This is a genomic window from Pedomonas mirosovicensis (assembly GCF_022569295.1).
Taxonomy (GTDB): Bacteria; Pseudomonadota; Alphaproteobacteria; order Sphingomonadales; family Sphingomonadaceae; genus Pedomonas; species Pedomonas mirosovicensis.
The window spans coordinates 2388816-2444340 of record NZ_JAKFIA010000001.1 but is presented as its reverse complement, the minus strand read 5'-3'; the positions used below and the strand labels follow the sequence as shown (position 1 = coordinate 2444340).

53 protein-coding genes, 1 tRNA gene, 1 pseudogene and 1 other annotated feature (1 of these 56 running past the window's edge) are annotated in these 55525 nt (G+C 62.6%); of the genes and pseudogenes, 17 read left to right on the top strand and 38 right to left on the bottom strand.

All coding sequences use genetic code 11. The features are described 5' to 3' along the window. The 15 genes and pseudogenes from L0C21_RS11665 to L0C21_RS11595 form a co-directional block, all read right to left on the bottom strand. On the bottom strand, positions 1 to 473 hold the beginning of the coding sequence (locus tag L0C21_RS11665) for a hypothetical protein (RefSeq protein WP_259278514.1). 2074 nt of this gene lie to the left of the window's left edge; 473 of the gene's 2547 nt are visible here — the first part of the coding sequence; it begins with the start codon at positions 471 to 473; its stop codon lies off the left edge, out of view. A 4-nt stretch (positions 474 to 477) separates the two neighbouring features. Continuing rightward, a complete protein-coding gene (locus L0C21_RS11660; RefSeq protein ID WP_259278513.1) occupies positions 478 to 1278 on the bottom strand; it encodes a MinD/ParA family protein in 801 nt (266 codons plus the stop codon). Next, positions 1275 to 2267, bottom strand: coding sequence for a flagellar biosynthesis protein FlhF (locus tag L0C21_RS11655; protein ID WP_259278512.1), 993 nt, complete (start codon positions 2265 to 2267; stop codon positions 1275 to 1277). The genes L0C21_RS11660 and L0C21_RS11655 overlap by 4 nt, the downstream gene beginning before the upstream one ends. Before the next feature lie 143 nt (positions 2268 to 2410). Next, entirely contained in the window at positions 2411 to 4525 is a 2115-nt protein-coding gene (flhA, locus tag L0C21_RS11650) for a flagellar biosynthesis protein FlhA (protein WP_259278511.1), read from the bottom strand. Between the two features lie 60 nt (positions 4526 to 4585). Beyond that, positions 4586 to 5968, bottom strand: a complete 1383-nt coding sequence (gene flbD / locus L0C21_RS11645; protein ID WP_259278510.1) for a sigma-54-dependent transcriptional regulator FlbD — start codon at positions 5966 to 5968, stop codon at positions 4586 to 4588. Positions 5969 to 6004: 36 nt separating this feature from the next. After that, the gene (locus L0C21_RS11640) at positions 6005 to 6766 is read right to left on the bottom strand and encodes a motility protein A (RefSeq protein WP_259278509.1); all 762 of its coding nucleotides are present in this window, start codon (positions 6764 to 6766) and stop codon (positions 6005 to 6007) included. Then, positions 6763 to 7125: a flagellar motor switch protein FliN gene (gene fliN / locus L0C21_RS11635; RefSeq protein WP_259278508.1), complete on the bottom strand. Its 363-nt coding sequence runs from the start codon at positions 7123 to 7125 to the stop codon at positions 6763 to 6765. Before fliN ends, L0C21_RS11640 begins: the two co-directional genes overlap by 4 nt. Beyond that, positions 7125 to 7784: a FliH/SctL family protein gene (locus L0C21_RS11630; RefSeq protein WP_259278507.1), complete on the bottom strand. Its 660-nt coding sequence runs from the start codon at positions 7782 to 7784 to the stop codon at positions 7125 to 7127. Before L0C21_RS11630 ends, fliN begins: the two co-directional genes overlap by 1 nt. Positions 7785 to 7796: 12 nt before the next feature. Next, positions 7797 to 8819 carry a flagellar motor switch protein FliG gene (gene fliG, locus L0C21_RS11625; RefSeq protein WP_310593373.1) on the bottom strand — a complete coding sequence of 341 codons (1023 nt, stop codon included), beginning with the start codon at positions 8817 to 8819 and terminating at the stop codon, positions 7797 to 7799. A gap of 10 nt (positions 8820 to 8829) precedes the next feature. Continuing rightward, on the bottom strand, positions 8830 to 9621 hold the full coding sequence (locus L0C21_RS11620) for a flagellar M-ring protein FliF C-terminal domain-containing protein (protein ID WP_259278506.1): 792 nt from the start codon (positions 9619 to 9621) through the stop codon (positions 8830 to 8832). After that, a pseudogene (gene fliF, locus L0C21_RS11615) lies at positions 9608 to 10468 on the bottom strand (flagellar basal-body MS-ring/collar protein FliF); the annotation flags it as partial. The pseudogene fliF and the gene L0C21_RS11620, both read right to left, overlap by 14 nt. A gap of 262 nt (positions 10469 to 10730) precedes the next feature. Then, positions 10731 to 11021 carry a CtrA inhibitor SciP gene (sciP, locus tag L0C21_RS11610; RefSeq protein ID WP_259278505.1) on the bottom strand — a complete coding sequence of 97 codons (291 nt, stop codon included), beginning with the start codon at positions 11019 to 11021 and terminating at the stop codon, positions 10731 to 10733. A 172-nt stretch (positions 11022 to 11193) separates the two neighbouring features. Then, entirely contained in the window at positions 11194 to 12513 is a 1320-nt protein-coding gene (gene flgE, locus L0C21_RS11605) for a flagellar hook protein FlgE (RefSeq protein WP_259278504.1), read from the bottom strand. A 58-nt stretch (positions 12514 to 12571) separates the two neighbouring features. Next, the gene (locus tag L0C21_RS11600) at positions 12572 to 13666 is read right to left on the bottom strand and encodes a FlgD immunoglobulin-like domain containing protein (RefSeq protein WP_259278503.1); all 1095 of its coding nucleotides are present in this window, start codon (positions 13664 to 13666) and stop codon (positions 12572 to 12574) included. An 8-nt stretch (positions 13667 to 13674) separates the two neighbouring features. Continuing rightward, positions 13675 to 15699: a flagellar hook-length control protein FliK gene (locus L0C21_RS11595; protein ID WP_259278502.1), complete on the bottom strand. Its 2025-nt coding sequence runs from the start codon at positions 15697 to 15699 to the stop codon at positions 13675 to 13677. A gap of 206 nt (positions 15700 to 15905) precedes the next feature. Between L0C21_RS11595 and mnmA the strand changes: the two genes are divergently transcribed. Both mnmA and L0C21_RS11585 read left to right on the top strand, forming a co-directional pair. Next, entirely contained in the window at positions 15906 to 17072 is a 1167-nt protein-coding gene (gene mnmA / locus L0C21_RS11590) for a tRNA 2-thiouridine(34) synthase MnmA (RefSeq protein WP_259278873.1), read from the top strand. A 113-nt stretch (positions 17073 to 17185) separates the two neighbouring features. Continuing rightward, a tRNA-Met gene (locus tag L0C21_RS11585) sits at positions 17186 to 17262 on the top strand. Here the strand turns inward: L0C21_RS11585 and L0C21_RS16900 are convergent. From L0C21_RS16900 to L0C21_RS11565, 3 genes are read right to left on the bottom strand one after another with little or no spacing between them, the layout of a single operon-like run. Continuing rightward, positions 17219 to 18871 (bottom strand): recombinase family protein, encoded by a 1653-nt coding sequence (locus L0C21_RS16900; protein ID WP_374940260.1) that lies wholly within the window; start codon positions 18869 to 18871, stop codon positions 17219 to 17221. The two genes, L0C21_RS11585 and L0C21_RS16900, sit on opposite strands and share 44 nt — an antisense overlap. Further along, positions 18871 to 19239 (bottom strand): hypothetical protein, encoded by a 369-nt coding sequence (locus tag L0C21_RS11570; protein ID WP_259278499.1) that lies wholly within the window; start codon positions 19237 to 19239, stop codon positions 18871 to 18873. Before L0C21_RS11570 ends, L0C21_RS16900 begins: the two co-directional genes overlap by 1 nt. Further along, the gene (locus L0C21_RS11565) at positions 19239 to 19397 is read right to left on the bottom strand and encodes an Arc family DNA-binding protein (RefSeq protein WP_259278498.1); all 159 of its coding nucleotides are present in this window, start codon (positions 19395 to 19397) and stop codon (positions 19239 to 19241) included. The genes L0C21_RS11570 and L0C21_RS11565 overlap by 1 nt, the downstream gene beginning before the upstream one ends. 127 nt (positions 19398 to 19524) lie before the next feature. Between L0C21_RS11565 and L0C21_RS11560 the strand changes: the two genes are divergently transcribed. Together L0C21_RS11560 and L0C21_RS11555 are read left to right on the top strand one after the other, a co-directional pair. Beyond that, positions 19525 to 19785, top strand: a complete 261-nt coding sequence (locus tag L0C21_RS11560; protein WP_259278497.1) for an Arc family DNA-binding protein — start codon at positions 19525 to 19527, stop codon at positions 19783 to 19785. Continuing rightward, positions 19782 to 20402: a hypothetical protein gene (locus L0C21_RS11555; RefSeq protein WP_259278496.1), complete on the top strand. Its 621-nt coding sequence runs from the start codon at positions 19782 to 19784 to the stop codon at positions 20400 to 20402. Before L0C21_RS11560 ends, L0C21_RS11555 begins: the two co-directional genes overlap by 4 nt. 219 nt (positions 20403 to 20621) lie before the next feature. Here the strand turns inward: L0C21_RS11555 and L0C21_RS11550 are convergent, their stop codons facing one another. The 3 genes from L0C21_RS11550 to L0C21_RS11540 all read right to left on the bottom strand — a co-directional run bounded on the left by L0C21_RS11550 (position 20622) and on the right by L0C21_RS11540 (position 23116). Beyond that, positions 20622 to 21311 (bottom strand): hypothetical protein, encoded by a 690-nt coding sequence (locus L0C21_RS11550; RefSeq protein ID WP_259278495.1) that lies wholly within the window; start codon positions 21309 to 21311, stop codon positions 20622 to 20624. A 165-nt stretch (positions 21312 to 21476) separates the two neighbouring features. After that, entirely contained in the window at positions 21477 to 22466 is a 990-nt protein-coding gene (locus L0C21_RS11545; protein WP_259278494.1) for a site-specific integrase, read from the bottom strand. A gap of 104 nt (positions 22467 to 22570) precedes the next feature. Beyond that, a complete protein-coding gene (locus L0C21_RS11540) occupies positions 22571 to 23116 on the bottom strand; it encodes a DUF488 domain-containing protein (protein ID WP_259278493.1) in 546 nt (181 codons plus the stop codon). A 624-nt stretch (positions 23117 to 23740) separates the two neighbouring features. Between L0C21_RS11540 and L0C21_RS11535 the strand changes: the two genes are divergently transcribed. Beyond that, on the top strand, positions 23741 to 24076 hold the full coding sequence (locus tag L0C21_RS11535) for a helix-turn-helix domain-containing protein (protein ID WP_259278492.1): 336 nt from the start codon (positions 23741 to 23743) through the stop codon (positions 24074 to 24076). A gap of 320 nt (positions 24077 to 24396) precedes the next feature. On the opposite strand, the gene L0C21_RS11530 is transcribed toward L0C21_RS11535, so the two are convergent. The 3 genes from L0C21_RS11530 to L0C21_RS11520 form a co-directional block, all read right to left on the bottom strand. Beyond that, positions 24397 to 25737: a hypothetical protein gene (locus L0C21_RS11530; protein WP_259278491.1), complete on the bottom strand. Its 1341-nt coding sequence runs from the start codon at positions 25735 to 25737 to the stop codon at positions 24397 to 24399. Positions 25738 to 26148: 411 nt separating this feature from the next. Continuing rightward, positions 26149 to 28101, bottom strand: coding sequence for an ATP-binding protein (locus L0C21_RS11525; protein ID WP_259278490.1), 1953 nt, complete (start codon positions 28099 to 28101; stop codon positions 26149 to 26151). A 448-nt stretch (positions 28102 to 28549) separates the two neighbouring features. After that, positions 28550 to 29563 carry a hypothetical protein gene (locus L0C21_RS11520; protein WP_259278489.1) on the bottom strand — a complete coding sequence of 338 codons (1014 nt, stop codon included), beginning with the start codon at positions 29561 to 29563 and terminating at the stop codon, positions 28550 to 28552. Positions 29564 to 29970: 407 nt separating this feature from the next. Here L0C21_RS11520 and L0C21_RS11515 point away from each other — a divergent pair, with 407 nt between their 5' ends. Beyond that, on the top strand, positions 29971 to 30363 hold the full coding sequence (locus tag L0C21_RS11515; protein ID WP_259278488.1) for a glycine zipper 2TM domain-containing protein: 393 nt from the start codon (positions 29971 to 29973) through the stop codon (positions 30361 to 30363). A gap of 39 nt (positions 30364 to 30402) precedes the next feature. Here the strand turns inward: L0C21_RS11515 and L0C21_RS11510 are convergent, their stop codons facing one another. Then, positions 30403 to 31359, bottom strand: coding sequence for a DUF808 domain-containing protein (locus tag L0C21_RS11510; RefSeq protein WP_259278487.1), 957 nt, complete (start codon positions 31357 to 31359; stop codon positions 30403 to 30405). 228 nt (positions 31360 to 31587) lie between these two features. Between L0C21_RS11510 and L0C21_RS11505 the strand changes: the two genes are divergently transcribed. Further along, entirely contained in the window at positions 31588 to 32076 is a 489-nt protein-coding gene (locus L0C21_RS11505) for a DUF3597 domain-containing protein (RefSeq protein WP_259278486.1), read from the top strand. A gap of 56 nt (positions 32077 to 32132) precedes the next feature. Further along, a complete protein-coding gene (locus L0C21_RS11500) occupies positions 32133 to 33005 on the top strand; it encodes an MBL fold metallo-hydrolase (protein WP_259278484.1) in 873 nt (290 codons plus the stop codon). Positions 33006 to 33050: 45 nt separating this feature from the next. Here L0C21_RS11500 and L0C21_RS11495 read toward each other — a convergent pair whose 3' ends face one another. From L0C21_RS11495 to L0C21_RS11485, 3 genes are all read right to left on the bottom strand, one after another. Beyond that, a complete protein-coding gene (locus L0C21_RS11495; RefSeq protein ID WP_259278483.1) occupies positions 33051 to 34724 on the bottom strand; it encodes a sensor domain-containing protein in 1674 nt (557 codons plus the stop codon). Between the two features lie 326 nt (positions 34725 to 35050). Next, positions 35051 to 35905: a universal stress protein gene (locus L0C21_RS11490; RefSeq protein ID WP_259278482.1), complete on the bottom strand. Its 855-nt coding sequence runs from the start codon at positions 35903 to 35905 to the stop codon at positions 35051 to 35053. Between the two features lie 18 nt (positions 35906 to 35923). Further along, entirely contained in the window at positions 35924 to 37408 is a 1485-nt protein-coding gene (locus tag L0C21_RS11485; protein ID WP_259278481.1) for a SulP family inorganic anion transporter, read from the bottom strand. An 85-nt stretch (positions 37409 to 37493) separates the two neighbouring features. Next, positions 37494 to 37547: a sequence feature (sul1 is cis-regulatory element that is thought to sense ions involved in sulfur or methionine metabolism; They are found in Alphaproteobacteria), on the bottom strand. A 287-nt stretch (positions 37548 to 37834) separates the two neighbouring features. Between L0C21_RS11485 and L0C21_RS11480 the strand changes: the two genes are divergently transcribed. Then, the gene (locus tag L0C21_RS11480; RefSeq protein WP_259278480.1) at positions 37835 to 38767 is read left to right on the top strand and encodes a glycosyltransferase; all 933 of its coding nucleotides are present in this window, start codon (positions 37835 to 37837) and stop codon (positions 38765 to 38767) included. An 84-nt stretch (positions 38768 to 38851) separates the two neighbouring features. After that, positions 38852 to 40384 carry a lipopolysaccharide biosynthesis protein gene (locus L0C21_RS11475; protein ID WP_259278479.1) on the top strand — a complete coding sequence of 511 codons (1533 nt, stop codon included), beginning with the start codon at positions 38852 to 38854 and terminating at the stop codon, positions 40382 to 40384. A gap of 15 nt (positions 40385 to 40399) precedes the next feature. Here L0C21_RS11475 and L0C21_RS11470 read toward each other — a convergent pair whose 3' ends face one another. After that, positions 40400 to 41266, bottom strand: a complete 867-nt coding sequence (locus L0C21_RS11470) for an SIR2 family protein (protein WP_259278478.1) — start codon at positions 41264 to 41266, stop codon at positions 40400 to 40402. Positions 41267 to 41524: 258 nt separating this feature from the next. On the opposite strand from L0C21_RS11470, the gene L0C21_RS11465 reads away from it, so the two are divergent. Both L0C21_RS11465 and L0C21_RS11460 read left to right on the top strand, forming a co-directional pair. After that, positions 41525 to 42808, top strand: coding sequence for a serine hydrolase domain-containing protein (locus L0C21_RS11465; RefSeq protein WP_259278477.1), 1284 nt, complete (start codon positions 41525 to 41527; stop codon positions 42806 to 42808). 261 nt (positions 42809 to 43069) lie between these two features. Next, positions 43070 to 43549 (top strand): hypothetical protein, encoded by a 480-nt coding sequence (locus L0C21_RS11460; protein ID WP_259278476.1) that lies wholly within the window; start codon positions 43070 to 43072, stop codon positions 43547 to 43549. Between the two features lie 12 nt (positions 43550 to 43561). Here L0C21_RS11460 and L0C21_RS11455 read toward each other — a convergent pair whose 3' ends face one another. After that, positions 43562 to 43999 carry a DUF4383 domain-containing protein gene (locus L0C21_RS11455; protein ID WP_259278475.1) on the bottom strand — a complete coding sequence of 146 codons (438 nt, stop codon included), beginning with the start codon at positions 43997 to 43999 and terminating at the stop codon, positions 43562 to 43564. A 94-nt stretch (positions 44000 to 44093) separates the two neighbouring features. Here L0C21_RS11455 and L0C21_RS11450 point away from each other — a divergent pair, with 94 nt between their 5' ends. Next, positions 44094 to 45068, top strand: coding sequence for an NAD(P)/FAD-dependent oxidoreductase (locus L0C21_RS11450; protein WP_259278474.1), 975 nt, complete (start codon positions 44094 to 44096; stop codon positions 45066 to 45068). Between the two features lie 9 nt (positions 45069 to 45077). Here the strand turns inward: L0C21_RS11450 and L0C21_RS11445 are convergent, their stop codons facing one another. From L0C21_RS11445 to L0C21_RS11430, 4 genes are all read right to left on the bottom strand, one after another. Then, positions 45078 to 45458: a response regulator gene (locus L0C21_RS11445; RefSeq protein WP_259278473.1), complete on the bottom strand. Its 381-nt coding sequence runs from the start codon at positions 45456 to 45458 to the stop codon at positions 45078 to 45080. Between the two features lie 222 nt (positions 45459 to 45680). Then, positions 45681 to 45908, bottom strand: a complete 228-nt coding sequence (locus tag L0C21_RS11440; protein WP_259278472.1) for a ferritin family protein — start codon at positions 45906 to 45908, stop codon at positions 45681 to 45683. A 121-nt stretch (positions 45909 to 46029) separates the two neighbouring features. Further along, positions 46030 to 46797: an SDR family oxidoreductase gene (locus tag L0C21_RS11435; RefSeq protein ID WP_259278471.1), complete on the bottom strand. Its 768-nt coding sequence runs from the start codon at positions 46795 to 46797 to the stop codon at positions 46030 to 46032. A gap of 170 nt (positions 46798 to 46967) precedes the next feature. Next, positions 46968 to 48074 (bottom strand): endonuclease/exonuclease/phosphatase family protein, encoded by a 1107-nt coding sequence (locus L0C21_RS11430; RefSeq protein ID WP_259278470.1) that lies wholly within the window; start codon positions 48072 to 48074, stop codon positions 46968 to 46970. Positions 48075 to 48316: 242 nt separating this feature from the next. Between L0C21_RS11430 and L0C21_RS11425 the strand changes: the two genes are divergently transcribed. Continuing rightward, entirely contained in the window at positions 48317 to 49495 is a 1179-nt protein-coding gene (locus L0C21_RS11425; RefSeq protein ID WP_259278469.1) for an amino acid aminotransferase, read from the top strand. 77 nt (positions 49496 to 49572) lie between these two features. Here the strand turns inward: L0C21_RS11425 and L0C21_RS11420 are convergent, their stop codons facing one another. After that, on the bottom strand, positions 49573 to 50985 hold the full coding sequence (locus L0C21_RS11420) for a sensor histidine kinase (protein ID WP_259278468.1): 1413 nt from the start codon (positions 50983 to 50985) through the stop codon (positions 49573 to 49575). Positions 50986 to 51427: 442 nt separating this feature from the next. Between L0C21_RS11420 and L0C21_RS11415 the strand changes: the two genes are divergently transcribed. After that, a complete protein-coding gene (locus L0C21_RS11415; protein WP_259278467.1) occupies positions 51428 to 52204 on the top strand; it encodes a response regulator in 777 nt (258 codons plus the stop codon). 291 nt (positions 52205 to 52495) lie between these two features. On the opposite strand, the gene L0C21_RS11410 is transcribed toward L0C21_RS11415, so the two are convergent. Beyond that, on the bottom strand, positions 52496 to 52669 hold the full coding sequence (locus L0C21_RS11410; RefSeq protein WP_310593372.1) for an entericidin A/B family lipoprotein: 174 nt from the start codon (positions 52667 to 52669) through the stop codon (positions 52496 to 52498). Between the two features lie 291 nt (positions 52670 to 52960). On the opposite strand from L0C21_RS11410, the gene L0C21_RS11405 reads away from it, so the two are divergent. Next, complete coding sequence (locus tag L0C21_RS11405) at positions 52961 to 54016, top strand: AI-2E family transporter (protein WP_259278466.1); 1056 nt, start codon at positions 52961 to 52963, stop codon at positions 54014 to 54016. Between the two features lie 86 nt (positions 54017 to 54102). After that, positions 54103 to 54279, top strand: coding sequence for a DUF1328 domain-containing protein (locus L0C21_RS11400; RefSeq protein WP_259278465.1), 177 nt, complete (start codon positions 54103 to 54105; stop codon positions 54277 to 54279). A 282-nt stretch (positions 54280 to 54561) separates the two neighbouring features. Here L0C21_RS11400 and L0C21_RS11395 read toward each other — a convergent pair whose 3' ends face one another. Together L0C21_RS11395 and L0C21_RS16895 are read right to left on the bottom strand one after the other, a co-directional pair. Then, positions 54562 to 55185: a sigma-70 family RNA polymerase sigma factor gene (locus L0C21_RS11395; protein WP_259278464.1), complete on the bottom strand. Its 624-nt coding sequence runs from the start codon at positions 55183 to 55185 to the stop codon at positions 54562 to 54564. Between the two features lie 14 nt (positions 55186 to 55199). Then, positions 55200 to 55418: a NepR family anti-sigma factor gene (locus tag L0C21_RS16895; RefSeq protein WP_374940259.1), complete on the bottom strand. Its 219-nt coding sequence runs from the start codon at positions 55416 to 55418 to the stop codon at positions 55200 to 55202. Positions 55419 to 55525 lie beyond the last annotated feature (107 nt).

Here is a 55525-nt window from a genome sequence, read left to right as displayed (position 1 = left end):
GCAGGCCGGGGCGGAACGGCGACCAGCGTCAGCCGCACGGTCTGGGGTGGGTCGAGCATCTCGCCTTCTGCTGCCAGCAGCAGGCCACTGATGCTGCGGTCGGCGCGGGTCAGCACCACCGTCAGGTCGGCCTCGCCCTGGAGTGCGGGGGCAGGCTCGATAAGGAAATCGCCTTCCGGCGTCGTCAGCAGTGCCTGGGGGCGGCCAGGCAGGGGCTTGGCCTGCCCGCGCAGCTCCTGCCCCACCTTCAGCCCGGCAAGGGTGGCAGCCAGCGCAATGGCCGGATCGGCAGGAAGCGATGCGACGGGGCGGCTGGCCGCCTCAAGCGCGGCGGTGGCGGACGGCGCGGCGGGTTTTGCCTCGCCGGTTCCGGCCGCCATGCGGCCGGCGTTGTCGCGCGTGCCTGCCGGCTTGTCCTGCGTTCCCGCAGGTTGGACGGGCGTCACGCCGCCGACCGCGCCCGCCCCCGGCATGGCCTCAGCCCTTTGCGATCTTGGCGGCGAGCGCCTCGATATCCTGCGCGGCGTTGCTATCCGGATAGCGGGCCAGCAGCGACATCTGGGCGCGAATGCTGTCCTTCACCTTGTTGTCGCGGCGAATGATGCCGGCGAGCTGCGGAGTAAACTTCAGGAAATTGGCGCAGGCCCGCGACAGGGTTTCGTAGGTCTGCTCGCCCTCGCGCCGGGTTTGCGCCTGGTTGATGACGATGCGGATGTCGGCGCTTGCGTCGCGCATCCGGCGCAGCTTGATGAAAGCGTAGGCGTCGGTGATGGAGGTGGGCTCCGGCGTCACGACGACGAGGCAGCGCCCGCCGTGGCTGGCGAGGATCGCCACCGGCTGTTCGATGCCTGCCCCGAGGTCCAGCAACACGTCATCATACTTCTCCGCCGCTTGCACGAGGCTCTGGCGCAGGCCGATGAGCGCGTCCCGCCCGAGGCCGATGAGCGTGCCCGCGCCCGACCGTCCCGCCACCACATCGAACCCGGATGTGCGTGCCGCCTCATCCTCGTAGCGGCACAGCGCTTCCGTCAGCTTCAGGCGGCCGGAGAGAACATCAGAAGTGTCTGCCTCGGGCGACAGGCCAAGCTGGATGTCCACGTTGGCAAGGCCAAGGTCGCCATCGAACAGCATCACCTTGCGGCCCATGCGCGCCAGCGCGTGCGAGAGGCTGATGGCCAGCCATGTCTTGCCCACCCCGCCCTTGCCGGAGGCGATGGTGATGAGGCGCTTCTCATTGGGATGGGGCAGGGGGCGCAGTTGAGAAACCGGGGCGGTCATGACGCGGCCTTTTCTTGCACGATGCGGGCAATGTGGGTGGGGTCGGGTTTGTCGAGGAGAAACTCCGCCAGCGTCATCGGGCTGGCGGGTTGGATCAGGTCGGCGAGGTAAGGGCTGGCGGAAAATCCGGCCAGCGCCAGGCGTGAGCGGATCGGCGCGGTCAGCGTCGCCGCCAGGCGGCGGCTGGCATCCAGCCGGGTGACGATCATGCGCCGCACGCCGAGCGAGGCGAAGATCTCGGCCATCTCGGCGGCTTCCAGCGAATCAGCGCCCGCCGCCATCACCCAGATGGGCTCTGCGCCCGAGCGTTTGACGGCATAAGCGAGGAGTTCGATGTCGGAGAGGGCGTAGGGGTTGATGCCCATGCTGTCGATGACGGTGAAGCCCTCGTAGAGGGGCGTCAGCAACCGTTCCAGATGAGCGGCGTCGTCGGCGCAGGCCATGTCGACTTCCGCTGGGCCGCAGAAGGCGCGCAACTGCTCCATCGCGCCCGCCGCCTTGCCGTCCAGCGTGATGACGCGGGCGGGCCTATCCAGGCTGCGGGCTTCAACGGCGAGCCTCACGGCGGCCAGGGTCTTGCCTTGTCCCGGCGCGCCCAAGAGCAGGATCGGCCGGTTCGAGGCGATATCGATGGGCTGCACCTTCACCAGGTCGTCGATGGCGAGCGCAAGCGCATCCACCATGTCGCTGTCCTGCCGGGCCGCCGCGCTGGTTTGCAGGCGGGTGGACAGCGGTGACGGGAAGCCGTGATAGCGCAGCACCGCCGCCAGATGTCCGGCATCGAACCGCTGGAAGGGACGGGTGGAGACGGGCTCCGGCGCTTCGATCGGCTCCGGGTCGGGCCGGTTCTCGATGGCGGCGGTAATCCGCACAAGGCCGGTGCGCTTGTCGTGGTCGATGTTGACGATGACGGCATCGTCCCCAAGCTCAGCGCGAACCTTGTCCTTCGCCTGCGCGATGGTCTTGCCGGTGTAGATTTTAAGACGCACGGTTGTTTAAGCCCCCCTGGTCCGCCGCACGATGGCGGGCCGTGGCAATTTGCTCGCCCCCAATGTGCCGCGCCATGGCAAACGAGACGTTAACGCCCTGGTGCTTTTGTGCATTTCTTCGCCCCGCCCTCTAGGTCTGGCTTCTAGATGCTGCCCACGGCGCGAATCTTGGCCTTGGGGTGAATTTCGTTCTGGCTGAGCACGACGGTTGCCGGGCGGAACCGCTCGACGATGGAGCGCACATAGGGGCGGATGCCCGGCGAGGTGAGCAGGCACGGCAGCTCGCCGCGCCCTGCCTGCTGTTCGAAACTGTCGCGCACGGCGGCAATAAACTCCTGCAGGTGCGTTGGGGCCATGGCCAGCTGCTTCTCCTCGCCGGGGCCGGTGAGGCTTTCCGCGAACCGCTGCTCCCACGTGGGCGAAAGGGTGACGAGCGAGATGACGCCGTTGCGCGCGTTGGCGCTGCAAATCTGGCGGGCGAGGCGGGCGCGCACGTGCTCGGTGATCATGACGAGGCTTTGGGTATAGCCCACCGCCTCAGCGATGCCCTCCAGAATGGTCGGCAGGTCGCGGATCGATACCTGCTCGGAGAGCAGGTTCTGGAGCACCCGCTGTACGCCCGAGAGCTGAATGCGGTTCGGCACCAGGTCGGCGATGAGCTTCTGGTTCTCCGGTCCCAGCTCGTCCAGCAGCTTCTGGGTTTCGGCGTAGGAGAGCAGGTCGGGGATGTTGTCCTTGATGACCTCGGTCAGGTGCGTGGTGATGACGGTCGGCGCATCCACCACCGTATAGCCGCGGAAGCTGGCTTCATCGCGCAGGCCCTTATCCACCCACAGGGCGGGCAGGCCGAAGGCGGGTTCGCGCGTGTCCTCGCCCGGCAGGTCCACCCGGTCGCCGCTCGGGTGCATCACCAGCAGCTTGCCCGGTTGCAGGTCGCCCCGGCCCACTTCGGTCTCCTTGACGAAAACCGCGTAGGTGTTGGGCGGCAGCGCCATGTTATCGAGAATCCGCACCGACGGCATGATGAAGCCGTAGTCGGTCGCCAGCTGGCGGCGCAGCGCCTTGATCTGATCGGTGAGGCGATGGCCGGAGGAATTGTCATTGACCAGCGAGAGCAGGGCATAGCCCAGCTCCAGCCGGATCTGGTCCATGGCCAGCGCGGCGGTAATGGGCTCCTCGGCGGGCGTTGCCTTGGCCATTTCCTCGGCGGCCTTAGCCTGCTGCTCTTGCACTACGGCCGCGGCCTGCTTTTTGTTCAGCAGCCACGCGCTGTAGCCGGTGATGCCGGAGAGAATGGCGAAGGGCAGGAACGGCAGGCCCGGCACCACGGCAAGGCAGCCGAGCAGGCCGGAGACGACCGCCAGTGCCTTGGGGTAGTTGGTGAGCTGGCCGATCAGCGCCTCGTCCGTGCGACCGGTGACGCCGCCCTTGGTGACGAGGAGACCGGCGGCGGTCGAGACCACCAGCGCCGGGATCTGCGAGACGAGGCCATCGCCGATGGTCAGCACCGTGTAGCTGTGGAAGGCCTCGGAGAACGCGACGCCATGGATGCCGACGCCGACGATGAGGCCGACGACGATGTTGATACCGGTGATGAGCAGGCCCGCCACCGCGTCGCCGCGCACGAACTTGCTGGCGCCGTCCATCGCGCCGAAGAAGCCGCTCTCGGCCTCAATTTCCTTGCGTCGCGCCTTGGCCTGATTTTCGTCGATGAGGCCGGAGGAGAGGTCGGCATCGATCGCCATCTGCTTGCCGGGCATGGCGTCCAGGCTGAAGCGGGCGGCCACTTCCGCGATACGCCCCGCGCCCTTGGTGATGACGACGAAGTTGATGACCAGGAGGATGAGGAAGAGGGTGATGCCGATGATCGCATCGCCCCCCATGATGAACGAGCCGAACGCCTGCACGATGCCGCCCGCCGCGTGCGTGCCCTCGTGGCCGTGGGCGAGGATGAGGCGGGTGGTGGCGATGTTCAGGCCCAGCCGGAACATGGTGGCGACCAGGAGGATGGTCGGGAAGGAGGAGAGTTGGAGCGGCTTCTCGATAAACAGCGTCGTCATCAGGATGAGGACGGAAATGGTGATCGAGAGCGCCAGCCCCATGTCCAGCAGCCATGTGGGCAGCGGCAAAATCAGCATCAGGACGATCGCCAGGATGCCGATGGCCATGGCAATGTCCTGAGACGGCGTGATGCGGTTCAGGAGTGAGAGGAATCCGCCGCCTGCCGGGCCTGCCTTGTCGGTGGTCGCGTCCGCCATAATGGTCCGCCGGGTCCTGCTCGTCGCTTAACTGAAAAAATGCCGTGGGGCTGAGTGGTATCAGCCCGCCACCCGCTCGCCCAGCCCCGGCGAGGGGATGGGAATGCCCGCCGAGCTGTATTCGTTCAGCTTGTTGCGAAGCGTGCGGATGGAAATGCCGAGGATGTTGGCGGCGTGCGTCCGGTTGCCGAGGCAGTGCTTCAGCGTGTCGATGATGAGATCGCGCTCCACGTCGGCGACCGTGCGACCCACCAGCGTGGCGGTGCTGCCGCCCGCTGCAGCAGCCGTGGCTTCGGTCTCGCCCTCCACCGTTACCGGGCTTGCGACGGGGGCCATCGCCGGGCGGGTGCCATCCGGCAGAACGATGGCGTCAGCGGAAATGGTGTCGCCGTTCGCCAGCAGCACGGCGCGGTGCAAGGTGTTCTCCAGCTCGCGCACATTGCCCGGCCAGCCGTGGGCGAGCAGCGCGCGCAGCGCCGTCTCGTCCAGCGGGCGGAAAGGCATGTTGTTGTGCTCGGCGAATTTCTGGGCGAAGTGGTCGGAGAGCACCTTGATATCCGCCGGACGCTCGCGCAGCGGCGGCAGTTTCACGTTGACCACGTTCAGGCGGAACATGAGGTCCTCGCGGAACGTGCCCTTCTTCACCTCGTCTGCCAGATTGCGGTTGGAGGTGGCGAGAATGCGGATGTTCACCGGCACCGGTTGCGCGCCGCCAACGCGGTCGATCTGGCGCTCCTGAATGGCGCGCAGGAGCTTTGCCTGAAGCCGGATATCCATTTCGGAAATTTCATCGAGCAGCAGCGTGCCGCCGTTGGCTTCCTCGAACTTGCCGACGCGCCGGGCAATGGCGCCGGTGAACGCGCCCTTCTCGTGGCCGAACAGTTCGCTCTCCAGCAAGTTTTCCGGAATGGCCGCGCAGTTGACGGCAACGAACGGCTTGTCCGCCCGGTTGGACTTGCGGTGGATGTAGCGGGCGATGACTTCCTTACCCGTGCCGCTCTCGCCGGTAATCATGATGGAAGCGTCGGAGGGTGCGATCTGATCGATCAGGGAAATCACGCGGCCCATGGCGGGGTCGCGGAAAATCAGCTGGTGCCCGTCTTCTGCTACCGCTTGGATAACGGCGGCGATCAGCGCCGCTTCCGGCGGCAGGGGCACATATTCCTTCGCGCCCGCCCGGATGGCGGTGACGGCGGCGCGCGCATCGGTGCCGATGCCGCAGGCCACCACATCCGTTGAAATGCGCTCGGTGCGGATCTGCTCGATGAACGCGGCCACATCCAGCGCCACGTCGATCATGATGAGGTCCGCGCCCTTGGAGCGCACCAGTTCCAGACCGGTCTCGATGTCAGGGGCATGGACCACCTTGGCCCCGGCATCCATCGCCATTTTCGAGGCGCTGGCCAGTTGGCCGTTCAGTTGTCCCACCATCAGCAGACGCATGATGTCTAACTCCCTCAGGTCCTTTGGCCGCGTAACTTACGCGGCGCGAACGTGCTGCGCTTCGGGCAAAAGCGCGTTCAGTTGCGATTCCAGATGCATCGGATGCTCGCCGCGCCCGAGGGCGGCCACACTGGTGATGCACAGGGCATGAAAATTCCGCTCAGCGGCCACATGAGCCTCGATGCGCGCGGCCAGCGGCAGCAGCACCACATGGGCGAGCACCGCGCCGTAAAGGGTGGTGAGCAGCGCCACGGCCATGCCGGGGCCGAGCGCCGACGGATCAGCCAGCTTGCCGAGCATATCGACAAGGCCGATGAGCGTGCCGATGAGGCCCAGCGCCGGGGCGACATCCGCCGCGCGCTGGAGCAGTTGCGCCAGCCGCAGGCGGCTGGCCGCCAGCCGATCGGCCTCCGCGTTCAGCAGCTTCTCGACCGTCTCGGCGGTCAGGCCGTCCTGCATCAGGCCGATGCCCTGGCGCAGCAGCGGCATATGCTTGAGACCGCGCATCGCCGCCTTCAGGCAGGCCGGACCTTCCCGGCGCTGCCGCCAGGCAAGATCCAGCATCTGCCGGGCCAGCTGGCCGTTGTCCCGTACCGGCGCGCGCAGCATGGCGCGGGCGTTGTCCTGCAGCTGTCGCCATTCGCCGCGCCGCACGCCCGCCGCCGTCACCGTAATGGTGCCCAGCACCACCAGGAGGGCGGACGCGCCGCTCACATAAGCCGCCGGTTCCCCGCCAACGGAGATGGCCGCCGCAATGAGCGCGAAGGACGCAGCAAAGAAGGCGAGGCTCAGGATCATGTGCGGTCCGTCTTGATGATTTCCGTCATGGTGACGCCCAGGTGCTCATCCACCAGCACCACCTCGCCACGGGCGACGAGCCGGTTGTTGACGTAAATATCGATGGCCTCGCCGACGCGCCGGTCCAGCTCGACGATCGCGCCGGGCGCGAGCTTCAGGAGCTGGCTTACCTCGAGCGCGGTCTTGCCGAGCACGGCCTGCACTGTCACCGGCACGTCGAACACCGCCTCCAGTTCCGCGGCGGAGTGGGTGTCCGGCTCGTCGACCGGCGCGGTGCGACGCATCTCGTCAGGCGAGAGGGGAGCATTGGACAGGTCGTCCAACGTCACCGAATTCTTAGGATCGTTGGGCTCGGCCATTACGCGATTCCTTCAGGTCCATGAGATGGGGCGGAGCCTCCGGGCGCGCCCTGCTCAAGCGATGCAATGAAAGCTTCCGCCTTCTCGCGCACCTGGGCGAGGCGGTGGGCCGCGCGCACCTCGATGCCGCCGTCCGGCCATTCGATGAGGCAGTCGCCGGGGGCGAGCGTCGCCTCGGCAAGAAAAATCAGGCGGCCCTGGAAGCCGTAGGCGGCCGCCAGCGATTCAACCCGGCCCTTGACCGCATCCAGCAGGGTGTCGGCCACGCGGATGACGAGGCGCGGTTCGGTGGCGTGCTCTTCGAAAACCTGCTGCACGAAGCGGTCGAGCAGGTCGTGGGGGCGGCGCTGGATTTCCATGCCGGCCATGGCTTCAGCCATGGGCACGACAAGCGCAGCCGCCTCGGCCGCCAGGTCGCGCTTCACCCGCTCCATCTCGGCCGTCACGCCGCCCATCTGCGCGAGAAGCTGTTGCAGGCAGGCAAGCGTTGCCGCTTCCAGTTCCTGCTTGGCCTGGGTGTAGCCTTCCTCGAACCCTTGCGCGCGCGCTGCGGCGCGCACCGCCGTCAGTTCCTCGCGGAACTGCGCCTCGGCCTTGGCCTTGGCTTCGCTCGCGCCGCCATCAAAGGCGCTGTCGAACGTGAAGGGGACAACTTTCATCGAACGCGCCTTTTAGTAGATCAGCTCGTCCTCGCCCTTGGTATCGGCGAGGAGAATTTCTCCGGCGTCGGCAAGCGACTTGGCGACGTTGACCATGTACTGCTGGGCCTCGTCCACATCGCGCAGGCGCACCGGGCCCATGGCCTCCATGTCCTCGCGCAGGATTTTCGCGGCGCGCTCCGACATGTTGTTGAAGAACATCTCGCGCAGCCTGTCCGACGTGCCCTTGAGGGCCAGCGCCAGCCGGTCCTTCTCCACATTGCGGAGCAGGGTCTGCACGCCGCCGGAGTCGAGCCGGCCCAGATCCTCGAACGTGAACATGAGCGCGCGGATCTTCTCGGCGGAATCGCGGTTGCGCTCTTCCAGCGCAGTGAGGAAGCGGTCTTCCGCCTGCCGGTCGAGGAAGTTGAAAATTTCCGCAATGGTCTCGTGGCTGTCGCGCCGGGTGGTGCGCGCAAGGTTGCTCATGAATTCGACGCGCAGCGTCTGCTCCACCTTGTCGAGCACTTCCTTCTGCACCGCTTCCATGCGGAGCATACGCATCACCACTTCCATGGCGAAATCCTCCGGCAGGGAGGCCAGCACCCGCGCGGCATGGTCCGGACGGATTTTCTGGAGCACCACGGCGACGGTCTGCGGATATTCGTTCTTGAGGTAGCTTGCCAGCACCGCCTCGTTCACGTTGCCCAGCTTGTCCCACATGGTGCGGCCAGCAGGGCCCCGGATTTCCTCCATGATCTGGGACACGCGGTCGCGCGGCAGCACCGCGGTGAGCACGCGCTCCGTGGTCTCGTAGGAGCCATAGAGCGATCCGACCGAGGAAACCTGCGCGGCGAAGTGAATAAACAGCTTCTCGACGATGGTGGCCTTGATGGTGCCCAGCTGCGACATGGCAGCGGACAGCTCCTTCACCTCGTCATCGGTGAGCTGCTCCCAGATCGGGCGGCCATGCTCCTGGCCCAAGGCGAGCATGAAGGTTGCAGCCTTCTCCATCCCGCTCAGGCGGCTGATGTCTTCCATGCTAATGGCGCTCACGGCTCAGACCTCACGAATACATCCACTGGCGGATAATGGCGACGGCTTCGGAGGGGTTGCGCTCGATCACATCGCCGACCTTCTTCAGGGCGGATGTTTTCAGCTTGCCCTCGATTTGCGCCACGTCGATTTCGGATTCCACGGGAATGCCAAGCTCCTTGCCCCGCGTGACCTGGATCATGCGGATCGCCTCTTCATCGCCGGCGGCGGCGCGCTCGATCAGCTCCTGGGGAATGTACACATTGTCCGGCGGCGCCAGCGCCAGCCGCTCTGCCGGCGCCTGGATCTGCGCCGGCTGTCCCTCCGGAGCGGCCGGCTGGGCCTGCCCCTTCATGGCCTTCAATATCGGGCGCAGGATGAAGAAGAACCCAAGCAGGCCAAGCAGGCCGATGACGCCGATTTCCGCCAGACGGATCAGGGAGTCGGATTCCAGGCCGAGGGGGAGGGAGCCGGCTTCAGTGCCCAGTCCATCGTTGGTCTGGGCAAAGCGCAGGTTCTCCACCACCACGCTGTCGCCGCGGCCTTCATCATAGCCGATGGCGTTCTGCACCAAGCGGCGGAACTGTTCCAGTTCCTGAGGGGGGCGGGGCTTATAGGTGGCCTTGTCGCCTTCGCCGGCGTAGACGCCGTCCACCATCACCGCGACCGACAGGCGTTTGATCGAACCGGCGTTCCGCATCGTCGTCGTGTGCGTACGCGAGTTTTGGTATTCGATCTGCTCCGATACCTCGTTCGAGGTGCTGCTTGGAGCTGGCGCCCGGCTGCTGGTTCTGCGCGTTGTTTTCCGGCAGGTTATTGGCAACCGTCACCGTATTGTTGGTCTGCGTATCCGTGCTCTGCTGGCCGTTCTCGACGGTGGTGGAGCGCGCCACCACCTGGCGGTCCGGATCAAAGATTTCCGATTCCTCGCGCACCGTCTCCAGGTTGAGCTCGGCGGCCACTTCGGCGCGCACCTTGCCGGGGCCGACGATGCGCTCCAGCATGGTTTCCACGTCCTGCCGCAGCCGGTTCTCGATGGTGGTGCGGCGCTCCTCCAGGGTCGTTGCAAGGCCGCTGGCGTCATCGGTGCCGGAGCGGGCCAGCAGCGTGCCGTTCTGGTCGACGATGGAAATGCGGCCCGGCTCCAGGTCCGGCACGGCGGCGGAGACGAGATCGCGGATGGCCGTCACCTGGCTCGGCGACAGGCGGGTGCGGGTTTTCAGCGTGATGGCGGCGGAGGGTTTGCGCTGCTCCCGTTCGAACAGGGCGCGTTCGGGGATGGAAAGGTGAACGCGCGCCTTCTGCACGGCGCTGAGGCTGGCGATGGAGCGGGCCAGCTCGCCCTCGATGGCGCGAATGTGATTGACGTTCTGCATGAAGGCCGTGGTGCCGAGCGGGTCCTGATGGTCCAGCAGCTCGTAGCCGATGGGGCCGGAGATCTGCTCGGCAGCCAGGCTCATGCGAAGTTCGGGCAGCTGATCGACCGGCGCCATGACCCCGGTGCCATCGGGCGTCAGCTGGAACGGCACGTTGAGGCCGCGCAGCTTCTCGGTGATTGCCTGGGCCTGGGCAGGCTCCAGATCGGTGAAGAGCAAGCCCATATCCGGCTCGGAAGCTCGGAAGGACAGGAAAGCCAAACCGGCAATCAGCGCAAGGGCGGTGCCGCCCATGATGGCGAGCCGTTTGACGCCCAGCGTGGCGATTAAATTTTTAAGACTTTCCAATGCCCCATCCTCTGCCCCGTGCTGACCTGCGGCCGGAACAAGGCGCGCGGGTCATTACGATTGCAAGGCTAGGGATTGGATAGTGAACAAGAGGTAAACAACCAGGAAAAAATTGCCGGGTGGGCAGCGGGGCCACAGTTGGCGGCCCTTTTGAAAAAAGAGCGGCCCCGAAATGCCCTCGGGCACCTCAGGGCCGGCTTTTCAGGTCTTAGCTCCGTGCCTCTACGGAGCGGTACTGCTGAACCCGGGTAACACGCAGGCCCGGCATGCCGTTGCGTTCCACCGAGCGCTGCCAGGAGAGATATTCCTCAACCGACAGGCTGTACCGGGCGCAAGCCTCTTCCATCGTCAACAACCCGCCTTTGACCGCGGCGACCACTTCCGCTTTCCGTCGGACAACCCAGCGAGTCGTATCCGGCGGCGGAAGATTATCAAGCGTTAGTGGTTCGCCAAGCGGGCCAATCACCGCTTGGGGGCGGAACTTCTGATTCTCGATCATCGTTCTCAAACTCCACTCCGCACCAGCTTCGAATTCTGCCAGCTTACGATGCCGCCCCTAACGAACAGCTAAGCGACGCGGTAAATGGATCGCCGATCCGGGTGAAAGGAGGACTAAGGGAGACGGTTAACGACAGTTTAATGATTGGCCGCCTCCGTCTCCCTTTCATCCTTTATCGCTTGAGCTGATTGAGTTCGGTCAGCATTTCATCGGCCGTGGTGATGATGCGGGCCGAAGCCGAATAGGCGCGCTGGGTAGTGATGAGCTTGGTGAACTCCTTGGCCAGATCGACGGTCGATGCTTCGAGAGTCTTGGGCGAAACCTGGCCCGCGCCGCCCGTGCCCGAGCCCACCAGTTCGAAGTCGCCCGAATAATCGGTCCGGGCGAAGGCGTTGCCCTGCACCGACTGCAGCCCTTCCGGGTTCTGGAAGGTGGCGATCGGCAGCTTGTAGACCGCGCGGGTGAGGCCGTTGTCGAACAGCGCCGTCACCACGCCGTCCTTGCCCACCGAAACGCCGGTCACGTTGCCGAACACCGCACCGTCGATGTTGGACGAGATCATGGTCGAGGTGCTGTCGAACTGGGTGAGGCCATCCGCCTGCCCGTCAGTGCCGAAATTGAAGGTAATTTGCGAGTCCGATGCGCCATTGGCCCAGTCGAAATCCACCGGTTGGAACAGCGCCGCCGTTGAGGCGCCGAGGTTGAGGCTGCCGTCCTCGTTGAAAGTGATGGTGCCGGAGGCCACGACGCCCGGCGGGGTGCCGTTCAACACCTCGGCGGTGTCGCCATGCAGTTCCACGGCCCATTCGTTGGGGTTCTCGGTCTTGAGGAAGCTCATGGTGATGTTGTGCGACGAGCCTTGCGAGTCATAGACCTTCACGGTTTTGGAGAAATGGGCCTTGATCGTGCCATCCGCCAGGCTGCCGGTGGTATAGGCCGGGGTGGCGGTGGCCGGGTACGGCTCCTGGCTCGACTGCAGGTTGGCGCGGATCTTGGCGGAGGTGGTCGCCTCGGCGGTGCCGGTCAGGCTGGCGATGTTGATTGGCGAGAGCACGTTTACGTCGCCGTTGTCGACATAGTCGCCGCTGGCATCAAGCGGCCAGCCCATCAGGTACATGCCGGCGGTGTTCTGCAGATACCCCTGCGGATCCGGGCGGAAGGAGCCGGCGCGAGTGAAGTAGACGTCGTCCGAGAGGCCGAGGTCCGGGCGCACCACGAAGAAGCCGTTGCCGTCGATGGCAAGGTCGGTCGCGGAGGTGGAGGTCTGGAGCAACCCCTGCGCGCCGATCAGCGAACGGGCGCGGGCGGCCACGCCGCCGGGGGAATAGCTGCCGTAGTTGGAGCTCTCGGTCACCAGCGTCATGAATTCCGCATCGGCAGCCTTGTAGCCGATGGTGTTCACGTTGGTGATGTTGTCGGAGATGATGCCCAGCGCGCTGGAATTGGCGGCAAGGCCCGAAGTTCCGGAATAAAGCGCAGCGTACAAGCTCATCGTGTTTCTCCTGCGTATGAAATTCGGTGCGTTTCAGGCTTCCTGTCGAGGGAAGCGACTATGCGTTGTTGACCTTGGTGACCTGGTCCATGCGGACCGGAGTTCCATCGACGATGAGGACGGGCGAGCCGTTCTGCATCTCGATGCGTTCCACCGTGCCGTTCAGCCGGACGGTGGAGGTGACTTCGACGCCGTTGATGTCCTTTGCCTTGACCTCCAGCGTGTAGGTTTCGCCGTTCACGCCGTCGGCATAGGTGCCCGAGCCATCCCACGTGAATTTGTGGTCTCCCGGCAGCGGGATGCCCGTGGTCTCGTGAACCGTCGCGCCCGCGCTGTTCTTGATGGTCAGGGTAACCTGGGTGGCATCGTCGCCCACATCGTAGATCCAGGCCGCCCCGTCTGCGTCGAACGTGGCGAGCGGCGTTTCGGCGCTGATGGTCTTGCCGAGGTAGCCGGCGGCCGCCGTCAGGCTCTCGGCGCTGCTCTGGGTCTTGACGATGGCGATCTTGTCGATCGTCACCGGCATGCCGCCCACCACCAGCACAGGCTCGCCGTCGTTGACCTCGACGCTCGTTACCTTGTCGCGCAGATAGATGTCGCTGGCGACTTCGGTGCCATCGACCATCTTGGCCGTCACTTCCATCGTGTAGAAGCCTTCGGGCAGCGGGTTGCCATCCTTGTCGAGGCCGCCCCAGGCGAAGTTGTGCTCGCCCGCGCCGGTCTTGCCCGCGCCGGAGTAGACCGTCTTGCCCTCGGCATCCTTGACAATGATGTTCACCGAGTCGGCATTGGACTCGAGACTGTAGATCCAGTTCGCACCCTTGCCGGAATGGTAGGCCATGTCGGTGAGGGCGGTGACTTCCTTGCCGATGTAGCTGGTCGCCGTGTTCAGCCCCTGCGTCTGGAACATGCCGATAAGCTTTTCCAGATTGGCGTTCTGCTGGATTGACTGCTCTACGGTGGAATACTGCACCAGCTGGTTGGTGAACTCCGAGCTGTCCATCGGCTCCATCGGGTCCTGGTTCTGCAGCTGGGTCGTCAGCAGCGTCAGGAAGGTGTCGAAGTTGCTCGAGAGGGTGGCGGCGGAAGAGGCCGTCTTCTGCGAGGTCGTGGCCGCGTTGGCAACCGAGCTGAGAGAGCTAAGGGTGGACATGTGTCACCTCAAATCGAAAGATCGAGCAGCCCGGTGGCGCTGCGGCGGCTGGGGCGTTGAAGGGTATCGGCCTCGGGGCCGGCAAGAGCGGTTTCCTGAGCCTGACCCAAGGAGGATCGGCTGCCGGACTCGCCCGCGAACTGCTGCTGGGCCTGGCCGTCCTGCTGGCGCAGGCTGAAGTTGAGGCCGCCGCTGTCGAGCCGCAGGCCGGTATCGGCAAGGGCCCGCTCAAGAACGTGGGCATCGCGGCGCAGCAGGTCCATGGTGGAGGCATTGTCTGCCTGGATATGCACGACCGCCTGGCCGTCCTTGCCCAGTTCCAGCTTCACCTCGATGCGGCCAAGTTCCGCCGGGTCAAGCCGCAGCGCGAATTCCGTCGCGTTGTTGCCCACGTGACGGCTGATGGCCATGCTCACCGCCTCGGGCAGGTGGTGGGGCGTTGCTACCTTTACCACGTCGGCCGCGTGCGGCTGGGCAGTGGCGTGCGGGGCCGTGCCATGGGTGGCGGCCGGATGGGCGGAGACCGGTTGCAGGCCATCCGGCGTTGTTGCTTGCGGCGCGGCCGGCTGGGCGGGCGCTTCCGCCGTCACGGCGGCGGGGCGGACGGTTTGTGCGCCCTGGGCCACATCAGCCTTGGGCTTGGCCGTATCAGCGTTATCGGCGCGGGGCTCGTCGGCGCGCGCGCGTTCAGCCGCTGGGTGCTTTTTTGCTCCGGCGACAATCTCCGCAATCGGCTTGTCGGCCAGGCCGGTCTCCGCAACGACAGGCTTGCCGGTAGCCACGCGCGCCTCAGCCGTCGGAGCGGCGCCAGGCTGCTGGGGCAGCTGAGCCATCAGGGAATCAAAGGCGCCGACCTTGGCAGGTTTTTCACCGTTGGCTTTGCCCTGGGCCGGGGCGTCGATGGCGGCCGCATCAGCATGGGCAGCTTTTGCGCCGTCAGCGGTTTCTGCCGGCGCCTCTCCCGTTACCGGCGCGGTCGCGGCGGGCGGGGGCGTTTGGGCAGTGCGCCTTGCGGCGGGCGCGATGGCTGCAAGCGCAGCCGTATCGCTCGCCGGGGCGGGAGCAGCGGTCTGCGCGGCATTGCTGGTCAGCGTGTGCTCCGGCTGAGCCTGGTCTTTCTTGCCGCCTTTCAGTTCAGGCTGCGTTTCGGTCTTGGCGGGAGCGGCAGCAGGGGCGCCGTGCATCGGAGCACCCGCCTGGGCCATCGCTGCCGCTGCCGGAATTGCGCCGTTATCAGCAATGCCGGCCGGCATTGCCGGGGCATTGCTGACCAGCGTGTGCGGAGCCGGTTCGGTGGGCTGCTGCACTACCTGTTGAACCACGGCGACAGCAGGGTAGGCAGGATTGACCGGCATGGCCGCTTGGTCGGCATCAGCGGTCTCGACCGTCTCCGGTGCACTGTCCGTATCCGTATCGGCTTTGCCGGTCAGAGGCGGCGTCTCCGCAGGAACGGGCGCTGTGATACCCGCCTGGGGGCTCGCATCTGCCGCTGCGGGTGTGTCCGTTGTTGCCGGCGTCTGCGGTTGCAGCTCAGGTGCCACCTGCTGGTCGGCCGGCGTGGCATCAGGCTTCGCATCGGCGTGTTCGGCGGCATGTTTGATATCGGGCGCGCCGCCGGGGGCAATGCCTGCCAGCATCTCGGCAGAGGCGTTGCCGGCGGGCACGATGCCGTCCGGCAGGGCCGCCTCAGCCGCCGCACCGGGAACGGCCTGAGCGCTCGCGGGCATGAGAGACAGGATGCTGCTTGCCGTTCCAGCGTCAGAGAAGGCCAGCTTTAGGCGTTGCAGCGCCGAGCCGGCCACCTGATCGGTCGATACGACAAAGCCGCGCTTGGTCTTGCCTGTCAGAGCGGTTTGGGTTTCGCCGGGCACCCGCGTATCGGCGGGTGCGGCGCCACCTTCGGTGCCGGACAGCCCGGCCAGCACGGCGGCAAACGCATCCTCCGCGCCCATTGCAGGGGCGGCGACGGCGTCTGGGGCCGTCTGGGGCGTTGCGCCATGGCTGGCGGTCAGGATGGGCAGGAACCCGGTCATGCTTGCTCCGTTTCGTGCATTCGCCAAACAGATAAGCAAATGCCGGGCCAACTTTTGAAATCCTTAAATAACAATAGGTTATGGGGGTTCGTGGCGATTCTTGCCGAGGGTGTTGGCGGCTTGTCGCCCGGCAAGCTTGGCACGGCTGGGCGAAAATTGCCGGGCCCGCCCTTGTGGATAAGTCTCGCGCGCGCTACGTGACGCCGATGACCAATTCGCTCGGATTTGAGAAGCCGGAAGCCGAAACCCGTGTCGTGGTGGCGATGTCGGGCGGGGTGGACTCGTCTGTCGTGGCCGCGCTGCTGAAAGACCAAGGCTACGATGTGGTGGGCATCACGCTTCAGCTTTACGACCACGGCAAGGCGGTGGGTCGCACCGGGGCCTGCTGCGCGGGCACGGACATTCACGACGCCCGCCGCGTGGCGGACCGCATCGGCATTCCCCACTATGTGCTGGATTACGAGAGCCGCTTCCGCCAATCGGTGATGGATGACTTCGCCGACAGTTACCTGCGCGGCGAGACGCCGATCCCCTGCGTGCAGTGCAACCAGGAGGTCAAGTTCAAGGACCTCTTGGAGACCGCCCGCGACCTCGGCGCAGATTGCCTCGCCACCGGCCACTATGTGCGCCGCCTTGGGCCACTGGGCGCGCCCGAGCTGCACATGGCGGTCGATCCGGCGCGGGACCAGAGCTATTTCCTGTTCTCGACGCCTCGCGAGGCGCTTGGCTATCTGCGCTTCCCGCTGGGCGGCATGCACAAGCCGGACGTGCGGGCGCTTGCCGAACGCTTTGGGCTGGCGGTTGCCAACAAGCCGGACAGCCAGGACATCTGCTTCGTCCCCTCCGGCAAATATGTGGACGTGGTGGAGAAGCTGCGCCCCGGCGCGATTGAGCCCGGCGAGATCGTCCATATCGACGGGCGGGTGCTGGGCACGCACAAGGGCATTATTCATTACACGGTCGGTCAGCGGAAGGGGCTGGAGATCGGCGGCCTTGCGGAGCCGATCTATGTGGTCAGGCTCGACCCCGCGCGCAAGCGCGTCATCGTCGGCCCGCGCGAGGCGCTGCTGACGGCATCGCTTGCGCTGAGGGATGTGAACTGGCTAGGCGAGGATATCCCTGCGGATGGCGCGCCGGTCATGGTGCGGGTGCGCTCCACCAGCCGTCCGGTTGCGGCGCGCTACCTGCCGCTGCCCCAGCCGCATGTGGTGTTCGAGGAGCCAGAGGCCGGCGTTTCCCCCGGTCAGGCATGCGTGTTCTACAGCGGGGAGCGCGTATTGGGCGGCGGCTGGATCAGCGGCACGACGCCTGCTCATCCGTTGATGCTGGCGTTGATGGCGGAGGGCGGGCAGACTGCGGCTCCGGCCGCATGATCGGCCGTGTGGAAAGGCGAGGCCGTCGTTGCGGCAAAGTCCGCACGAAAGGCTAAACGAAGCGCTTGACGCCATACGTCGATGGCCTTATAGCGACGGCCTCACCGGTGAGTGGCGGAGTAGCTCAGCTGGTTAGAGCAGCGGAATCATAATCCGCGTGTCGGGGGTTCAAGTCCCTCCTCCGCTACCAACGGTGTAACCCCAAGAAGGCCTTGTGCCTTCTGGGGCTTGCCCGGTTCCTTTAGGAACGGCTCCAAATAGCTCTCAACGTAAATGCCCATCACCCCGCTCTCGTCTTTTGACAGGGTGATCGAGGAAATTACTTCCCGAACGAGCTGTTGCAGTTCGCCCATGTCATCCAGCATGTGCAAAGCATATTCCAGCTTGATGCGGGAGCTGGCCAGCTTGCGGGCGAAATGCTCAACTGCGGCTGGATGCACAACGATGTTGGTGCCCTCGGGGAGGCTAGCCAGTTCGGTCCGCAGATTATCCCGTTCCCGGCCCAGTTCCTTGGATTTGGCCCCCAGCGTTTCAGTGTCAGCAACGCCACGGACCATAAGGTCAACCAATCTAGCGTTTTCCTTGTCGATTGCCTTCAAACGACTTTCGATCCAGATGCGGCGCTGGTTTTCTTGGGCTGTCTTGGTGTGGCGCTCCCTCATGTAAGCTCGGGCATAGGCATGGATTTGCGCCGGGCTAGCCAGTTCCTTGGTGAGGCTGTTGATAACCAAGGCTTCTACATCTTCGGCATAGTAGGTTTTGGGGGCCGGGCAGCTCCTGCTGCCGTGATGGGCAGAACATCTCAGGCGGTTCTTTCCCGACTTATCCTTGCCGCAACGAACCATGCCTGAACCGCAAGCATCGCATTTCAGCAGGCCGGAAAGCAGGTATTGTGGGCGCTTGTGTGCTCCAATTTTGCCTTTCCTCTGGGTGCGGGAGCGAGCAGCCAGTTGCGCTTGCACCATATCAAACAGGTCGTCCGACACAATCCGCAGTTCAGGAGCTTCAGCGCGGTGCCATTCCTCTGGCGGGTTGGGGCGGCTAATCCGCTTGCCTGTATCTGGATCCTTAATCATCTGCACCTTGTTCCAAGCTCTTCGACCGGCATAAAGCTCGTTGCGTAAGATCCCGGTGCCCCGAGCCTCCATTCCAAGCAGAGCGGAGGGTTGCCAGTGTTTCCCTCTGGGTGGCGCAATGTGTCTGGCGTTCAAGCCGTGACAGATGGCTTGTGGAGACACGCCTTTTGCGTAGGAGCGAAAGATATGCCGGACAACATCGGCCTCTTCCTCCACAATCATGAGCTTGCCCTTGTTCATCGGGTCGGGCCGGTAGCCGTATGCCTTGCCTCCTGCTGACAGGCCGGATTTGACGAGGCCGGTCATGCCGCGCCTGATCTTGTGGACGTTGTCCTCGCGCATGAGCTGGCCCACCAGCCCGCGCAGACCGACCATCAAGGTGTTGGCTTGGCCCTCATGTACGGCGACGAGCCGGATGCCAAGGAAGGACAGCCGCTTGTGGATGCCTGCGAGGTCTTCCATGTCGCGGGAGAGGCGGTCGAGTGCCTCGACGATGATGACGTCGAACTTGCGCTCGTTCGCGTCGGCGAGCATCCGCATGACCTCGTCGCGGCCAATGAGGGATGCCCCGGACCGGGCCTTGTCGGCGTAGGTGGCGACGACCTCGTAGCGTTCGCGGGCAGCGTAGGCGCGACAGAGGTCAATCTGGTCTTCGGTGGACTTTTCGTTCTGGAGGTCTGTGGAGTATCGGGCGTAGATGGCAGCGCGGAGCAGTTCAGGCATCACGCTGCCTCCCCGATGATCGTGGTCATCAAATAGCGGAGCGCCCTTGCATAGGCGTGAGTGGTTTTCTCGCCATGCGCGACCCCTTGCATTGTCCGCAGGTAGTATGCGCTGGGGAAGCCCAGGGCGTTCGCGAGACGGTCACGCTCCATGTCCACGAACCGATCCAGATCACGTAATCTTTTGCGCCGGACCTGCCCGGTGGTGGTGTCGGTTACGCGGTAGCCGCCATCATTCAACTTGATGATTTCCAGCCCCATCGTTGCGGCTTCCGCAATGTTGGATGCCTCTATCTTGGCTGCCAAAGTGGAGATCTTGGTGAGGCTGTCTTCCCGGCGATATTCCTGGGGTTTGATGATGCGGGCCATCACGCAGCCTCATTCGCATCGGTGGTCATCGCGCGCTCCAAGATCGCGATGATTTCTCCGGTCAGCGAACGACGATTGGCTTTCGCCCGGTCTTTTAGTTGCGACTTCAGATTAGTGGGCAACCGCAGACTCGTTGGTTGAACATCATGGGTATGCATAGCACCGACTCCTTCAAAAGAGCTACAGTGTAGCTATAATGTATGGATTGCTGCAAGAGCGAAAATGAGCTTCAGTGTAGCCATGAGTAAAGCACCACCTCGTAGAGCCCCGTCCGCCGACGCTCCGATGGCGAGCATCACGCCTTATGGCTTGAGGATGCCGCGCGAACTCAAGGATGCGCTCGAAGCGGCGGCCCGTCAAAACGGGCGCTCACTGAACAGCGAGATCGTCGCCCGGCTAGAGGCGAGTGTGCAGACTGACGCGTGCGTGCCTGATTTTGTTACACCCGAACTTTTCGAGCGGGTGAAAGTGCTAGGTCAGGAAATGGAAACACTAAGGGCGCAGGTTCGGGCGCTGGAGATTCGGGCGAACGCGAAAGGGCAATGACGACCGCGACCGAATTGCTCTTGGCGGCCTACGGCATGGCCATGGCCAGCGACGAAGAGCTACATAAGAAATGGATTTCCGTGTCTTTTGCGCTCGGTGCACGTGCTGGGAATGTTCATATTATAGCAGCGCAGCGTATAGGCCGCCTCGACATGCTGCTTCGCTTGCTTGAGGGTGAGCGACTTAAGCGGATGGAGGGTGGTCCTCCAAAAGAGCCGGACTTTTCTTTGGACGTACAGTCCGCTTTGTCGGAAAGCTGGCTTCTGTCCGCCTATGAAGTTGTGCGAGCGGCGAAGGAACAGCTTAAACGTCGCGGCGAGGAAAGGCCCAATCTGTTGGTCCTTGAACATCGCCTTGCAATTGTTCGGATGCCAATTGCCAAGGGTGAAATCCAAGGGATGAACCAAAAGGCCAACAGGGAAAATCCGCCCATGCTGGTGAAAGCGGGCGACGATACGCCGGAAGCTTACCAAGATGACGGCTCTTACATATTGCCCCGCGGCCTTTGCGGAGAAGTTGGCGCAGTCGTGTGGTATCCAGTGGACATGATGACACGTGAAACGATCGCTATTTGTCGACGCGATCTCTCTGATGAGATGTTGGCACTCTTCGATTAGGCGCCCGAGTAATGCGGGATGCCCAGGCACAGCTTGTGCAATTAATTGCACGTCACTGTAACGCCCCCGGGGCTCGTTTAGGCTCTGATAAATGAGTGTTATCAAGGGTTAGGGGGCTATCCTTTCCATCTTGGTGGCTGCGGGGTGGTCCCATTCGCGGTGGCAAGTGGTGCTTAATGATGCATTGCCTGTGGGCTGGTTCGGCGGATGAGTCTGCAATCAGGAACTCGTTGCTCGACCGTAGAAGCTGTCAATCACATGGCGAGCCGTGGCGTAACGTTCGTCCTTTGTTAGCTGCCTCGCACCATTATGGTAACCAACCTCAATTTCTTGGATTGGGTAGTCGAGCCCCTCGAGGAGGGTGACGATCGGCTTCCAAAGCGCAAGGACGTGCGTTGGCCGTAGCAACTCGAGTAACTGGCGCGTGTGTTGCTCCCAGCAGCGGTTCAGGATGCCGGTCCCATTAAAGAGCGAATGCGTGTTGCCTTTGCCAGGAATGGTGCCGCACTTCACGAGGTTGACATACGCAATCTCTTCAATGTCATACTGCAGACGTTGCCGGCCGTCGCTATCGACTACCTGTGGCCAGTGCGCCATGCTTCGCGGCATGAACTCTAGTAGTTCATCAAAGGCGGCTTGATCGCCCGCTGCAATTTTACGCTGGAGGTCGAACATGTGCCGATCGTTGGCGTGGTGGATGTCATGGTGAGCAAGGCCCGGATTGCCACCAATGATTACCAGACCGGAGTAGCGGGAGCCAATGAAGTCTGGCGATGGTACAGGAGCAATATGCCTCTGTTCGCCCGATCGGGCCTTGCCGTAGAACTCCGCTCTACATCCGTTGGAATGGGGGCAGGCTGCCACTCTGCGCGCAATTTCAAAGGCTGCACTCTTCAGTTCCGCATCCAAGCTCCTGCCTCCTCCTAATAGCTGGGGTATGCTGACTATCACAGCCGCCTATAGCTTAAGGCTATCGCCACCATTCGCCCAGATTAGCGTTAACTGCGCCATTCATTTGGATGACGTCTTTTGTAACAGTACTGAAAATTGTTGTTATTATGTGGGTTTGACCATTCACAGCACTGTACCTGCCGCATTCTCGCTGAACATGTCGCCATTCCGAATGTAGCGGTTCAGCATTACCTCTGAGGCGTGGCCAGTCTGCTGCCGAATCTTCCAAGTTGATGCCCCGGCCATAGCGGCACTGGTGGCCAAGCCAGCCCGCAGGCTGTGCCCAGAATAGACATTGGGATCGAAGCCTGCTGCGGACAGCCGCTTCTTAATAATTGTGGAGACTGCGCCCCCGGACAGCCGACTGGAGGCAATACGACCATGCCGGTCAATACTGCGGAACAGCGGCCCCTGTTCGATGCCTGCATGGGCGAGCCAATCGGTGAGGTGGCGCACCGGGCACCACCGCGTCCGCCCAAAGGGAATGGCGATTTTGCGACCTTGGCCGGTCTGATCGGTCTTGGATCGGCGTAGGTGCAAGATGACGCCCTGACGTGCATGCTCGACATCGTTACAGTTCAGACCGACCAGCTCGGAGCGGCGGAACGCCCCGGCGAACCCGATCAGCAGCAATGCCTTGTCCCGCAGGTCAATCGGGCGATCGCCTATTCGTTCTAGAACGGCAAAAAGGTCGTCGCGTAGAAGGGCTTGTGCTTCACGCTGCGCTACGCCCCTGATCCGTTTGATCCCGCGCAGCGTCGCCTTCACGATTTCAGTCCGGCAAGGATCGTCGTGGCCAAGGGCGCGGTGTGCCTTCCCGATAGCTGCAAGCCTCCGCTGGATCGTGGCGACCGCATGGGTATCGGCTAGAGTGGCCAGATACTCCGCGATGCTGTGTGGTGGGCAGGGTATGATCCTACCAGATGCCCGGAAATGGGCCAGATCAGCCGTGTAAGCGCGCTGGCTGTTGCTGGAAAGGGAAGAGGATAGAAGACGCCGAACCGGCTCTGGGATCGCCACTGTGAGAGCCGACGCCGCCATTTCCGCCGGGACGATGATGGAAGCAGCATTGCAATTAATTGCATCGCTCTCGATGGCCTTGGTTTCATGCATTTCCTGTCATTGCCCTTCTTGTGTTTGTCGAGCAATTGTGAGCCTGTGCGCCGAAGTCGCTGTGCTCAAAGGCGGGGGTCTGGAACTGCAAGGTCTTCGCTTTGTCAGGCTAGCTTTCGCTCCTGTCGGGCGTAGGCTTCAGCCAATAGTTCCTCTCGATTGGTTAGTAAGTCCTGCGACATCCGGTGTAGGGCTAGCAGGCGATCTTCTGCCTGGATGTGACCTTCCAGCGTGCCGTTATGTCGGATATGCCGGACGTCTACGTTGGGCAGGGCGTTGAGGTGGCGGGAGATCAATAGGAAACGGTGACATCGCAGCGGATCAGCTTCTGAACACATCAGGGCAGGTCTGCATCGGGCGGCAACGCTGAGTATGCTTTCGATCCCGATGGCGAAGGATGTGGTATGGCGTCGTGCGTCATATTCCGTCGGTCCCCACTTGGGGTGACCGCCCAGATGCTCGCCAAGATGGATATAGGAGATACCAACACGGTTCAGTCGGTCCCGCAAGCCATGCTGCCTAAACTGGGGCCAGCGGGAAGTTGGCGATGATCGGACGTCTAGGATGCAACCGACATCAAACAGTTCGAGGGCATAGTGAAACTCGCCCCAACTGATATTTGAATGCCCGATAGTGAAGACATTATCCATGATGAACCTTTCAAATATAAGGCTCATTCTAAGTAAAAATTAGATCAATTGGCAGAAAAATAGCACCTAATTCGTTAAGTTGAGTCTGTTTATGGTGGCATAATTTGATATTTATGGGGGTATTAGTGGGAATTACTAAGTATGCCGATTTACTCTTTCTATTTCAACCTCTCCGATTGCTTTTTAATCTCTCTGGGTGGCGCGTCCGGTCTCTTAGGAGGGGCTGTGACGCCTCCGGTTCGGCGGCGCTTCAGGGGCTAGCAGGAGATGGGAGTTCCAGAATGCACTCGGCAGCCTGAGGTTCAAACGTTCTTGCGGCGGTCCAAGCCGCCCATAGCCCAGCCACAGTTAAGGCTGCGAGACACCACCTCAGCAGTTTTCGCCTTGTCTTGTGGGCTTCCGCCCGGACCCTGGACTTCTCACGCAACGCTCGGATGGCATCCGACATGACCGTACCTCCATGCTTAACAGTCATCGCTACTGGCAGCGGCGGAGGGCGCTACCAGAATGAGCTTACATTTCTCTGCCAAAGTTGCCTGTAAATTACAAGTTATAGCGTTATTCTAATTTACGTCGGTCACCCCGGTTCAGCGGACCGCGTAACCATGCCGATGGAGACAAGGCATGGTCGATTTACGCACGAGATTTGGGCGATTGGTGAAAGCTCACCGTTTGCGGCTTGGCTTGACACAGGAAGCACTTGCCGAACGGGCGAACATCAGCGTGGATATGGTCTCGAAGATCGAGGGCGGCACGAGCGGTGCGCGCTTTGGTGTGATTACCCAGCTTGCGGAGGCTCTGGGTGTTGATCCTGCTGAGCTGTTTACTCCCGATCTGCCATCCGGTCAGCTCAAGCGCGGCGCGCTGATGGATATCACGACCCGTCTCGCAAGCCTCAACGAAAACGAACTACGCTGGTTAAGCAACCTGATTGAGGCAGCCCTTCGTCCGAAGGCTTAAGTAACTCTTGGCCGAAAGCAGCAGGGCGGGTTTCGAGAGCCGAGGGCGAGGATAGCGGCCCTCGTTGGCGCACAATGCCTCAGGTAGGTGTCGACCAATTCAGATCATTTATCGAAGAACACGTGAGCGACTGCTCCTGCCAAAAGCCACTGTGCGATAAACATGTGGCTATCTGCAAATTACACGTCACACACCTACATTCTCTCCGTTTAACGCCAGATGGTGATCGCTGGAAGCCGAAACACGCCCGCCTCTTTAACTTGACATCTACAGCAGTGTTTTATGGTCGGACTCCACACGTTGATCGTTGGCCCGCATCCTTAGCTAGTCGGTGCCCCGGAATCATCCTTCTCCGGAAAGCCGCGCTCGGCATAGTCGGTATATACGCCTCGATAGCCGATAACGTAGAAAATGATGGAATAGAGTAAACGGTAGATGCGATGAAGCTGGTCGATGCTCTTCTGAAGATTGCGCGGCTTCAGGTCGGCAAGTCCTGCTCGCCGCGTATGCACAGCACTATTGCGCGCTTTGGTCCAAGTCTTGATGTCATCCTCAAGGAGATATCCGCCCGGCACCAAGCTCATCATGCGATCGCGAGGTCTAACGGTGTTTAGCTGCCCGATTAGCCCCTCAATGCGCTTTCGGTTACCGTCAGAGATGCCCTGGGCACTTATCCATGCAGCGGCGTTCTCTTGGAAGCTGGCAAGCTCATCCGCTAGCTTCGAAGGCTCGAACTCAATCAGCCCGGCAAGCCCTTCGACGGCAACACAAATACCAATCAACCATCCGTCGATGGAACTCTCGCTGGACCTACGCAGCAGCGACAGAAAGCTCGAAGGTGGGCTCCAAATGCCTTCGTCCGGGAGGGCCATAAGGTATCGCAGATAACAGCGAAGCAGCCCGATAAGCTGACTGGTGTACTGAGTAGTATGCGTCGCCAGTGGCGGAAAGGAGGGCACGCGCCTGATATGTGAGGTAGCTCCATAGAGAGAAAGGGTCCGGGATGACGCTGCGATCACGTCCACGACCGCGCAGTGGAGCGACTGTCCGACCACGAACTGAAGCGCTTCGACCAAACGACGTTCGAACGCCTCAGGAAATGCATCATCGCAGGTGGCAAGAACCTTGATTTGCCCCTCTCGCGCTTGCTCAACCGTAAGCAGGACGCGGAGACTATCAAGTTCGACGGTGTACGGCCCTCCGATCAGCCCTCTCCAGTTTCTCTGAGCCTGATCGAAGAAATGCAATTTAAGGCTAGATGTAAGCGTGCGCACGGTGGTGTGACGCCGGAGCAGTTTGGGCTTTGCCCTGATAACCCCTGCTGCCATGGGCAGTGAAATCGAAGAATTGATGAGCACGCTGCCGGCGTCCCAGACGGCATCATGCGCGTCGGTGGCGGTCACATGGTAATAATCAGTTTCGGCGAAGAGCGCGCCCGCCTCGGACATCTGAGAGCGATTTATCAAGTCTATCATACGTTGAGGGTCATCGAAGCCTACATGGCATTTGAGCTCGATTTCACCCTCGATATTCTGCCGGAGAGTGCCAGGGCCCATTATCTCCTCGCCTTCTTGGCTTCCTTGTCGGAGCAGCGCGATGCGGGGCATGTCGTTCTCGAGCGTACCGCTACAGAAAGCTTCAATCATCTCGTCGAAAGTCATGCCTACTCCGTAAACGGGAACTTACAGTCATGCTGCCTTGTGCTGCATGTCCTCTTCAACCTAGAATAGTCATGATGTATTGACCGTCCAGCCTGTTAGCCATTTTGCGGGTGGCTCACGAAGCACTATTCTGGAGAACGTCAGTCTCCAGCGAGCTCAGCGGCCTTTCTAAGTGGAGACACCGTCATCCAGACTAGTCCCGCGCCGTAGTCGGGCGGCAGACCTGCTAGGATGTCGGGTCGTTGGTGACGACCGCGCTCATCGGTCGCTTCGGTGACCGCGTCAAGGTCGCCTGCTGGCCGTGAGGGAACTGGCAGGTTTAGGTTGCCTTAGGGAATATAACTGCCATAGCACTCTGGCCGCTTACGATATGAAGCAGCTTGCAACTTGCGCGCAAGCCATGAGCTTCCCCTATGAACGTGTAGCCGCGGGCTCGACTGCATCAAGAAGATCGCCCTGTTGCGGTAGTTGTGGCCGCATGTAGGTTTCGGGGTCGATCCCCTGCTCCTTGAGGAAGGGCGCATCGCGCAGCTTGTCGCGCAGGCCTAGCATGCGCTTCTCGGCACGCTTGACGAAGGTTGAATAGGTCATCGCGCGGATGAATACCCGGTTGTTATTCTTGGTCTCGTCGCCCGTCTCCGCCGGATCGATGTGCGAGCCGAGCACATAGCAGGTGACGGTGGTGGCGTCGGTGACATAGCCCTTGTCCATTAGCTTGCGGACATATTTCCAAGGCTGCTGTTTTTCCTCGGAGCCGATCAGCACGCCTGGCTTCTTGATCTCGGCAATGACGAGCCGGGACACGCCGTCCACTTCATGGCCGAGATCATGCGAATCGCGACTGTAGAAGCCGACGCTGCCGTCGGGGAGCATCACGAAATCGGGGCGCAATCGACTGCCTTGATCTTTACGGCCGTAGAATTTGCGGATCACCTCGGTCATGCCGCGGTTGCTGGTGAACTCGAGGCTCTCGAACTCGGGGCCGAACACCCAGAGGCTGCGTTCGAACAGCGGCTGAAGGTCGCCCACTTCGTCCATCGTTTCGTCACGAAGTTTCTGGTCGAGCTCTCTGATCAGCTTCAACCGCTGTGCGATCTCGTCAAGCGCGAGCTTGGCCGTGCGAACGGTCCAATCCACGAGCAGTGCGTTGAGCTCGTCGAGGTCGCCCGGCTGCATGTCATGTAGCTTGGCGATCAGCTCGTATTTGCTTGTGGAGAGCTCGAGATTGGCGAGGATGCCCGCGACCTGCTCGACAGTGTCGGGAGTCATCGACGGGCAGGTGTCAACAATCCGGTCGACGAACTCATTCCAGCGGTCGCGGCTGACAGGCGTGAGTTGCGCGATGGTGCGGCCGAGATTCTCGCGCACTGTCTGCTTGGTCTCGCGCCGCCGATCGGCGCTAAATGCACCCAAATATTCGCGAATCCTGGCATGCACTGCCGCCCGCGTCGCCGGCCAGGCGTCGCGGCCCGGCCAAAAGCCCGACCAGTCGGGCAGCACCTCATCGACTAGGAAATCGGCGAGTACAATGAAAATGAAGCGCTTGGCCTCGCTGCTCCGCCCGTCGACGAGGCGCTCCTGGTCGAACCCAACCCAGCCCGGCGTGCCGACAATGCGATTGTTGACGCGCCAGGCGATGCCGTGCTGGCGTGTCGTCTTGTCCGCCTTCTGTGTGTCGATTGCGATCAGGTGCGCGGTGCCATAGCCCGGCACCTCAATCTCGATCTCGCGGCGCTGCGCCTCGGGGATATCGTCGAACGTCACCTTGGTGCCGTTGACCGTCACCGTGAAATTGGGATCGGCGAGGAAGCGCGTGCCGATCACCTCACGCGCCTCGTCTGGTGTCATATGCATCGGCTGTGGACTGATCGCCATGATCTCAGTGCCGTGGCCATCAACCTCGGCCTCGATCGCGATCCGGTCGACCGTGAATGGTTGCGCGGTGCCGCGTCTCACCTCAAAAGTGACCGCCGTGCCGTCGCGCCAAGTCCGTACGCGGTAGGCCTCGCCGAACCGGAACGCTGCGTGGCGCCCCTTGCCGTTGCGGCCATAGGCGACGCGGGGCCTGAGGTCCGACATCTCCGGCGGCGGAGGCGATTCTGCCCCTTCGTCGCGCAGGCGATTATAATCGAGTGTCTTCCAGCGCGTCAGGAACTGGGCCTCGGTCATGCCCTTGCCATTGTCCTTGATGGTAAACGCCGCATCGGTGCCGCGCTCGGGCCAGACGATATCCACCTTAGTCGACCAGGCATCCCAGGCATTGGCGACAAGTTCCACTATGGCGACTGCCGGATCGACAATGATCGACCCCGCGTGGCGCTCCATAAATCGATTGTCGAAAAACAGCCCGGCTGCCTCGGTCATCAGGTCCCCTTCGCAAATATCGTAACGAGCGGTCTTCGCTTAGTTCATTTGAGGGCTGTCTATTCTCAAAATGTTCGGCCTCTCGACGCCACCACCGGTATACTCGAACGTCAAACTGTCACTTAGACTTAAATCAAACAGGTGGAAAGCGGTCGGACCTCCTTGTGCATGCACTTTGACGGTCGGAGCTTATCCATTTCAGCAGCTTATGCCGCAGACGTTACGAATGGCAAGTGCCCCAAGCGAGTCGTTCGCACGTGTGCAGTGGGTCACATGAACAATAGGCAGGTTTCAGAAGCCACCAGACTTGTTCCAAACGACGACAATGGGTGCTAGTCGGTCCTATCGGGGCCTGTTCATTCTGTACTTCACAGGCATGTCGCTGCCCTGAGTGCAGGTTAAAGCCTGTGCAATTAATTGCACGACCACGCTGGGCACACACCTGCCGTCAAATCCACGCCTTTGGTGAGGCAATCTTCAGTTCATCTAACATCGGGGGCCAATTAGCCCAGATTGCCTCGACATCCCACCAACCCAGTGCTTGTCCGTTCAGATGCTTCCGATACAGCGTGCGCTTCTCGGCAGGCAGCAAAGCTAAGGCCGCAGGCAGCCCTGTATGCTCGGCGGCGCGCAGGAATAGTTCCCAAATGTAAGGCTTATGTTCGCCCTCAGGGGGTCCAACATGCCGCGCGATCATATTCAAGCTCGCAAACGGATTCGGCAGATTGCACAGCTGCTTGAGCGGCCAGTGCTTGCCCTTGAGGCGGCGCTCAATCCGTACTCCCTCCTTTCCCTTCCAAGGCTTGCCATGGGCAATGCGCTTGGCTTTTCGGTTGTAGATAGAGGTGTGGTCCCCCTTGGGCTTGCCGTGTTGGTAGGTTTGAAGCGCCCCGTCCTGCTTCCAAGCGGTTACTGTCGCGCCCTGTTTAGGAAGAAAGTGGAATTCGTCCATCCGCACCGTTGGTAAATCTACGGCAACATCAAGCCGGGTGATATGACCGTGATCAACGAAGTAGCCCCAGCCATCCGGCATGATGGTTGTCAAAACAGCGTGCAGTTCGGCCAGCCCTTCAGGCCCAAGATCAACCGGGACAAACTCAATTCGAAACTTGGTGGCTAGTTTGTCTATGTAGGCATACTGAAGGTGAGGCCACCTCTTGGCATCTAAGACAGAATTCAATGCCACCCTCATGGCACGGTTGAATCCTCCTGATGCCATTGCAGGCTTAAAGACTGAGGTATCCTGAAACGTAGTCCAGATTGAGCTGTGGATCGCTTCCGCGTCTTCAGTCGTAGGAACCTTTAGGACCACACTGATTCGATCGATAAAGGGGATAGGTGCCTGAGCAATGTTCTGCCTAGGGGAGGGGCTAGTCAGGCTTATGGCAGGGTTATTTTCCTTGAGGGTTTGGGTCTTGTTAGACGCAACCTGCTTTTTCGCCTTCTTCAGGATGATGGGCATGTGCGCCTTCATGTAACGGGCTGGTCAGCGACCGCTAGGGATAGTGCGAGAATGCTCGGTCGAAATTAATAAATGCAGAAGATTTCGGAACCTAGCTGAGTTAAGAGAAGGACCAGGTTATTTGGTTGCACGAGCGACATAGGACCATGTGGGGTTACATCGTCCAACACGGTCCTCCGCTACCAACACCGCTTTTCAAAAGGCCGCCTTCGGGCGGCCTTTTTGCGTTTGGGCTTTATCATCAGCATCTTATCCTGAGATCGGCGTTTCGGATTTTCGCCCTTCTCCCAAGTCGCGCAGTTCATCTCCCAGACATTAAAGCCACTCTAATATTTTCTTCACGGAACGGTTTCCGGCGCGTGTTCGTGCGTTTGGAAACGCAAGCTTGGCTTTAAGTGGAGAGTGTAATGAAGCGAGCCTCCTTCCTGATTGCAGCGGTGATCTGCTCGATGAGCCTGACGGCCTGCGCGAGCAACGACTACGGTCATCGCGGCGATCGGCCGGGTTACGGTAAGCGCTATGATGACCGCTATCGGAATCACGATCGCCGGGACCGCCGCCACCGGGCCGAACGTCGCCAGCTGCGCGACAACGACGTAATCTATCGGGGCAGGGACGGCCGCTACTACTGCAAGAAGGATGATGGCACCACCGGTACGATTGTCGGTGCTATCGGCGGCGGTGTGCTCGGCAACCTGATCGCGCCGGGAGGGTCCAAGACGCTCGGCACCATTTTGGGCGCAGGCGCGGGCGCGCTGGCGGGCCGCGCCATCGACCGGGGCGATATTCACTGCGAATAACGGGCTCGGCGGAAAGAGGCTGAGGGCGTCCGTAACCCCTCAGCCCGCCGGGCGCAGCTTCTCCCACAGCGGCGTGATGACCTTGGCGCTGACCGGGATGAGAATGAAGCCGAGGACAAGGCCGAAGAGGCCATCGCACAGCGCCGCGACCGTCCAGCCGGTGATGCCCGATAAGGCCGGCGTAACGGCAGCTGCGGTCTGCTCCGCCAGGTGGTGGATGGTGGCGTAAGGCTCGTGCAGGCCAAGGCCATGCAGCGAATGGGCGAAGATGCTGCCGCCCACCCACAGCATGGCCGCCGTGCCGACGAGGGACAGCAGCCACAACAGCGTGGGCACGCCCTTCACCATGGCCTTGCCGAGCCAGCGCGTTGCCTGCAGCCGACCCTTGCGAGCCAGGAGCACGCCGATATCGTCCAGCTTCACGATCAGGGCGACCGTACCGTATACGCCGACAGTAATCAGGATGCCGACAAGGGCCAGGGTGACAAGCTGCATCCAGATGGACGGGCTCTCGATAGAGGCAAGCGAGAGGGTCATGATTTCCGCGGAGAGGATGAAGTCGGTTTTGATCGCGCCGACAACGCGCTCCTCCTCCAGTTCGGTCGGGTCCTTCGGCGCATGGGCCTCGGCGGCATGGTCCCCGTGGGGCGACAGCACGTGCCACACCTTCTCCGCTCCCTCGAAGCAGAGATAAGCGCCGCCCAGCAATAGAAGAACGGTGATCGCCTGCGGCAGAAACAGGCTGAGCCCGATGAGAGCGGGCAGCAGTAGGGCCTTGTTCCTGATACTGCCCACGGCGATGCGCCAGATCATGGGAAGCTCGCGCGCCGCCTTCAGGCCGGAGACATATTTCGGCGTTACCGCTGCGTCATCGATAACGACGCCCAGCGCCTTGTTGCTCGCCTTGCCTGTGTGCGCGGCGATATCGTCCACCGATGCGGCGGCGATCTTGGCGATGGCCGCCACATCATCCAGCAGGGCGAGCAATCCACTCATGACAACACTCCGTGCAACCGGCGGCCACCCTATCGCAGAATGACGGAAAGGCAACGGATCTGAAGGAGTAACGGCTTCCTCCTCGCTGCCGCCCGCCTGCGGTCGACGGGCGGCGTCTCCGGCAGGCGGTGTGATATTATTTCGCTCATGGCTTGCGTCGAAAGGATGAACTCCACACGCGCGCGTCGGTTCAAGGGATTAAAAGACCCCAAAGACGGGAGACGCGCGATGAGCATTTTCGGCAAGATCAGGGATGCGATCTTCGGCAGGAAGGAGGCGGCAACCGCGCAGGCGAAGCCAGTTCAGCACAGCGCCGCCCAAACGAGGCCGACCGCGCGTGCCGCCCAGCCGGCCCCGGCGGCGCAGCAGACAGCCCGTGCCGCCGCGCCCGCCCAGCAACAGGGCCAGCCTCAGAAACCGGCGCAGCAGCAGGCCCAGTTCCAGCAACCGGCGCAGCAGCAGGTTGACGTGGAGGCAATTCTCAACGGCATGGCGGCGAAGTCTGGCGAGAAGCTGAACTGGCAGACCTCGATCGTTGATCTGATGAAGCTGCTCGGCCTCGATTCCAGCCTTTCGGCCCGCAAGGAATTGGCGCAGGAGTTGGGCTACACTGGTGCGCTTGATGGCAGCGCCGAGATGAACGTCTGGCTGCACAAGCGGGTGATGCGCGAGCTGGCGGCCAATGGCGGCAAGGTGCCGCCAGCCCTGATGGACTGAGCTGCTGGAACCCTTGCAGTTGCCGTCCGTTCGCCGGGCAGGCGAGCGGAGGAGCCATGCGGATCCACCACCTCAATTGCGGGACGGACTGCCCCCTGGGCGGCGCGTTGTATGATGGCCGCAGCCACGGGTTGCACGCCAATATCGTCTGCCATTGCCTGCTGATCGAAACCAACGAGGGGCTTGTGCTGGTGGATACCGGCTATGGCCTCAAGGATGTGCTGCGCCCGCACGACGGGCCGAACCCGCGTATCACCCGCTTCATGCGCGGCCTGCTCAACATCCAGCTGCGGGCGCAGGATACGGCGGTGCGGCAGGTCGAGGCTCTGGGCTTCCAGGCCAGCGACGTGCGGCACATCCTGCTCACCCACCTCGACTTCGACCACGCGGGCGGGCTGGAGGATTTTCCAAATGCCACGGTGCACGTGATGGAGGCGGAATTTTCTGCCGCCACCGGCCCGCGCCGGGGATTTGTAGCGCGCAACCGCTACCGCCCGCGCCAGTTCGATGAGGTGAAGGCATGGCGGCGTTATGCCGGCCCGAACGGCGAGCCGTGGTTCGGCTTCGGGGCGGTGCGCGCGCTGGATGGATTGCCGCCTGAAATTCTGATGGTGCCCTTGGCCGGGCACACATGGGGCCACGCGGGCATCGCCATCGACACCGGCAACGGCTGGCTGCTGCACGCGGGCGACGCCTATTTCTACCGCGGTGAGGTGCGGCAGGAGACGCGCGAGTGCACGCCGGCCTTGCGCGCCTACCAGGCGATCATGGAGGTGGACCGCCAGCAGCGTCTCGCCAACCAGGCGCGGCTGCGCCAGCTCTCGCTGAAGCAGGTTGACAGCGTGCGGATCTTTTGCGCGCACGATGCGGTTGAGTTTGAGCAGAACGCCGCGCGCGGCGCGGTGTCACCGCTTCACAAAGCCGGCTAGAGCCGCGTGGGGGCTGCCCGGCGCGGCCCCGTTCTGCTTTGCCCGTTAGTTGCCTGCCCGCTGCCGGAAGTTTTCCATGAAGGCGGCAATGCCGTCGGCGGGCAGGGGACGCGCCACCAGATAGCCTTGCAGTTCGTCGCAGCCATTGTTCAGCAGAAAATCCCGCTGCTCGGCCGTCTCCACGCCTTCGGCCGTCACGCTGACACCCAGCGCCTTGCCGATGGTGGTAACCGCCTGCACGATAGCCTCGGAGTCCGTCGTTTGGCCGATATGCTGAATGAAGGAGCGGTCGATTTTCACCTTGTCGACTTCAAGCTGCCGCAGGTGGTTCAGGCTGGAATAGCCGGTGCCGAAATCATCCAGCGCAATGCGGACGCCATGTTCGCGCAGCCTATGCAGCGTATCCGCAACCTCGCCCTCCGCGCTCAGAACGGCATTTTCCGTAATTTCGAGCTGCAGCCGGTGAGGATCAAGGCCAGCCTCTGCGGTAATGGCGAGCACCTGGTTCGCAAAGTCCGAATTTCGCAATTGAACGGGTGAGACATTGACGGCAACGGTCAAACCCGTCCATGGCGCCATGGTTTTGCAGGCCCGGGCGAGCACCCACGCGCCCAGTGCGCCAATCAGGTTTGAATCTTCCGCTACAGGAATAAACCGCGCGGGCAAGAGGCATCCCAGCTCCGGATGGTCCCAGCGGACCAATGCCTCGAACGCTACGACCGTTTTGTTATCCAGCGATACGATTGGCTGATAGTAAACCTTGAGGCCTTGGTTCTGCGCCAGGGCATGGCGCAGATCGACCTCGATTTTTCGCCGCGCGCGCAGGGTCTCGTCCATGGCGTCGTCGAAAATGCGGAAGCGCCCCCGGCCGGCGTTCTTGGCCCGGTAAAGGGCCACGTCCGCCCGGCGTTGCAGCTCGATGCGGCCCAGCTCACCGCTGGGAAACATGACGACGCCAATCGAGGCGCTGACGAAGGCCTGGGCTCCAGCCACGTCAAAGGGCTCGCTTGCGGCCTCCAGAATGCGTTGGCAGACGGAGTCGACCTGAGCGGCATTACGCACGTTGGTCAGCAGAATGGCAAATTCGTCTCCGCCCAGACGGGCAACCGTATCCGTGCTGCGAACAAGCGCGGTGAGCCGGCCCGCAAAATCACGAACCAGTTCATCGCCGGCCAGATGGCCATGAGTGTCATTCACTTCCTTGAAGCGGTCGAGATCGATGTAAAGCAGCGCATATTGGTCGGACTCGCGCTGCGGGTGCATCACGGCCTGTTCGATACGCTCGTTGAGCAGGGCGCGATTGGCAAGGCCGGTGAGGGGATCGTGGAATGCCAGATGGCGGCTGTGCGCCTCTGCTTCCCGATAGGCCGTAACGTCCGAGATAACGCAAACGATAAGGCGGGCGCCTTCCGTCAGGCGTACGATCCGTTTGCGCGTTACGATGGTGCGCGTTGTCCCGAAGCGATCGACAAACTGCTCCTCGCTTTCATCCTCACCATTGGCAAGCGCCCGCGCATCGCCCTCCAGGTAAACTGGCGCTTGCTCTGGCCACAGGTCGATATCGGTTTTTCCCTTCACCGCTTCACGAGGCAGGTTGAAGAAGTCGCTCGCTGCGCTGTTGACCAGGACGAAGCGGTGCTCTTCATCCTTGATGAAGATGGGGCTAGGGATGACATCGACGATGGCTTCGAAATCCTCGAGCCCGGACAAACGGTACATAACTCTGCCTTCTCGTTCCTACGTATCAGCGTAAGAGGCAACTGTTGTGGCGCGCTGGCAGGCGTGCCTGGCGCTTTTCCGTGTCCATAAGTAAGGGGAAGGTGATGGCGGCCCAGTGCTTTTCCGGCGGGTTGCGACGAAACTTGCTTTTTCCCGAGTATTCCGGTTATGCCTGATGGAACCCGCCTGGCGAACGGGCCCGTTCAGGCGGCCGCATCTCTCCTCAACAGGCAGAGAAACTTGAATTCTCTAGCATAAAAAAAAGCGGCCCTTGCGAGGCGATGATACTGCCCCGCAAGGACCGCTTGCCGTCTTGTTGGATGTTGTCAGCGAATTAGCAGAACCGGAGCGCGGACGGTGCGAACCATGGCGGTTGTCGTGCTGCCGATGATGAGCGTGCGGAGCGGCGAGTGGCCGTAGGCTCCCATCACCAGCATGGCGTTGGGGCGGGCGGCCACCTGCTCGGCGATCACCGCTTCGGCGCGGCCGCTGATCAGGTGTAGCGAAGGCTGGGTGTCGCTGCCCTCGAAAGCCGTGGTGGCCTGCTCCAGCCGCTGGCGGCTGGCGGCGTCCTCGCTGCCGGCCATCACCACATGAACGTCCAGCCCGGCGAACAGCGGCGATGTCGCCACGATCCGCACCGCCTTGCGGGCGGCGGGGCTGCCGTCGTAGGCGACGACGACCGAGCCGATCTCCGGGATCTGCCGCGAGGCCACCAGCACCGGTTTGGCGCTGGCGCGCACGATACGCTCGATCTTAGAGCCGATGTGATCCTGCGCGAATTCGCTGGAGGCGCCGCGCTTGCCGATGACGACCAGATCGGCGGCTTCCTCCAACTCGAGGATGGCCTCAATAATGCCGCCGTGCCGGTGCAGCGGGTGCGCCTCAGCCGCGCTGGCGGCACTCAGGCGCTGCGTTGCCATCTCCAGCAACAGGCGGCCGCGTTCGATCTCCAGGCGGCTCTGGGCCTCGTCGAGGCGGGTCAGTTCCTCCAAGAGGTCGGTCTTGACGCCAAGGCCAATCGCGCCAGAGAGATCGTGCTGGGAAGCGGCCGGGTCCTTGCGCTGAACGACATGCAGCACATCGATAGCGGCGGGCAGGCGTGCCGCTGCCCAGGCGGCGAGATCGCAGACGCTGGCGGCATAGCCGGAGGCGTCGATGCAGGCGAGAATCCGCTTCATGTTCATTCTCCCTTCCACTCAGTGCGCGGCCGTCTGCCCGCTCGCGCCGGACTTGTCGTGGGTGGCGAACCGGCTCACCATGGCGGCGCTGGCCTCGTTGAGGCCCGTCACTTCCACCGATGCGCCTTCACGCCGGAACTTTAGGATTGCCGCATCCAGGCTGCCAACAGCGGTGATGTCCCAGAAGTGAGCGCCGGAGACATCGATTACCACGCGATCCAGCACTTCGCGGAAATCGAAGGCTTCCAGAAACCGCTCGCTGGAGGCGAAGAACACCTGGCCGGAGATGCGGTAGGTGCGGGTGCGGCCGTCTTCCGACAGGCTGCTCTCCACCGTGAACAGGCGGCGCACCTTGCCGGCGAAGAACAGGCCACTGAGGATGACGCCCGCCAGCACGCCGCGCGCCAGGTCATGCGTCCATACCACGACCACCACCGTGACCAGCATCACTACGGAAGACTGCCAGGGCAGGCGCTTGAGGTCGCGGATCGAGCGCCAGCTGAAGGTGCCGATGGAGACCATCACCATCACGGCCACCAGCGCCGGCATGGGGATCTGGCTCACGAGCGGGCCGAGCACAACGATAAGGATGAGCAGCACGACGCCGGCCGTCAGGGTGGAGAGGCGCGTGCGCCCGCCCGACTTCACGTTGATGACCGACTGGCCGATCATGGCGCAGCCGCCCATGCCGCCGAGGAAGCCGGTGACGAAGTTGGCGATGCCCTGGCCCTTGCACTCCCGGCGCTTGTTGCTGGGGGTGTCGGTGAGGTCGTTGACGATCTGGGCAGTGAGCAGGGATTCGAGCAAGCCCACCGCCGCCATGGTCAGCGAGTAGGGCAGGATGATCCGCAGCGTCTCCAGCGTCAGCGGCACGTCGGGAATGAGGAAACTGGGCAGGGCAGAGGGCAGCTGGCCCATGTCGCCCACCGTGTTCACGTCCAGCCCGCCGTAGATGGAAACGGTGGTGAGGATGATGATTGCCACCAGCGGCGATGGCACGGCGCGAGTTACGCGCGGAAACAGGTAGATGATGGCAAGGCCTGCCGCCACCATGACGTAGGTGATCCAGGTCACGTCAATGAGCTGGGGCAGCTGGGCCATGAAGATGAGAATAGCCAGCGCGTTGACGAAGCCGGTCATCACCGAGCGGGAGACGTACTGCATCAGCAGGTCGAGCCGCAGGAAGCCCGCGATGATCTGGATAATGCCCATCAGGATGGTGGCGGCGAACAGGTACGGCAGGCCGTGGTCGCGTACCAAGGGCACCACCACCACGGCAACGGCGGCGGTGGCGGCGGAAACCATGGCCGGCCGGCCGCCCACCAGCGCGATGATGACGGCAATGGAGAAGGAGGCGTAAAGCCCCACCTTGGGGTCGACGCCCGCGATGATCGAGAAGCCGATGGCTTCCGGAATGAGGGCCAGCGCGACGACGATACCGGCAAGAATATCTGCACGGGGATTGGAAAGCCATTCGCGGCGAAGCGAAGACATTGAAATCATATTGTTAACTTGAACCTGGAACCGAAGTTCGGGCCAGCCCTGGGCGCGCGCATCGCGGCGGTCTGTCAGGGGCGGCTCGAAGAGGGGTTATCCGGGGGATAGGCGCCCGGCCAAGCCACCCGGCACTGCCGGGTCCGACGGAGGCTGCTGCCTTTGAGGCAATATCGCGCGGATTGCAAGCCTCAAGTCTGGTTGCGCCCGGCGAGAGATTGTTAATAATTTAGTATTAATCTCCGATTGCGGCGAAGCGGCGGGTTCTGTTACGATACCATAAGGGTTCTGAATGCGTGAATCGAGGCGACCGCAAGAGTTGCCCGCGCAGCGCATCGGTCTGCAGGCAGGAAAATGTCCGGTCTACTGGTAGAGCTTCCTCATTCCACGCGTCTGGAGGGCGCCCAGCAGGGTCGTGCGCCCCGCAGCCGCCCTTTGATCTCGGTCGTTATTCCAACCCTGGGCGTGCGTCCGGAATTGCTGCGCGCTGTTGAGAGCGTGCGGGCACAGACAAGCGTGCCCTGCATTGCCCTGGTGGTGGTGAACGGCAACCGCTATGACCCGGCGATCGTTGAGACGCTGGAAGCCAATCCGTTTGTCCATCTTCTCGTGACGCCCCGGCCGGGCGTGGCCAATGCCCGTCTGGAGGGCGTGCGGGCGGTTGAGACTCCGTTCTTCTGCCTGCTGGATGACGACGACGAACTGCTGCCGGACAGTCTTGTCCCGGTCATGGATGCCTTCGAGGCAGGGGCCGACGTGGTGGCGACCAATGGGTTGACCGATTGTGCCGGCACGCGGGAAGTGCGCCATCAGCATCTGCTGGACTTTGGTGACGACCACGCCCGTGCGTTGCTGCAGGAGAACTGGCTGAATTCCGGCGGTATTTTCTGCCGCACCGATGCTGTTCCCTCCGCACTGTTCGAGAACCTGCCCAACTATATGGAGCTGACCCAGCTCGCCATGCGGATGGCCACCCGTTGCCAGGTCCGCCGGGTGGACTGCCGGACCTTCGTCTACCATCTGGGCGCGGCCGATCAGGCGACGCGCAGCCCGGCTTACTTGCGGGCCGAGCCGGTGGTGATGCGGCAGATCATGCGCGAGGTCTCCCGGGCGGATATCCGGTCCGGGCTGCGGCGCAAGCGCTCCGCCGCCTTGCACGACTGCGCCGAGTATGAGTTCTCCCAGGGCAACCTGGCGCAGGCATGGCGGGACCACCTCGCCTCGATGATGGGCGGGGGCGGGCACCGCTACCTGTCCTATACCCGCCATCTCCTGCGCGAGACCATGGCCTCGTGGCTGCGCGGCATGCGCGCCGAGCCCCTGCCCGAGGCGGCGGCCCAGCCGGTCTCGCACGGTCCGGAGGCCTGAAAGGGCGCGTGGCGCATTGCGCGGCAAGCCGGGTTGCGTTAGGCCGCAACGGCGGGGCGTAATCGGCAGGATCGGAATCTTCGCATGACGGACAGGCAAGGGCCGCATGGCGCCGGCGAGGCCAGCGCGCCTGACGCGGCAAAGGAGGCGCCCCCGCTCACGTCGTCGGTGCTGCGCGGCACCCTGTGGTCGGTGGGGATGCGCTGGAGCGTGCGGCTCCTCGGTCTCGTTAATATCGCCATCATTGCCCGCATCCTGACGCCCGCCGACTTCGGCCTCGTTGCGATGGCGATGGCGGTCGTCGCGCTGACCACGGTGCTGCTGGATTTCGGCGTGGCGTGGGCGCTGCTGCGAAACAAGCATGCGGATCGGGAAGACTACGACACCTGCTGGACCATCCGGATTTTGCAGAGCATGGCCATTGGCGTCATCGTTGCCGCTGCCGGGCCGCTTGCGGCGGATTACTACAATGATGCCCGTGTCGGTACGCTGGTGTATTTCACGGCGGCAGCGGTCTTCGTGCAGGGCTTTGAGAACATCGGCACCATCGATTTCCGCAAGCAGCTCCAGTTCGATAAGGACTTTCGCTACAACCTCGTCATTCAACTGGCGACGGTGGCTGTTTCCATCGGGCTCGCCTTTGCATTCCGCAACTACTACTCGCTGGTGCTGGCCCAGCTGTTCCGCGCCGGCTTCACCGTGGGGCTGAGCTATGTGATGTCTGCTTACCGGCCCCGCTTCTCGCTGTCGCGGGCGCGCAGCATCTGGGGCTTCTCCCAGTGGAGCCTCATCAACGGCATTGCTGGCTTCCTGCAGTCCCGCTCCGGCACCCTCATCCTTGGCCGCTTCGCCCCGCCGGCCCAAATCGGCTTCTATGTGCAGGCGACCGAGATCGCCGATCTGGCGACGACCGATCTCATCATGCCGCTCAATCGCGTGCTGGTGCCCAGCTTCGCCCAGCTGGCCGACGATGCGGAGCGCGCCGCCAGCGCTTTCCTCAAGGCCCTCACCGCCACCATGATGGTGGCGGCGCCGGTTAGCGTCGGGCTGGCGCTCGTCGCGCCGGAGGTGGTGCAGCTGTGGCTTGGAACCCAATGGATTGGGGTGGTTCCGCTCATGCAGATCCTGGCCATCTTCGCCACCAGCCGGTCCATCACTTCCATCTCGGGCAGCATGCTGACCGTGCTCGGTTTCTATCGCTTCGTGTCGATCACCGCATGGTGTCAGGCGGTGCTGTTCGTCGTCGGCGCGGTCCTGGCGGTGCAGAAGGCAGGCGTGGTCGGCGTTGCCTGGGTGCAGGCGGGCGTGGGCATTCTGGCTGCGCTTTCCACCATGTTCTGGCTGGTGCGGCTGAGCGCGGTGCGCGTCCTGCCGCTCCTGGGGGCGATCTGGCGGCCGCTGGCGGCCTGCGGGATGATGATCCTGGCCGTTACCGGCGTTGCCGAGGCGACGGCGACGCTTGCGCCCATTCTCCTCCTAATTCTCAAGGTGCTGGTTGGCGCGGGCATTTACGGGGCGGCGGCGCTGCTGCTCTGGTGGCTCTCTGGCCGGCCGGATGGCATCGAGCGCGTCCTGCTGGGCCATGCTGCGAAACGGCTGGGGCTCGCCAAGGCCTGAGGCGCAGCCCCAGGTTCAGGATGCCTCCTCCGTTGCCTTCTTCAGCCTGGTAAGGAAGGAATGGAGGGCATCTTCAGGGTTGTCCGCCTCTTCGGTTAGCACCGTGATGCCCCATTGCCCCAGCACGGCGGTCTGCACCGGGTGCGGCCTGTGGACAAAGAGGAACGAGCGGGGGCGGTCCTTCTCCCGGCCAGAGGCCTGCCAGGTCTTCCATAGCCGGTGCAGCAGCAGGCGGATGTTGAGATCGGACATGCTGTAGCCGATGAACAGCAGCGTGCGGCCCAGCGTATCGGAGCGGAATTTGATATCGAGCGGCGAGTTGAACTCCAGCCGGTCGAAGTAGTCGGTCTCCGCCAGCACCAGGGACTGGTCGTCCGAGAAGTCCCCGTGAAACTTGACGATCTGCGGCACGCCATCGGCGGCGCGGGCCACGTCGCGCACGTTGGTGATCTTGATGAACTCCCGCCTGTGCAGCTTGTAGGCCACTTCCAGATTGTTGTCGTAGTTGGTGGTGTAGACGATGGGAAAGTCCAGCGCGACGATGAGGTCATGGATTCTGGACTTCCGCACCTTCGCTTCCGAGACGCTCCAGGTGCGGTCCATCCAGCTTCGCAGGGGGCCGATGCTGCCCTGGCGCAGCCGGTAGAACTCAGCAAGGGTCTGGTAGGTCACTTCGCTCTTGCCGTCATCCTCCGGCAGGTCTAGTTCCTCACGCATGTAGGTTATCAGCTCTGCCCATGAGGGCAGGCCGACGCTCATCGAGACGCCGGCTCCTGCGAACAGGATGACCCGGCGTGCCCGCGTGGCAGCGGCAAGTTCTTCAAAGGCCGATGCGGCCCACTGTTGCGCTTCTCCGCTCACGTTCTCCAGAAGCCGTAACAATCAAGACTGTTCCCCCGGAGCTTTGATCGTTTCGGTTACTAGTCCTTTTATTCTGGATTTTGTTGCAGAGCCGGGTTGTTCTGCTGCGTGGTTTGCGTTCAGCTGTGCTTTAAAGCGTTGAACGGGACTTGGCATTTGCCGAAAAGTTCCTGTACCCTGTTGCAGTTCCAAGGCAAGGGCAGGGATGTGATGCGACGCAGCAGGCTGCGGCTGTCGGCGGGCCACAACAGTGGGGATATACGAGGGGGAATGGGCCGGATGATCGCCCGGTCGCTGGCGTGCGCGTCCTTGCTGGCCATTGGCGTGGCTGCGGGCGCGCCGGCACACGCGGGCCCCGCCGAGCAGCCCCCGCGTCTGGTCGCGCTTGATTCCGGCCAGCCCGATCCTGCAACGGATGCCCGCGTTGCCGCATTCGATCGTTTCCTGCGCGAGAAGGTGGCCGAAGGGGATTTTCCAGGCATTGCCGTGGCGATTGTGGACAATGGCCGCCTCTCGCTGGTGAAGGGCTATGGCCGGCGCAGCCTGAACGGCGGCAAGGTTGACGACCAGACCATCTTTCGCCTTGCATCTCTGTCCAAGGCCTTTGCCTCCAGTCTGACTGGCCTGATGGTCAAGGAGCAGTATGTCGACTGGTCCACGCCCGTTCGGCAGGTGCTGCCCAAGGTGTCCCTGGGCCCGGCGCGGAACAACGTGACGGTTGGCGACCTGCTCAGTCACCGGGTGGGCTTGCCGCCCAATGCCTATGATGACTTGCTGGAGGCGGGGGTGCCCCCGGCCGAGATCGTGTCGCGCCTGTCCAAGCTTCCGCTCTCCTGCCCGCCGGGCAGCTGCTATGGCTATCAGAACGTTGCCTTCAGCCTGGTCGCGCCCATTCTGGAGGCGCGCACCGGCGTGCCCTATCCCGAACTGGTCCAGCGCCGGATCTTCACGCCGCTGCACATGAATCGCGCCTCGATCGGCATGAGCGGTCTCAAGCGGGACGACAACTGGGCGCACCCCCATGTGCGGATCGGTCCGGGGCGCTGGCGTGAAGTCACGGTGAAGGAGCCCTATTACGGCGTGCCGGCGGCGGCGGGCGTCAATGCGTCGGTCCGCGACATGGCCAAGTGGCTGATGGCCCAGCTGGGGATGGCGCCAAACGTTCTGCCCAAGGATGTGCTGGAGACCGTGCACAAGCCCCGCGTCAACACGCCCAAGGAGCTTTACCGGGGACGGCCTCGTTATGAGCGGCTGAAATCGGCACGCTATGGCTACGGCTGGCGCATCTATGACATCAACGATGTTGAGGTGGTGTGGCACGCCGGCAGCGTGCAGGGCTATATCACGCAAATCGCCCTTGTGCCGGGGCAGAAGTCGGGCGTGGTGTTTTTGGCCAACGGTTATTCGCAGGCCTTCTCCACCTTGCTCCCTGCCTATCTCGAGACCTTCATCGACGGCATCAAGACGCGCGGCCTCGTGCTGAACGGCTTCCCCGAGAAGTCTCCCTCCCGCTCGGCCGTGGCCTCGCGCAGCAACGAAGCTCCTGCGGCCGGCGGCGAATAATCCGCCATCAGGCTTGGCGCCTACCTGTTTTGAGGAAGATCGGGGCCCTGCCGCGGCGGGGTTCCCGCTCTTTTGTCGAATTTTTTCCGCCCCCTGACCCTTTGCCCAAGCGTTCTCTTCAGTGGCGGACAAGCAGCCAGTGCATTTTTTGCCAGTCATCTCCCGCGAGCCGGCAGCGGCTCGTGCCTGGAAGATGCTTTTTAAATCAGCGCATCGCTTGGTTTTTTCTGATCGGTGCCCCAATTAACGGAGAACGGCCGCGTGCGATCCCTGCCCCCAGCCCGAAAAGCTTTTGTCATCACGAAGCCGATGCCGCTTTACCGCGCCGTTGGACGCCGCTGGAGCAGCGTCTATGTGGATGCAGCCCTTCAGCCTGCCGCGCCGGACAGGGCCGCTCACCGGCTGGCCGAGCCGGTTTATGTGCGTATTGAGGCCCAGCCAGGCGATCAGCTTCAAGACCGGGTGGGCGGCCCCATCCTGGTGAGCGGAGACGGCAGCTGGTTCCCGGTGCGCCTGGCGGAGCCGCGCGCTCGGGATGCCGCCACGGCCTTCTCCCATGCCGAGCTGGCGGGCGACGACGATCGCCTGGCCATGGATGAGCTGGTGGCCGAGGGGTATCTCGAGGAAGCCAAGCCGCGTCGCCTGCACGGGGGCGTGAGCCGGACATCCCTGCCGCTGGTAGAGGATGGCCACCCCCTCATTGTTGATGCCCAGGCATACGAGAAGATCGAGCAGCCCTAAGGGCATTTCTCCTCAGCGCGCGTCTGGGTAGGCGGTCTGGCGGTCTTCCCGCGGGTTGTGAATGAAGCCGAAGTAAGCCGCGATGACCGCCAGCAGCGCGTGGAACCAGACATCGTTGCTGAACAACGGCACCAGCCCGAACAGGGTGTTCAGGCCTGGGATCAGGCCGAAGAGCGCGAGTATTGCGTAGGACACGGCCACGACCCGCGCATAAAGCCGCGCTGCCGAAAAGGTGCGATAGGCGAGCAGCCCCCACAGGCCGAAGACGATATGCACCAGGTTGTGGAGGATGTTGACGGGCAGGATGTTGAACAGCCGGCCGTAATTCTGGTCCACGATCATGGCGGGGTGATCCGGGTCAGGATCACCCATCAGGGCGGGTATGAAACCGGCGATGCCGGCCGCCAGGAACAGGATGCCAAAAATCAGGGCGAAGCTGCGGGTGTTCATTGGTTTTGCCTTCCTGCAAACCCTCTGGGGAGGGGGAACCGCCCGGCTTCGCAATGGTTCCAGCCAAGGTCTGGAGTTCAGGAGCAAGGCTTCCATGGCAGGCGCGGCGCAAAATGGAGGGGGCGAAGGCTCGCCTCCTGATACCCTTGATTGCCTGATTGTGGGCGGCGGCCCGGCGGGGCTGACTGCCGCCATCTATCTTGCCCGGTTCCGCCGTCGCTGCCTCGTCGTTGATGCATGCGAGGGCCGGGCCGTGGTCATTCCGCTTTCGCACAACCACTCAGGTTTTCCGGATGGCATCGCCGGTCCAGCCCTGCTTGGGCGGATGCGTAACCAGGCGGAGCGCTACGGCGCGCAGGTGGAACGCGGTGTGGTGACCCGCCTTGAGCAGGAAGGGCAGGGCTTCCGCGCGGAGATTACCTTTGGAGCGAGTGAGGGCGCGGCGGAGCGGCGAGTTTTACGCGCCCGTACCGTGCTTCTGGCAACCGGGGTCATCGACAAGGAGCCGGACCTGCCCAATATCAAGCAGGCGGTGCGCCGGGGGCTGGTGCGGCATTGTCCCATTTGCGACGGTTATGAGGTCATCGGCCAGAAGGTCGCCATTCTCGGCCGGGGCGAGAAGGGCGTGTCCGAGGCCCTGTTCGTGCGAACCTACACGCCTGATATAACCCTGGTCACGATGGGCGAGCCTTTGACCGATTCAGGTCTGCGCGCCCGGCTTGCGGAAGCCGGCATCCAATGCATCGATACGCCCATCGATGAGATCCAGCTGGATGAGGGGCGCATCAAGGCCATTGTGGCTGGCGGCGCGGCCCGGGCGTTCGATACGGTCTATTCCGCGCTGGGCAGCACGCCGCGCATCGACCTGGCCGTCATGGTGGGGGCAGCGGTGGGAGAGGGAAACTGCCTGCCGGTGGATTCCCGCCAGCAGACGAATGTTCCTGGTGTCTATGCGGCTGGGGATGTGGTGGAGGGCCTGGCGCAGATCAGCGTTGCCATGGGACAGGCGGCCGTTGCGGCCACCGCCATTCACAACAGCCTGCGAGAGCAGGAAGGCATGACCCTCTAGTTTATTCGCCTATTTGGTGAGCTGGTTGATACCGCTCAGCGCCTGTTCCAGCGCCCGCTCGAGATCGTCCTGCAGGTAGGGCTTGTTCAACACCGGCACGTCGCGGCCATAGTCCGGGGAGGTGGGAGAATCAAAACCGGTCGCAAGAATGTACGGAATGGCGCGCTGCTGCAGAACGGTCGCAACGGCAACGCTGTTCTGACCGCCCAGCTTGACGTCCAGAACGGCTGCATCAAAATTCTCGTTTTGAGCCATGGAGATAGCTTCTTCCAGCCGGGCAGCTGGGCCAATGATGCCGACCCCCAATCCAGCCAGCATATCCTCGACCAGCATGGCGACGATCGGTTCATCCTCAACCAGGAGAACGGTCTTTCCCTGCAATCTGTCCATGCCTCATCCCATCTCACGTATTGAGATGTTCGCGCGCCAAACCGTTCCCAGCCAACGCACGGACAGGTTAATTTCAATCAGAATGATTAAAGCGTCAATCGTTTAAGTGGTGTATTTGTGCGGACAATCGCCCGACATAGGATTTCGACTCGCGATTGATGTAGTCCGTTACGCTTGCGAGCTACCCAAAAGGGTGGTCCGCCAATGCGCTTGAGTGAGCGTCTAACTGCGGTTCAACCGGCCGGCCAGCAGCTTTTTGGCCCGCTCGGCCCGCTGGCGTTCTTCCTGCGTGATCTGATCGAAGAAACGGGCGAGTTCTTCATCGCCGGATTCGTCTGCGTCGGCAGCGTACACCTCGTACATCTCCGCCCCCTGAAGAGCGTGGTAGAGGACGCTGACGAGGTCATAGGTGCTATCGCTTGTGCCGGACTCCTGCGGGCCGCCAGCCATAAACCGCCTCCATGTCTCGTTGATAGTCCAACGGCGTGGGCAAAAAAATCGGACAGAAGAGCAACGATGGGGCGCAGCCGCGGTTCCGGGCGGACCGCCAGCGCAGGATGGGCCGAGACGATCAGATGATGGTGGCGCCGCCGTCCACCACGATGGTCTGTCCGGTCATGAAGGAGGAGGCCTGCGCGGCCAGGAATACGGCCGCGCCCGCGATCTCGTCCGGCTGGCCGATCCGCCGCAGCGGCTTGTCGGCGGTAGCGGCGCGCAGCGTATCCGGATTTTCCCAGAGGGCGCGGGCGAAGTCGGTCTGCACGAGGCCTGGGGCGATGCAATTGACCCGCACATTGTAAGGGCCGAACTCGACCGCCAGGTTGCGGGCCAGCTGGAAGTCCGCAGCCTTGGAAATGTTGTAGGCTCCGATAATGGGCGAGCCCTTGAGACCGCCGATGGAGGAAATGAGGATGACCGAGCCATCCCGCCGTTCCATCATCTGCGGGGCCACCATGGAAATCATCCAGTGGTTGGCGATGACGTTATTTTCCAGAATTTTACGGAATTGGTCGTCCGAAATACCGGACATCGGGCCGTAATAGGGGTTGGAGGCGGCGTTGCAGACCAGAATATCAACCTTGCCGAAAGCTCGGCTCGCCGTGTCGGCGAGATTTTGCAGGTCGGCCTTGGAGGAAATGTTGGCCGGTACGGCGATGGCGCGGCCTTCGCCATAGGTCTGGTTGATGTGCGTTACCACCTTCTCGCAGGCCTCTGCCTTGCGGGATGAGATCACCACCTGAGCACCATGCTCGGCCAGCTGCTCGGCAATCGCCCGTCCGATTCCCCGCGAGGAGCCGGTGACAATGGCGGTTTTGCCCGTCAGGTCGAAGAGATTCATGGCTGCTTGCTCCCAGCTCGCTCTGGCCCCACTGGCCTGCATCACAACGCGCAAAGCAACCCGTCAACTGCGGGCGGAGTATTGCAGCGCGGCGAGGAAGCGCAACAGCGAATGCTGCGCCCCCCCTTCGTCAGGGCGCTGCAGGTGTGATGCTGCACGGGCGTGGATAATCAACCGAGGCGGGCGACGTTTGCCGTTGCCGGTTCCTGCTCGGCTTCCCGCGCTGCTTCCTTGCCGGATTGGATTTTCTGGGCGGCTTCGCGGTAATCCTCGGAGTCTGCAGTCTCGGGCGTTTCCTCGGCCTCGGTCGCGTCCGGCTGGTATATGAGCTCTACGAAGATGGGGAAATGGTCCGACCCGATCCTTCCGCCCACCTGGATCTGGTTCAACAGGAAGCGCCGGTCGTGGAATATGTGGTCGAGCGGCCAGCGCGCGTACCAGCGCTTGGCATCGAAGGTGGAATAGAGACCGCGCCCGATCCGGGGGTCGAGCAGGCCGCTCATCCGCTGGAACAGCCGGGACGTGCGCGACCAGGCAACATCATTCATATCGCCGCAGACGATCGCCGGATGCGGGCTGCGTGTCGTCTCCTTGGCGACGAGCAGCAGCTCGGCATCTCGTTCGTAGGCGTCAGAGCCGATGAAGGGCGGCTCGGGGTGCAGGCAGTGCAGCTCGACGATCTTGCCGGAGCGCAGCTTGACCAACGCCTTGATGGAAGGCACGCCCTTTGTCACCAGTTCCCGCACCTCGACGCTCATCAGTTCCAGTCGCGAGAACAGCAGCATGCCATAGGTGTTCTGCTGGGGTCGGGCCACCACCTGCGGATAACGGTGCCTGAGAGCCGCCAGATGGCGGTCCCACCAGTCGTCCGCTTCGAGCACCAGCACCAGGTCCGGGCTGAAGATGCTGATGTTGCGAAACAGGCCATGGATGTTGCGATTGAATTGGTAGACGTTGGCGACGAGCAGGCGGATGCGCTGGTTGGGGTCTGCGCCCCGGCTGGCCGGTTTGACCTGGGTTTTGCGAAGCCGCGTATAGGGGAAAATCCACCAGAGATGCCACGCCAGGGCGAACATGGTGGCCACGCAGATGATCTGCTCGATCGCGTTATCCGGCCACAGCGCCAGCTGGACCACGAGAGCACCCGCAAGCAACACGCCCAGTTGCTGGCGGGGAAAGTCCCAAACCCGGATCCACCAGCGCCCGCTTTTGATCAGGGGCAGGGCCGTCAGGCTGACAAGACAGAGCGATATGGCAGCGGCAATTGCGCTTAGCATGATATTAATCAACCCATAGCTTTGCAGCCCGCCATGGTGGGGGCCGGTCCGGACAGTCTCAGGCTCGGAACGAATAGGCCGGCTCTTGGTGGCGTAAGGCGCGAAAAAAGATTAGCCTGGAATGCAGGGGGCGCGGATTTCTGGCCCATGCCGAGTCTGTGCCGGTTGGCATTGATTTGGCGGCCTGGGTGTAGCAGACGAAGGCACGACGTAAAACGAACCGCCACCGTGGGAGGCCAGACATGTTCGAGACGTTAGAGGCCCAACCAGCCGATGCGTTGCTGGGTCTGATTAAGCTCTTTGCCGAAGATCCGCGCCCTTCAAAGCTCGACCTGGGCGTCGGGGTTTACAAGGACGAGGCAGGCCGCACGCCGATCTTTGCTGCCGTCAAGGAAGCCGAGCGCCGTCTCTTGGAGGAGCAGGAGTCCAAGTCCTACCTGGGGCCTTCGGGCGATGTACGCTTTCTGGAGCTGCTGGGCGACATGGTCTTCGGCGATGTCTGGAAGGCGCAGGCCGGCCGGTTCGCCTCCATCCAGACGCCGGGCGGCTCGGGCGCGCTTCGCATCGGGGCGGAGCTGCTGCGTGAAGTGGTGCCGAACCGGCGCATCTGGGTTGGCCTGCCCACCTGGCCGAACCATGTCCCCATCTTCAGCGCGGCGGGGCTGGAGGTTAGAACCCACCCCTTCTTCGATGTGGCCAGCCAGGCGGTGCAGTTCGATGCCATGATGGCAGCGCTTCAAACGGCGGAGAAGGGCGATGCGGTGCTGCTGCACGGCTGTTGCCACAATCCGACCGGAGCCGACCTTTCACCCGAGCAATGGCAGGCGGTTGCGGACGTGCTGGAAGCGCGCGGCCTGCTGCCGTTTGTCGATCTGGCCTATCACGGGCTTGGCGATGGCCTTGAGGCGGACTTGCATGGCGTGCGCCTGCTGGCCGGGCGTCTCGGCGGGCTGCTGACGGCGGTGTCCTGCTCCAAGAACTTCGGCCTGTACCGCGACCGGATCGGCGCGCTCTATGTCATGACCGGGAACAGCGATACGGCGGCCATTACCGCCTCGCACCTGGCCTGCCATGCCCGCACCGCCTATTCCATGCCGCCCGATCACGGCGCGGCGGTGGTGCGCCTTATCCTCAGCGATGCGAAACTGGCGCGCCAGTGGCGCACGGAGCTGGATGAGGTGCAGGCGCGCATCGGCGCTATTCGGGCCGGACTCGCGGCGCATGGGCAGGCAGGGCCGGTCGACCTGACGGCAGTCGGGCAGCAGAAGGGCATGTTTTCCACCCTGCCGCTGAGCCGGGAGCAGGTGCAAACGCTGCGGGCCGAGCGGGCGGTTTACATGGCGGATTCGGGCCGCATCAATGTGGCGGGGCTGCGGCTTGGCGACATCGATGCGTTTGTCGAGGCGTTGCGCTCGCTCTAGGCCGCTGCCCGATATGGGCAAAACAAAGGGGCGCTGGAAAGCGCCCCTTTTGCTGTTTGCAGGCAAACCTAGGTTGCTCAATTTGTGGGCAGGATATTGGTGGCGGGAAACCGGACTTCCCAGCGGAAGCCCTCTTCCGTGTAGGCGGACGAAACTTCGCCGCGCAGGCCGCGTGGGGTCAGCCGCTCCAGAATATCACGCGAAAAGGTCTTGCGCTCGGCGGTCTGGTCGGGTGCCGGGCCGCCGGTTTCCTGCCAGACGAGGCGGTAGCCCTCGCTTCCGTCCTTTAGCGACACGGTTTCCCACCAGACCCGCAGGCTTCCCTCGGGAAGGGATAGGGCGCCCTGGGCCTCGGCCTTGACAGCTAGTTCGTGGAAGGCCAGCGCCAGGGTTTGAACCGCGCTGGGGCGCAGCCGTAACGGCGGGCCCGACCAGGACGCGCGCGAAACCGCGCCGCCCAGGGCGTGCCCGAGCTGCGACCTGAGCAGATCAGGCAGGGCGACGCCTTCCCATTCCTCCCGCACCAGAAGATCATAGGCCAGCGCCACCGATTGCAGCCGCGCATTGAAGGGCTCGATGGTGGCCGGCGGCAGATTGAGCGTTTTGGCGCTCATGCGAACGACGCTCTGAATGACGGTCAGCAGGTTCTTGGCCCGGTGGGTGGCCTCCTGCAGCAGCGAACGGCATTCGGCCTCCGGCTGGCGGAAGCGGGTTACATCGAACAGGCAGCCGACAGCGCCGCGCTGCCCGTCGGTAAAGACGCCGGGCTGAACGGTCAGTTCATACCAGCGCGGGTTGCCGCGAGCGTCCTCTATCTGGAAATTGGTGGCGACGGCTTCCTTCCTCGAGAAGGCGGAGCTGAAGGAAGCGGAAATCCTCTCCTTCAGCGTCGCGGCGAAGGAGGTCGAGGGCAGGGCGGCATCTCCAACCATCTCCCCGGGCAGGGCGGTGGACCAGCGCTCCGAGAGATCCTCGCCCCGCGCGAACATGGTGGCGCCGATGCCGCTCAGCGCATCCTCGAGGCTGAGTGGCCCGCCCGGGCCTGTCCGCAACGGAAGGCCGGGTTCGAGGGGGGCATTGTGGCGGGCCGATGACCGGTTGGGCGTGGCGGCAGCTCCTGCCAGGGCCGGCCACAGCGTCAGCACGGAAATCATGGCGAAGAGGCCCGCCGCGCATTGCAGCAGAAACAGGGGCAGGCCACTGGCGCGAATAAGGCCAAGCTGAACGATGATGAGGCCGCATCCGCAGGACAGTGCGGCGCCTGCAAAAAAGATGCTGACGTATTTCCAATGGTCCCGGCCGTGCACGACCGCGAGCGCGAACGTTGCCAACAGGGCCAGCAGAAAACCGATCAGGATGAGCAGATCGGCAACGACCCAGACATCGGAGGCAAGGCTCCATGCGTCGGGCGCGGGCAACGCCGCCGCGGGCAGGCTGTGCATGCTGAGGTCGCCCACTGCAGCCATCAGAACGCTGCCCGCTTCGCCCATGATCGTTCCTCCCCCTCGCCTTCTTTCAAGACATCACAGGAAGGCGATCATGCGCGCCTTCGCGTAAGGTTTCGGGATAGTGCTGTCGAGCCGACCCTAATGCAACCGCAAAGCTACGTAAAAATCCCTGCGAGCGATTTCGTGGTTTTTTGTTCTCGGGCTGGCGAGTCAGGTCATATTACCTTCTGGCCTTTCCGGCTTCGAAGGTATAATTCTGAGCGGTGTCGGCTTGCCTGTTTGAATTTCGCAACAAAGCCGCAGCCCCGAGTTTCGGTTGTTCCAGAAGTCTTATAGCTACGTATCCGAAACTGCTTTGCGCGTAAGGTCTTATCTCGATTTTTTGCAACCTTTGGGCATGATGAGCGTTACACGCGAGCGGGGTCTTTTCGTCCTTCCAGGACAAGGCCGAGAGCAACCAGGCCAAAAAGAAGCGAAGAGGGACATGTCAATAGCCAGGGAAATTCAAGTACATCTGCCACATCTGCGGCGCTATGCGCGCGCCCTGCTTGGCACTCAGGCGGCTGGTGACGCTTTCGTGCGGGCCTGCTTGGAAGTCATACTCGAGGACTCCAGCATGTTCCGCCGCCCTAACGAGATGCGGATTACCCTTTATCGTCTGTTCCAGACCATCCTGTCGTCAACCTTCATGCAGATTGGCGACAGGTCGGTCGTCAATGGCAGCGATTCCTTGCCCCAGCTTTATCGGTCGACGGAAATGTCGCTCGATTCCCGTCAGGCTCTGCTGCTGACGACGCTCGAGGGTTTCACCTATGAGGAAGCGGCTCAGATCATGGACCGCGACGAGAGCGAGATCGAGGAACTGGTCAACGCTGCGTTAGCTGAAATCGATCAGCGTTCGGCCCTTCGCGTCCTCATTATCGAGGATGAGCCGATCATTTCGATGGACCTTGAGAATCTCATCGAGGAGCTGGGGCACAGCGTGGTCGGCGTTGCCTCTACCCACACAGAGGCGATTGAACTGGCGCAAACCGGTTATCCGGAGCTGATCCTGGCCGACATCCAGCTGGCGGACGGCAGCTCCGGCCTGGAAGCGGCCACGGATATTCTGAAGCAATTCAACGTTCCGGTGATCTTCCTGACCGCCTTTCCCGAACGGCTGCTGACGGGCGACCGGCCGGAGCCGGCGTTCCTCATCACCAAGCCGTTCGATCGGCGCGTCGTCAAGGCGACCATCGGTCAGGCTATCGACGTGTCCTAAGCCTTACCCGCCGGCGGCCAGGGGGGCTACGGACTGGCCGGGCAGGGAAGCAAGACGCGGCAACGGGGGCAAAAAAAGGGAGGCTGGAATTGGTCCGGCCTCCCTTTCCCCGTTTATCGCACAATGAAAATTCAAATCATATATCAAGGCAGTGCGCCCACGGTGCTTGCGGACCGTGCCCTTGAGGGAGAAGAGCGCACGGACAACACCTAACGGCGCATGAGAAAGGCTCCCTCGGTATAAGTGCGGCGTAAACGGCGGGGAGGAAAGGGCTCCAGTCAATCTTTCCGATCAGTCCTTTGCGTCGCGGGCGGTATCGCTGACGGCCTCGCCCGCCGATTGCATGTCCTGCCCCAGTCCCTCGGTCGTGTTGCAGGCGGCCAGCAGGCCCAGGGTCAGCAGGGCGCCAAGAACGCCAAGGTGGGCAGCCGCGCGCTGTACCTGCATCCTATGCTTATCACTCATGCAGCGATCTCCTTTCTGGCCAGGGCAGGAGGGCGCCCAACCGCTGGGACCGGCCGGGCTACGATCCTGCGGCGGAAACGAAGGGTCGGAAGGGGAGTTCCTCGCGGGAGGGGCGGCCCCTGCGTCCGCCCATCGCAAGCGCCGGCTGGCGGCACCCTGACGCGATATTCGGCGGTTGCAGCTTTCCCCTGCGGTTCGGCGCGGAACGTGAACGGCTACGGTGCGTATCCTTTTTCATGGCCCGGCCTGAAATGGTTCGGGTCGGCCTGGTACAAAGGACGTTAGCGGTTCGTGACAACGCCTCCTGTGCGGTCAACCCCCGGCCTGGCGCCGGGCCTGATGATCGCGGGTATCATTGCTGTCCTGGTGCTCCTTGGCGGCAGTGCCGTTCCTTTCATTCTTGGTTGGGTTCTTTGCCTCGTGCTGCAGCCTGCCCGGGATGCGCTGCGGCAGGCTGGGCTGTCCAATGTCTGGGCGGCGGCGCTGGCCACGGCCGTTGGAAGCATCACGGTTGCGGCTATTCTCTTGATCCTGATTCTGGCCGGCGCGGAGCAGCTGCGGGATTTCATCGTCTACCTGCCGGAGCTGATTAGTCGCATCGCTTCTGCCCTTCAGGATGTTGTTGGCCGGGGAGCGCTGCGCGCGTGGGTGCCTTCCGTAGCCTCTGCCGCTGAAGGAAGGGTCGAGGCCGGGTCGCTGATCGGAGAGGACGTGACCCGCATTGCCCCTTATGTTTTCGGGCTGACGGGCTCGGTATGGAATTTCATCTTCGTCTGCCTGCTCACGCCGTTTGTCGCCTTCTATCTGCTCAAGGACGGGGAATTCCTGCTGCAGCGGGCCGGATCATGGATCAGCAGCCATCACGCGCTGGAGCTGAAACTGTTCTGGATGCGGGCAAAGCGCCGGCTAGTGGATTTCCTGAAGGGCCAAATTCTGCTGTGCCTGGTTCAATCCCTGCTGCATGCCGTGCTCCTGTCCGCCATCGGCCTAGAGTTCGGCTTTATCCTCGGCATTGCGACAGGCATTGCGTCCATCATTCCGGTGCTGGGGAATTTCACTCTGTTCATCACATCGCTGAGCGTCGCGTTCTTCCAGGGCGAGGGGGTGCTGCTACCCTTGGGCGTTGTGGCCATCTATGGTTTCAGCGAGATGCTGGAAACGGTTGTCCTTGCGCCCAAGCTGGTCGGCACCCGCATCAATGTCCACCCCTTGTTCATCATTGCGGTGCTGATCTGTGGCCATGCTATTTTCGGGCTGGTGGGGGCCGTGTGCGCCCTGCCGTTCGCGGCGATCATGAGCACCTTCTTCGATGCCCTCGACAAGCCGAACCCGATTGAAAAAACCTAATGATTTTCGTTGGAAACAAATGTCGGCGGCGGAACCAACGTGCCGCTGAAATGTTGTGCTATATGCATTAGGCCAGGAGACCGGACATGCTATATTGGGCAGCCGCTTTTTTCATCATTGCGCTGATCGCGGCATTGTTCGGATTCTCAGGTATCGCAGTCGCATCTGTCGGGATCGCGAAGATCATCTTCTTCGTCTTCCTGATCCTGTTCCTCATCAGTCTGGTGCTGGCCCTGTTCAACCGCAAGCCACCGGCGGTCTGAAGGCGCGCCGCGGCAGGCAGCGCCTTTGTCTGTGAGGCCGGAAGCATCCTGCGTTGGCGGGAAAGTCGGTCGTGTTTGCCATTGCTGCTCTGCGTGAGACGGCCGAGTGAAAGGCTGGAGTGCGGCAGGCCAGGCTGGATTATGCGGGCCGCGAGACAACAGGCCCGCTCGGCGTGAAACACTCTGCCAGGGAGATGTCGGGTGCCTTGCGGGACCTGTCGTCTGCGTTTCGGCCAAGAAGCCCTGGCCTGGGGCCCAAGGGCGGTCAGGCCTGCCGAACCTTTAACGGGAAGAGGCGCGGGTACCGGTGTAGCGGTTCTCGATCACCTCTACCTCGTTGAGGATTACGTCCGCCGTTTCGGCCTTACCGCTTTCGTCCTGTCCCATGCGGCTGCAGATGTTACCGCTTTCGATAAGGGCGGCGAGCGCTGCGCGAGCGCGCGCCACGCGGCTCTTCACGGTGCCGATGGCCACGCCGCAGATCTGGGCGACTTCCTCGTAGGACAGGCCGCCCGCGCCCACGAGAATGAGGGCCTCGCGTTGCTGCTCGGGGAGGATCTGCAGCGCCCGGTGGAGGTCGCCGAGTTCAAGGTTGCCGTCCTGGCTGGCGGAAATGACCAGCACGCGTGCGGCCCGCTCCTCGTCCCAATCGCTGGTGAAGCGCCTGCGGCGCATCTGGGAAATGTAGCTGTTGCGAAGGATCATGAAGGTCCAGGCCTTCATGGAGGTCCCCGGCTCAAAACGATCCCGCGACGCCCACGCTTTGGTCAGGGCGTCCTGCACCAGGTCATCCGCCGCGTCTCGCTGGCCTGTCAGGCTTCGCGCGAAGGCGCGGAGGTGGGGCAGGACCGAAATAAGCTCCGATTTAAAATCAAATTTAGGCGCCGGCTCGGAGCTGGATGCCATTTCATCACCTGCTACTATTGGCCCGAACCACTCTTCTCGGCCTCCTCGAGGCGGCCGAGCAAAGCAGTAAATTCTTCCGGAATGGGCTCGTTGAGGACATCGTCATAGACAGCCCGGAGGCTCTGCGTGACGCGATTCACCAGCCCTGAAGTGGAAGTATACTTCGAGGACCGTGACGCCCAATAAGCGCCCGTTCCTTCCAGCTTTTTCAGTTTTTGACCCCGCCCTTCCATACTGAGCACTTGCCGTCCAACCCGCCGTGATCCAATCACTGGTTTAACGTGCTTCTTGGCCTTTGGTTCCATGGTTGCCTACCTGTTTACCAGTATATTCTGCGCGA

What these genes read in the sequence shown, in the direction of transcription:
- L0C21_RS11660 (WP_259278513.1), bottom strand. Translation starts at nt 1,278, where the DNA reads ATGACCGCCCCGGTTTCTCAACTGCGCCCCCTGCCCCATCCCAATGAG.
- flhA (WP_259278511.1), bottom strand. Translation starts at nt 4,525, where the DNA reads ATGGCGGACGCGACCACCGACAAGGCAGGCCCGGCAGGCGGCGGATTC.
- flbD (WP_259278510.1), bottom strand. Translation starts at nt 5,968, where the DNA reads ATGCGTCTGCTGATGGTGGGACAACTGAACGGCCAACTGGCCAGCGCC.
- L0C21_RS11640 (WP_259278509.1), bottom strand. Translation starts at nt 6,766, where the DNA reads ATGATCCTGAGCCTCGCCTTCTTTGCTGCGTCCTTCGCGCTCATTGCG.
- fliN (WP_259278508.1), bottom strand. Translation starts at nt 7,125, where the DNA reads ATGGCCGAGCCCAACGATCCTAAGAATTCGGTGACGTTGGACGACCTG.
- L0C21_RS11630 (WP_259278507.1), bottom strand. Translation starts at nt 7,784, where the DNA reads ATGAAAGTTGTCCCCTTCACGTTCGACAGCGCCTTTGATGGCGGCGCG.
- sciP (WP_259278505.1), bottom strand. Translation starts at nt 11,021, where the DNA reads ATGATCGAGAATCAGAAGTTCCGCCCCCAAGCGGTGATTGGCCCGCTT.
- flgE (WP_259278504.1), bottom strand. Translation starts at nt 12,513, where the DNA reads ATGAGCTTGTACGCTGCGCTTTATTCCGGAACTTCGGGCCTTGCCGCC.
- L0C21_RS11600 (WP_259278503.1), bottom strand. Translation starts at nt 13,666, where the DNA reads ATGTCCACCCTTAGCTCTCTCAGCTCGGTTGCCAACGCGGCCACGACC.
- L0C21_RS11595 (WP_259278502.1), bottom strand. Translation starts at nt 15,699, where the DNA reads ATGACCGGGTTCCTGCCCATCCTGACCGCCAGCCATGGCGCAACGCCC.
- mnmA (WP_259278873.1), top strand. Translation starts at nt 15,906, where the DNA reads ATGACCAATTCGCTCGGATTTGAGAAGCCGGAAGCCGAAACCCGTGTC.
- L0C21_RS16900 (WP_374940260.1), bottom strand. Translation starts at nt 18,871, where the DNA reads ATGCCTGAACTGCTCCGCGCTGCCATCTACGCCCGATACTCCACAGAC.
- L0C21_RS11570 (WP_259278499.1), bottom strand. Translation starts at nt 19,239, where the DNA reads ATGGCCCGCATCATCAAACCCCAGGAATATCGCCGGGAAGACAGCCTC.
- L0C21_RS11565 (WP_259278498.1), bottom strand. Translation starts at nt 19,397, where the DNA reads ATGCATACCCATGATGTTCAACCAACGAGTCTGCGGTTGCCCACTAAT.
- L0C21_RS11560 (WP_259278497.1), top strand. Translation starts at nt 19,525, where the DNA reads ATGGCGAGCATCACGCCTTATGGCTTGAGGATGCCGCGCGAACTCAAG.
- L0C21_RS11555 (WP_259278496.1), top strand. Translation starts at nt 19,782, where the DNA reads ATGACGACCGCGACCGAATTGCTCTTGGCGGCCTACGGCATGGCCATG.
- L0C21_RS11545 (WP_259278494.1), bottom strand. Translation starts at nt 22,466, where the DNA reads ATGCATGAAACCAAGGCCATCGAGAGCGATGCAATTAATTGCAATGCT.
- L0C21_RS11540 (WP_259278493.1), bottom strand. Translation starts at nt 23,116, where the DNA reads ATGGATAATGTCTTCACTATCGGGCATTCAAATATCAGTTGGGGCGAG.
- L0C21_RS11535 (WP_259278492.1), top strand. Translation starts at nt 23,741, where the DNA reads ATGGTCGATTTACGCACGAGATTTGGGCGATTGGTGAAAGCTCACCGT.
- L0C21_RS11530 (WP_259278491.1), bottom strand. Translation starts at nt 25,737, where the DNA reads ATGACTTTCGACGAGATGATTGAAGCTTTCTGTAGCGGTACGCTCGAG.
- L0C21_RS11525 (WP_259278490.1), bottom strand. Translation starts at nt 28,101, where the DNA reads ATGACCGAGGCAGCCGGGCTGTTTTTCGACAATCGATTTATGGAGCGC.
- L0C21_RS11520 (WP_259278489.1), bottom strand. Translation starts at nt 29,563, where the DNA reads ATGCCCATCATCCTGAAGAAGGCGAAAAAGCAGGTTGCGTCTAACAAG.
- L0C21_RS11515 (WP_259278488.1), top strand. Translation starts at nt 29,971, where the DNA reads ATGAAGCGAGCCTCCTTCCTGATTGCAGCGGTGATCTGCTCGATGAGC.
- L0C21_RS11510 (WP_259278487.1), bottom strand. Translation starts at nt 31,359, where the DNA reads ATGAGTGGATTGCTCGCCCTGCTGGATGATGTGGCGGCCATCGCCAAG.
- L0C21_RS11505 (WP_259278486.1), top strand. Translation starts at nt 31,588, where the DNA reads ATGAGCATTTTCGGCAAGATCAGGGATGCGATCTTCGGCAGGAAGGAG.
- L0C21_RS11500 (WP_259278484.1), top strand. Translation starts at nt 32,133, where the DNA reads ATGCGGATCCACCACCTCAATTGCGGGACGGACTGCCCCCTGGGCGGC.
- L0C21_RS11495 (WP_259278483.1), bottom strand. Translation starts at nt 34,724, where the DNA reads ATGTACCGTTTGTCCGGGCTCGAGGATTTCGAAGCCATCGTCGATGTC.
- L0C21_RS11490 (WP_259278482.1), bottom strand. Translation starts at nt 35,905, where the DNA reads ATGAAGCGGATTCTCGCCTGCATCGACGCCTCCGGCTATGCCGCCAGC.
- L0C21_RS11485 (WP_259278481.1), bottom strand. Translation starts at nt 37,408, where the DNA reads ATGATTTCAATGTCTTCGCTTCGCCGCGAATGGCTTTCCAATCCCCGT.
- L0C21_RS11475 (WP_259278479.1), top strand. Translation starts at nt 38,852, where the DNA reads ATGACGGACAGGCAAGGGCCGCATGGCGCCGGCGAGGCCAGCGCGCCT.
- L0C21_RS11465 (WP_259278477.1), top strand. Translation starts at nt 41,525, where the DNA reads ATGATCGCCCGGTCGCTGGCGTGCGCGTCCTTGCTGGCCATTGGCGTG.
- L0C21_RS11455 (WP_259278475.1), bottom strand. Translation starts at nt 43,999, where the DNA reads ATGAACACCCGCAGCTTCGCCCTGATTTTTGGCATCCTGTTCCTGGCG.
- L0C21_RS11450 (WP_259278474.1), top strand. Translation starts at nt 44,094, where the DNA reads ATGGCAGGCGCGGCGCAAAATGGAGGGGGCGAAGGCTCGCCTCCTGAT.
- L0C21_RS11445 (WP_259278473.1), bottom strand. Translation starts at nt 45,458, where the DNA reads ATGGACAGATTGCAGGGAAAGACCGTTCTCCTGGTTGAGGATGAACCG.
- L0C21_RS11440 (WP_259278472.1), bottom strand. Translation starts at nt 45,908, where the DNA reads ATGGCTGGCGGCCCGCAGGAGTCCGGCACAAGCGATAGCACCTATGAC.
- L0C21_RS11435 (WP_259278471.1), bottom strand. Translation starts at nt 46,797, where the DNA reads ATGAATCTCTTCGACCTGACGGGCAAAACCGCCATTGTCACCGGCTCC.
- L0C21_RS11430 (WP_259278470.1), bottom strand. Translation starts at nt 48,074, where the DNA reads ATGCTAAGCGCAATTGCCGCTGCCATATCGCTCTGTCTTGTCAGCCTG.
- L0C21_RS11425 (WP_259278469.1), top strand. Translation starts at nt 48,317, where the DNA reads ATGTTCGAGACGTTAGAGGCCCAACCAGCCGATGCGTTGCTGGGTCTG.
- L0C21_RS11420 (WP_259278468.1), bottom strand. Translation starts at nt 50,985, where the DNA reads ATGGGCGAAGCGGGCAGCGTTCTGATGGCTGCAGTGGGCGACCTCAGC.
- L0C21_RS11415 (WP_259278467.1), top strand. Translation starts at nt 51,428, where the DNA reads ATGTCAATAGCCAGGGAAATTCAAGTACATCTGCCACATCTGCGGCGC.
- L0C21_RS11410 (WP_310593372.1), bottom strand. Translation starts at nt 52,669, where the DNA reads ATGAGTGATAAGCATAGGATGCAGGTACAGCGCGCGGCTGCCCACCTT.
- L0C21_RS11400 (WP_259278465.1), top strand. Translation starts at nt 54,103, where the DNA reads ATGCTATATTGGGCAGCCGCTTTTTTCATCATTGCGCTGATCGCGGCA.
- L0C21_RS11395 (WP_259278464.1), bottom strand. Translation starts at nt 55,185, where the DNA reads ATGGCATCCAGCTCCGAGCCGGCGCCTAAATTTGATTTTAAATCGGAG.
- L0C21_RS16895 (WP_374940259.1), bottom strand. Translation starts at nt 55,418, where the DNA reads ATGGAAGGGCGGGGTCAAAAACTGAAAAAGCTGGAAGGAACGGGCGCT.